This window comes from Stenotrophomonas sp. YJH_SMC_53, from assembly GCF_059369995.1.
In genome coordinates, this window is the sequence record NZ_JCAFTF010000004.1 from 339,888 (window position 1) to 397,558 (window position 57,671).

The following is a 57,671-nucleotide window of genomic DNA, read 5'->3' on the forward strand; positions in this document are numbered from 1 at the left end:
TCAGACGACCGGCGCGCAGATCCTCCTGCACGGTCAGCGCGGTGAACAGGCTGATGCCCATTCCGGCCAGCGCGGCGGCGTACAGCGCGGGCGTGGCATCCACGCGCAGGCGCTGCCCGGCTTCAACGCTCACGCTGGCGCCGCGCGGTCCCTGCAACCGCCAGGGCGGCATTGACGGCGTGGGACTGAAACCCAGCAGCGTGTGCTGCTCCAGATCCACGGCGTGCCGTGGCAGGCCATGGCGCGCCAGGTAGACCGGTGCGGCGACCAGGATGCGCGGGCAGCTGGCCAGCTCGCGCGCAACCAGCTGGCTGTCCGGCAATGAAGCTGCAATGCGCAGCGCCAGGTCGAAACCACCACCGACCACATCCACCACCTGATCATCCGCCGACAGGTCCAGCGTGACCTGCGGGTAACGCTGCAGGAACGAGGGCAGCCAGTGGGGCAGCTCCTGGCTGGCCACCACCTGCGGCACGCTGATCCGCACGCTGCCGCTGGGCTGCGCCTGCCCGGCGCGAGCACGATCATCCGCCTCCTGCAGGCGGTCCAGCAGCGTTGCCGCCTCGCGGTAGTAATCGCGCCCGGCCTCGGTCAATGACAGCCGACGGCTGTTGCGATCGAGCAGGCGTACCTGCAGGTGCTCTTCCAGCTGCCGCAGTTGCCGCGACATCGCCGAGTGGGTGGTCCCCAGGCGCTCGGCGGCCGCAGTGAAACTGCCCGCGTCAACGATGGCGCGCAGCGCACGCAGGGCGGCGAAGTGATCCATCGGCGGGCAGCTCCACGTGGCGGGGCCCACGGCATGCGGGCCCCGCCAGCTTATCAAGCGCCGTCACCGGCCTTGCGTACCGGCAGCGCGAGGATCGCGTCGGTGCTCATGACATCGCCGAAGGCGTCTTCGATCTGCGCCAGCGAGGCCTCATGCAGCGCGCGATGGCCGATGCGACGGCCGCCGGCCAGATCCAGATCGCGGCTGGCGCTGGCATCGGACGAGACGATCACCCGGTAGCCGCGCGGAGCCGCTGCCGCGTCGCGCGCAGCACCGGCCACGCAGGCGTGGGTCTGCAGGCCGGTGACGATCAGGGTGTCGATGCCGGCGTTCTTCAGCATCGGGTCGAGCACCGCGGCGGACGCGCCGGCGAATACGCTGACATTGTCCTTCTGCACCACGGTCTCGCCCTGGCGCGGCTGCAGGTCGCGATGGAAGGCGGCATTGACGCTGCCCTGCGCGAACAAGGGTGCGCCGGCCGGCAGCACGTGCTGGACATGGATCACGCGGATGCCGTGGGCATCGGCGAATTCGACTACCCGCCTGGCCTGGCGCAGTGCGGCCTCGCCATCGGGAATGACCATGCGGCCACCCGCAAAGCCTGGTACGGCCTTGGCATCGAAGTACTCGTTCTGGAAGTCGATCACCAGCACGGCAGTCTTCGCCGCATCCAGCGAGGTCGCGACCGGCGCACCCGCCATATGGCGGATGGTGGGATGGGCCGGCTCGGCAGCAGCAAGCGGGAGGGTGGCGGTCATGCCGATCAGGCTGGCCAGGCCGAAGGCGGTGAGGTTCATGTTCAAGCTCCGGTGCATTGGGAAGTGGGCACAGGATGCCGATCACATTACGCACGAACCAGCCGCCCAGCGGCACATGATCTGTGCGATATACGCACAGAAAATCCCCTGTAGAGCCACCCCATGGGTGGCTGCGGACCGCAGGGGCCCCGTCATCCACGCAGGGCGTGGATCTACCGAGCCAGCCCACAACGCAACGGGGCGCCCGAAGGCGCCCCGCTGTGGATCCAACCGAGGTCGGCCGGCCGCTTACAGGCGGCTGGCGATGGCCTGGGCAAAGCTCATGGTGGTACCGGCGCCACCCAGGTCGCCGGTCAGCGAGTCCTTGGCTTCCATGGTCGCCACGATGGCCTTGCGCAGGCGCTCGGCATTCTCCGGCTGGCCGATGTGGTCCAGCATCTGCGCGGCCGCCAGCAGCAGCGCACACGGATTGGCCTTGCCCTGGCCGGCGATGTCCGGCGCGGTGCCGTGCACGGCTTCGAAGATCGCCGCGTCCTTGCCGATGTTGGCACCCGGAGCCAGGCCCAGGCCGCCGACCAGGCCGGCGCACAGGTCGGAGATGATGTCGCCGAACAGGTTGGTGGTGACGATCACATCGAACTGTTCCGGACGCATCACCAGCTGCATGCAGCAGTTGTCGACGATCATTTCCTGGAACTCGATGTCCGGGTACTGCGCGGCGACTTCACGGGCGACATTCAGGAACAGGCCCGAGGTCGACTTGATGATGTTGGCCTTGTGCACGGCGGTGACCTTCTTGCGGCCGGTGCTCTTGGCCAGCTCGAAGGCGTAGCGCACGATGCGCTCGGAGCCCTTGCGGGTGATGCGGGTGCCGGAGAAGGCGGTCTCGCCATCGGCCGACACTTCCTGGCCTTCGGCCAGGTAGGCACCTTCGGTGTTCTCACGGACGGTGATCAGGTCGACGTTGTCGAAACGCGACTTGGTGTTCGGGAAGGTGTGGGCCGGACGCACGTTGGCGTACAGGTCGAAGTGACGGCGCAGGCTGACGTTGATCGAGGTGAAGCCACCGCCGACCGGGGTGGTCAGCGGGCTCTTCAGCGCGACCTTGTTGCGCGCGATCGATTCCAGGGTCACCGCCGGCATCAGGTCGCCGTGCTTTTCCAGGGCCACCAGGCCGGCGTCGGCGTCTTCGTACTCCAGGCCAGTCTTGAGCTGGTCGAGCACGAACAGGGTGGCGTCCATGATTTCCGGGCCAATGCCGTCGCCGCGGATGACCGTAATTTTCTGCGTCATTGATCGATGTTCCGAACAGGGGGAAAAACGCCGTCCGGACGTGCCCGGAAACGCCGGCGCAAAGGAAGTTTCACCGGCAATTATGCCTGAGCCGGGGCCGAGGTCCCAAATAGACCATGGTCCCAGTCCCCGGCTCAGGCAGAATTGCCCGCGCATCCCTCCTCTACCCCGCCTGTCGGCGCGCCCCTTCAACAAGAAGGGGCTCCTGGGCTGTTGGATCGTGGGGAAGGCCCCTCGCGGGTGCGGTAGTGCCGGCCGCTGGCCGGCAACCCCGGCCATGCCGGGTTCAGGCGATGCCGGCCCGCGGCCGGCACGATCCTCAGTGCTCGTGCGCGGCTGGCGCGGCGGCGCCGCCTTCCAGCTGGTCGAGGAAGTCGACCGCGCGGCGCAGGTGCGGGATCACGATGGAGCCGCCCACCACCAGGCCGACCGAGAAGGTCTCGAAGAACTCCTCGCGGGTCACCCCGGCGTCCTTGCACTGGGCCACGTGGTAGCTGATGCAGTCGTCGCAGCGCAGCACCATCGAGGCCACCAGGCCCAGCAGCTCCTTGGTCTTCACGTCCAGCGCGCCGGCCTGGTAGGTCTGCGTATCCAGCGCGAAGAAGCGGCGCACCACCTGGTTCGGTTCGCCCAGGATGCGCTCGTTCATGCGCTTGCGGAACTCGGTGAACTCGGCGATGCGGTCCTTGCTGCCGTCGTCGGCCGCGCTCATGCCTGGCCCTGCCCGGCCAGCAGCGGCTCGAGCTTGCCTTCACGGTGCAGGGCCATCATGTCGTCGTAGCCGCCGACATGGACGTCGCCGACGAAGATCTGCGGCACGCTGGTGCGGCGGGTCAGCGCCATCATCTTCTCGCGCTCGGCCGGGTCCAGGTCAATGCGGACCTCGGTCCACTGCTGGCCCTTGCTCTTCAGGAAGTTCTTGGCGGCCACGCAGTACGGGCAGACGGCAGTGGAATAGATGGTGATGGCGGGGGCACCGCCGGCGGTCTGGGCTGTCACGGGAAACTCCACGATGGATCGACGGTCTACATATGGTACCGGTGCGCTGGAATTTCCACGCCACGGCCGCAACACTGTGGATTAACGAATGGTTGCCCCCCGCCCTGCCACGCTTGGCGCGCCCCGCCCGAGGACCTTCTGCTTGCGAGCCCTGCTGCTGACTACCGCCGTCACCCTGGCCCTGGCCATGCCGCTGGCCCAGGCCCAGGAGAAGCTGCCCGACATCGGCTCTTCGGCCGGCGAGCTGCTGACCCCGGCCCGCCAGGCCGAGTACGGCGCGATGATGCTGCGCGAGCTGCGCAACTACGGCTACCTGCTGGAAGATCCGCTGGTCAACGACTGGCTGCAGACCATGGGTACCCGGCTCGGCTCCAACAGTGACCAGCCGCGGCAGCCGTACACCTTCTTCGTGATGAACGACCGCCAGATCAACGCGTTCGCCACGCTGGGCGGCTACATCGGGGTCAATGCCGGACTGGTGCTGACCGCCGAGCGCGAGGACGAGGTCGCTGCGGTGCTGTCCCACGAAATCGCCCACGTTACCCAGCAGCACGTGCTGCGCGGTGTCGAGCGCGCCCAGCGCGACCAGATCCCGATCCTGCTGGGCATGCTGGCGGCGGTAGTGGCCGCCCAGGCCAGCAACAGCACGTCGTCCGGCAACGCGACGATGGCCGCGATCAGCTCGGGCATGGGCCTGATGCAGCAGCGGCAGATCAACTACACCCGCTCCAACGAGTCCGAGGCCGACCGTCTGGGCATCCGCACCCTGTCGCGCAGCGGCTACGACGTGGATGCCATGGCCGGCTTTTTCGAGCGGATGTCGGCAGCCATGCGCGGCAACGAAGGCGGCTACAGCGTGCCCGAGTTCCTGCGCACCCACCCGGTCAACATCACCCGCATCAGCGAGGCCAAGTCCCGCGCCCAGCAGATGAAGAAGGATACGGTGCTGCTCACCACCAGCACCCCCACCGGCGAGCGCAAGGAGCGGGTGGACCCGGCAGATCCCAGCCTGGGCGAGCCGCTGTTGCGCGGCAACAACCCGCTGCTGCCCAGCAGTGTGCTGCGCCTGCCGATCGGCCAGCTCAACCGTGGCGCCAGCGGTGACTTCGAGTGGGCGCGTGAGCGCCTGCGCGTGCTCAGCGCGGACTCCACCCCCGAGCTGGAGCGCGAGTACGCCGACCTGGCCAAGCGGCAGAAGGACGGCCTCAACGATGCGCAGCGCTACGGCCAGGCGCTGGCGGTGATGCGCGGTGGCCGTGCCGGTGCCGGCCAGGCCCGGCAGACCCTGGCCGGCCTGCTGCAGAGCCACCCCGGCAACCTGTGGCTGGCGCTGGGGCTGGGCGAGGCGGAGTCGCGCGCAGGCCAGGCGGCCCAGGCCAACAGCCGCTTCGAGCAGCTGCTGCGCGAACACCCCAACAGCCGCCCGGTGGCACTGACCTATGCCGAGATCCTGAACGAACAAGGCAGCCGCGAAGCCGGCCAGCGTGCGCAGGCGATGCTGCGCCCCCTGCTGTCGCAAAGCGGTAACGATCCGGTCTTCCAGCAGCGTTTCGCCCGCGCCAGCGAGTTGGCTGGCGACAGCGTGCGCGCCAGCGAGGCCTATGCCGAGGCCGCCTTCCTCAGCGGGCGGCCAGAACAGGCGCTGATGCAGCTGCAGGCGCTCAAGCGCAACCCGGCGCTGGATTACATCGGCCGCGCGCGGGTTGACGCCCGCATCGAATCGATCACCCCGACGGTGCTGGAGCTGCGCCGGCAGGGCGTGCAGGACCCGGACCTGGACCGCCGCTGAGCACCGCATGACCGGCCGATGGCAATCCAGGCCGGTTCCGGCCGGGTAGTCACAAACATGTCATCAAACCGTAGTCTACTGGCACCACTCCAGTAACCGAGCCCTACGGTGTCCTCGTGCAGAAACGCATCCTGATCGTCGATGACGAGCCCGCGATCCGTGAAATGGTCGCCTTCGCCCTTCGCAAGGGCGATTACGAACCGGTCCACGCCGGCGATGCCCGGGAGGCCCAGACCGCGATCGCCGATCGCGTTCCCGACCTGATCCTGCTGGACTGGATGCTGCCCGGCACCAGCGGCCTGGACCTGGCCCGCCGCTGGCGCAAGGAAACGCTGACCCGCGAAGTACCGATCATCATGCTGACCGCCCGCGGCGAAGAGAATGATCGCGTCGGTGGCCTCGAGGCCGGTGTCGATGACTATGTGGTCAAGCCGTTCTCGGCACGCGAACTGCTGGCCCGCATCCGAGCGGTCATGCGCCGCGCCCGCGAAGATGACGAGGACGGCAGCGTAGCCGTCGGCCCGATCCGTATCGACGGCGCCGCCCATCGCGTGTTCGCCAACGACCAGCCGGTGCCGATCGGCCCGACCGAATACCGTCTGCTGCATTTCTTCATGACCCATCCCGAGCGCGTCTACACCCGCGCGCAGCTGCTGGACCATGTATGGGGCGGCAGCGTGTACGTGGAGGAGCGCACCATCGACGTGCATATCCGCCGCCTGCGCAAGACGCTGGAGCCGTTCAACGCCGAGAACATGGTGCAGACCGTGCGCGGCGCCGGCTACCGCTTCTCCACTGCTACCTGAGTCTCGTCGTGCCGGCACCGCGCACCTGCGGGTGCCGGTGCCGGCAACTCTGCTATAACCCTCGGTTCACCCCAGTGAACCGCCGCACCTCAACGACGAGATCGCAATGCCCCGCCACATCCGCTCTGCCTGGTTGAAGACCCTGGCCACCGTTGCCGCGGTGCTGCTGTTCGCCGGACTGGTGGGGTGGTTCACGGGCCATCTGTGGTTGTGCATCGCACTGGGCGCGCTGGCGACCCTGGCCTGGCATTACTGGCGCCTGCGCAGCGTTCTGCGCCGGCTGACCGCTCGCCAGCGCTGGGACACCGCCGAAGAAGGCACCGGCGTCTGGAACGAACTGGACCGCCTGCTGTACCGCAACCAGGTGGAAATGCGCGTGCGCAAGCGCCGCCTGCTGGACATGCTGCGCAGCTACCGCGCTGCTGCCGCCGCGTTGCCTGATGCCGTCGTCGTGCTGGATCGCAACAGCCAGCGCGTGCAGTGGTTCAACGAAGCGGCTACCGCTCTGCTCGGCCTGCACCATCCCGGCGACCTTGGCGAGGCCCTGGTCGAGCGCCTGCAGCCAATGCCGCTGGCGCACTGGCTGGCTGGTGGCCGCAATGCCGAGCCCATCCTGGACGTACCCTCGCCGGTCGATCCGGCGATCCGCCTGAACCTGCGCCTGATTCCCTATTCGTCGGACTACTGGCTGCTGATCGCGCGTGACGTCAGCAAGCTGCTGCGCCTGGAGCAGGTGCGGCGGGATTTCGTCGCCAACGTTTCACACGAACTGCGCACGCCGCTCACCGTGGTCCACGGCTACCTGGACATGATGGACCCGGAGGATTTCCCGGGAACCGGACCGATGCTGGAAGAAATGCGCAAGCAGAGCCAGCGCATGGCCCAGCTGGTGGAAGACCTGCTGACCCTGTCGCGCCTCGAATCGCAGGAACACAGCGAGGAAGAGACCGTGGCCATGCAGCCGATGCTGGCGACGCTGCGCCGCGAAGCCGAAGCGCACAGCCAGGGCCGCCACCAGATCAGCATCGACGACCTCGCCGGCGTTGACCTTCAGGGCTCGACCAAGGAACTGCACAGCGCATTCTCCAACCTGGTCACCAATGCGGTGCGCTATACGCCGGCCGGTGGCCGCATCGCGGTGGAGTTCCGCCGCGAGGGCGACGGTGCGGTGCTGGCAGTGCGCGATTCCGGCTACGGCATCCCGGCCACCCACCTGCCGCGCCTGACCGAACGCTTCTACCGTGTGTCCAGCAGCCGCTCGCGCGAGAGCGGCGGCACCGGGCTGGGCCTGTCCATCGTCAAGCACATCCTCGGCCTGCATCACGCACGGCTGGAGATTGAAAGCGAAGTCGGCAAGGGCTCGGTGTTCTCCTGCCATTTCGATGCCGACCACGTGCGCCCGCGCGAGTCCGCCCCCCTGACCTCCATCGAAGAATGACGCCATGAGCAGCCTCGGATCCCTCCCCCTCCCCGTGAGCCCGGACAACGATCCGTTGCGCGACCCGGCGCTGTACATCAACCGCGAGCTGTCGCAGCTGGATTTCAACTTCCGCGTGCTGGCCCAGGCGATGGACCCGCAGGTGCCGTTGCTGGAGCGCCTGCGCTTCATGTGCATCTCCTGTACCAACCTCGACGAGTTCTTCGAGATCCGCGCCGCCGCCGTGCGCCACGCGCAGGAGTTCGGCCTGCCACCGGCACCGGACGGGATGAGCCCGCAGGCCATCCTGAGCGCCATCCATGACCGCGCCGCCGAACTGGTGGACCAGCAGTACCGCTGCTGGAACGAGACGCTGCGGCCGGCGCTGATGGAGGCCGGCATCGGCGTGCTCGGCCGCCACTCCTGGACCGACCGCCAGAAGCGCTGGCTGCGCGCCTACTTCCGCAACGAGATCATGCCGGTGCTGTCGCCGCTGGGCCTGGACCCGGTGCACCCGTTCCCGAAGATCCTCAACAAGTCGCTGAACATCGTAGTGGTGCTGAAGGGCACCGACGCGTTCGGCCGCGCCGGCCACCTGGCCATCGTGCGTGCGCCGCGCTCGCTGCCGCGCATCATCCAGCTGCCGGAGAAGCTCGGCGGTCCGCAGAACTTCGTGTTCCTGTCCTCCGTGCTGTCGACCTTCGTCGATGAGCTGTTCCCGGGCATGGAAGTCCAGGGCGCCTACCAGTTCCGCGTCACCCGCAACTCCGAACTGGTGGTGGACGAGGAGGAAGTGGAGAACCTGGCGCTGGCACTGCGTGACGAGCTGGTCGACCGCGGCTACCGGCCGGCGGTGCGGCTGGAGATCGCCCACGACATGCCGCGCGAGATCGTGCGCACCCTGCTGCAGAATTTCGGCCTGACCGAAAACGCGGTGTACCGCATCGATGGCCCGGTCAACCTCAACCGCATCATCCAGCTGTACGACCTGATCGCGCAGCCGGAGCTGAAGTACCCGCCGATGACCCCTCGCACGCTGCGCGACAGCGACGGCATCTTCGAGACGGTGGCCCGCCACGACCTGCTGCTGCATCACCCGTTCGATGCCTTCACCGCGGTGCTGGACCTGATCCGGCAGGCGGCGGTCGATCCCAATGTGCTGGCGATCAAGCAGACCCTGTACCGCACCGGCAAGGACTCACTGATCGTCGATGCGCTGATCCAGGCCGCGCGCAACGGCAAGGACGTGACCGTGGTGGTCGAACTGCGCGCGCGCTTCGACGAAGAGGCCAACCTGGGCCTGGCCGATCGCCTGCAGGAAGCCGGCGTACAGGTGGTGTACGGCGTGGTCGGCTACAAGACCCACGCCAAGATGCTGCTGATCGTGCGCCGCGAGGGCCGCAAGCTGCGCCGCTACGTGCACCTGGGCACCGGCAACTATCACAGCGGCACCGCCCGCGCGTACACCGACATCAGCCTGATCACCGCCGATGCGGACATCGGCAACGACGTGCACCTGCTGTTCCAGCAGCTGTCCGGGCTGGCCTCGAAGATGAAGCTCAAGCGCCTGCTGCAGTCGCCCTTCACCCTGCACACCGGCATTCTCGGCCGCATCGAGCGCGAGACGCGCATCGCCGCCGCCGGCCGCCCGGCGCGGATCATCGCCAAGATGAACGCACTGAACGAACCGCAGGTGGTGCGCGCGCTGTACGCCGCGTCGCAGGCCGGCGTGCAGATCGACCTGATCATCCGCGGCGCCTGCACACTGCGACCGGGCGTACCGGGCATCTCGGACAACATCCGCGTGCGCTCGATCGTCGGCCGCTTCCTGGAACACAGCCGCGTCTACTGGTTCGGCAACGACGGCGCACCGGAAATGTACTGCGCCAGCGCCGACTGGCTGGAACGCAACCTGCTGCGCCGGGTCGAGACCTGCTTCCCGATCCTCGATCCGGAACTGGCCAAGCGGGTCTACCGCGAAGTCCTGCAGAACTACCTTGACGACAACCTCAACGCCTGGGAACTGGACGCGCACGGCATCTACCACAAGCGTGCCCCAGCCCACGACGAAGCCCCGCATTCGGCGCAGATGGCGTTGATGCAGGGGCTGTGATCCGGTAGGTGCCGACCGTTGGTCGGCACGCATCGCCCATGCAGAACCAAGGGGTCAGAGCCCGTTGCGCAGCAACGGGATCCGACCCCGTGCCGTACCGACAGACCGCGGGAAACTGTCGAAGGCGGGGTGGATCCGGTTGCGGGGGCGTGAGCGCCATGGATGGCGCGACCGAGCTTACATGGACGTACTTGCAGCGTCCCCCGCAGCCGGGCCCAGCCCGCCATCCCACGGATACCTCGCTTTTGACGTTGCCTCTGCAGATGCAGGGCGCAGCCCTGCCGCACTCCCCTCTTCCAAAATGTGAAGGCCGCGCGGTGACGAGCACACCGCCCCTTCGGCTAACATTCGTCCATGCCGCATACCACCACGACTCCGCCCGCATTGCAGGATGGCGACCTGCTGGCCGCCATCGACCTTGGCTCCAACAGTTTCCACATGGTCATCGCGCGCTATACGCTCGGCCAGCTGCGGGTGATCGACCGCCTGCGCGAGACGGTGCGCATGGCCGATGGCCTGGATGGCAAGGGTGGTCTCTCTTCCGCTGCACGCCAACGTGCACTGGAATGCCTGGCCCGCTTCGGCCAGCGCATCCGCAATGTGCCGCCGCACCGGGTGCGCGCGCTGGCCACCAACACCGTGCGCCAGCTGCGCTCGCCGCAGTCGTTCCTGGTACCGGCCGAGACCGCACTGGGGCATGCCATCGAAGTGGTCAGCGGGCGCGAAGAAGCGCGCCTGATCTACCTGGGCGTGGCCCACGCGCAACCGCCCAAGCCCGGGCAGCGCCGGCTGGTGATCGACATCGGCGGTGGCTCCACCGAGTTCATCATCGGCATGGGCATGCAGACCCTGGAGCGCGAAAGCCTGCAGGCCGGCTGCATCGCCAGCACCCGGCGCTTTTTCCCCGGCGGAAAGCTGAGCAAGAAGCGCTGGAAGGACGCGCTGGCCGAGATTGGCCGCGAGTTCCAGCCTTTCGCCAGCAAGTACCGCGCGCTGGGCTGGCAGGAAGCGTTGGGCTCTTCCGGCACGCACAAGGCGATCAGCGAGATCTGCGCGACGATGAAGCTGAGCAAGGGCGCCATCACCGCCGAGGCCCTGCCGCAGCTGCGCGATGAACTGCTGAAGGCCAAGAAGATCGACGACATCCAGCTGCCGGGGCTGTCCAGCGACCGCCGCCCGATCATCGCCGGCGGCATCCTGGTGCTGGAAGCGGCCTTCCAGGCGCTGGGCCTGCAGAAGCTGCTGGTCAGCAAGGCGGCGATGCGCGAAGGCATCCTGTATGACATCGTCGGCCGCGCCGGCGAGAACGACCTGCGTGACGAATCGGTGGCTGCTCTCAGCCAGCGCTACGGTATCGATACCGTCCAGGCCGAGCGCGTGCAGGACACCGCGCTGTCCCTGCTGGAACAGGTGCAGGAGCGCTGGAGGCTCGATGCCGACGATGCGCGCATGCTCGGCTGGGCCGCGCGCCTGCACGAGCTGGGCCTGATGATCGCGCACAGCGGCTACCACGTGCATGGCAGCTATGTGCTGGAACACTCGGATATCGCCGGCTTCTCGCGCCAGGAGCAGCAGATGCTGGCGGCCCTGGTGCGTAGCCACCGCCGCAGCGTGGCCAAGACCGCCTTCGACGCCCTGCCCGAGCGACTGCTGCTGACCGCACGCCGGCTGGCGGCCCTGCTGCGGCTGGCGGTGCTGCTCAATCGCGCCCACGAAGACGATCCGCTGCCGGCACTGGAACTGACCGCCGACGACAACCGGCTGTCGCTGATCGTGCCGCAGGCCTTCATCGATGCCCGCCCGCTGCTGCGCGCGGACCTGATCGGCGAGACCGATGGCATCGCCGGGCTGGGCATCCAGTTCCGTCCGTTCGTGGCCTGAATACGCTGTCCGCTGTTGTCCACAGGACAACCGGGGTGACGCATTTCCCACTCCCACTTTGCGCAGTCTGGCGGTTTTTTGTGCTGCTCCGCACCACAAACGGCCCGCTGTGGGCAATCGCTGCCATCACGTAAGCGCCTGCTTTTGTTCACGTTTTGTGAAGAATGGCGCGGCCGCGTGACATAAATGGATACGAACCCTTTACAGAGCATTAACTAACGAGACTACTATCGGGTCACCGGCTCGGTCATCGACCCTGCTGGCTCCTTCGACGCCCACTTTGGCGTCCTGTGCACGACCTGAGAGAGAGAGCTCGCCATGACTTCACGCACCACCGCACTGGGGCAGGCCATCCGCTACGCCCTGGCTACCACTGCAGCGCTGGCAGCGCTGCCCGCGTTTGCCCAGGAAGGCAGCAACGCCAACCCGACCAACCTCGACCGCATCGAGATCACCGGCTCGCGCATCCGCCAGGTGGACGTGGAGACCGCCCAGCCGGTGTTCGCGATCAGCCGCAACGACATCGAAAAGCAGGGGTTCAGCTCAGTTGCCGACATTCTGCAGAACGTCACCGCCATGGGCAGCCCGACCATCAGCCGCGCCAATGCGCTGACCGCAGGCGAAAACGCGGGCGGCACCTACATCGACATGCGCAACCTGGGCACCCAGCGCACCCTGGTGCTGGTCAACGGCAAGCGCCTGGGCATCAGCACGTCCGGCTACCAGGACATCTCCACGCTGCCGGTGTCCGCCGTGGAACGCATCGAGGTGCTGAAGGACGGCGCCTCTGCGATCTATGGCTCCGACGCCATGGCCGGTGTGGTGAACATCATCACCCGTTCCAATGTCACCGGTGTGACTGCCAACGTCTACCACGGCCAGTACAGCCAGGGCGACGGTGCACGCGACCGCTTCGACGTTGTCGCCGGCTGGAGCAATGAGCGCGTGTCGTTGACCCTCTCGGCCGAGCATGCCGAAGAGAAGGGCGTGTGGGCGCGCGATCGCGGCTTCAGCAAGTACGGCATGACCGATCGCCATCCGTACGACAGCAGCAATTGGACCACCATCAGCCAGTACGGCCAGTTCACGGGTCTGCGCGGCCCGGGCTGTACCGCCACTGCGGGTTGCGGCTATTCCCTCAACCGCGGCGCGGATCCCACCAACCCGGCCAATTACCACCTCACCGATACCACGCCTTTCACCGGTGACGTGAGCAACGCCAACGACCAGATGCATGTGATGTATCCGGTCAAGCGCGACTCGGTCTATTTCGACGGCCGCTTCAAGATCACCGACAACGTCAACTTCCGCACCGAGCTGGGCTACAACAAGCGTGAGTCCACCCGCCAGATCGCGGGCTATCCGCTGCAGTCGAGCACCGCCGGTGTCGGCTCGATGTCGATCAACAGCTACTTCAACCCGTTCGGCCGCCAGCACGGTTACGCCAACCCGACCGCCGTGGCCTGGAACCGCCGCACCTGGGAAGTGCCGCGCGTGACCACCAGCGAGCTGAAGACCTACCGCGCGGTGGCGTCGTTCGACGGTTCGTTCGAGATCGGCAGCCGCTACTTCGACTGGGAAGTGGGTTACCAGTACAACCGCAATGAGCTGGAATCGGTGGCCACCGGCAACCTGCACAAGGGTCGCGTCGCCGGCGGCGTCGGCCCGTCGTTCTACAACGCCGCCACCGGCAAGGTGCAGTGCGGTACCGCAGCTGCACCGATCTCCTATGACGTGTGCAAGCCGTGGAACCCGTTGGTTCCGTACGGCACGACGGCTGCCGATGGCCTGTACGGCAACGAAGAACTGCAGGCGTGGCTGTTCCCGGAAGAGATCACCAAGGGCCGCACCACCTCCAAGAACTTCTTTGCCAACATCGCTGGCAGCATCGTGACCCTGCCGGCTGGCGATCTCGGCTTCGCCTTCGGCGTGGAAAGCCGCAAGGAAGAAGGCAAGTACACCCCGGATGCCCTGGCCCAGACCGGCGCTACCACCAACCTGGCCGCAGGCCCGACCGGCGGTGACTACACCGTCAACGAGGCCTACCTGGAAGTGAACGTTCCGGTGCTGGCCGACCTGCCGGGCGCGAAGGAACTGACCTTCAATGGCGCAACCCGCTTCTCGGACTACAACACCTTCGGCAACACGCTCAACAGCAAGTTCGGCTTCAAGTGGAAGCCGATCGACTCGCTGATGGTGCGTGGCACCTGGGCCGAGGGCTTCCGTGCACCGACCATCAGCGACCTGTTCGGTGGTGGTTCGGAGACCTTCGCGCAGTTCAGCGATCCGTGCGACACCCGTTTCGGTTCCTCGGCCTCCAGCGCCGAAGTCCGTGCACGTTGCGCACGCGACATCGCCAATGCGAATACCTTCCGCCAGCTGCGCCAGGGCGGCACCCCGGTGAACACGTCGACGGACGCGACGCCGGTGCCGTTCACCTCCGGGTCCAACCCGCTGCTGACGCCGGAAACCTCGACCAGCAAGACCCTGGGCCTGGTCTGGAGCCCGAGCTTCATCCAGGGCTTCAACGCCTCGCTGGACTGGTGGAAGATCCGCATCGACAACACGATCATCGCCGACACGCCGACCCAGATCCTGCAGGACTGCTATGAGTCGGGCATCGACGCGCGCTGCTCGCGCTTCCAGCGTGACCCGGTGACCGGCATCGTGACCAACCTGAAGTTCGGCAACCGCAACGCGGGCTTCATGGAAACCGAAGGCTACGACCTGGATGTGAGCTACCGTCTGGACACCCGGTTCGGCAAGTTCAACGTGAACTCGGCCACCACCTACGTATCCAGTGCAACCTACCGCACCTCCAACGACAACTCGATCGTCCCGATCGTCACCAACGGCATCGGCAGCGCCTTCCGCGTCCGTTCCAACCTGGTGCTGGGCTACGAGCGGGGCAACTTCGGCGCGAGCTGGACCGCGCGTTACTACTCGGGCGTGAAGGAAACCTGCTCGAACATCGCGCTGTACCCGGACGAATGCTCGGATCCGGGTGTGTATGCACCGTGGTACAAGGGCGCCCGCAACTACAACGAGCGTGGTGCTGTCACCTTCCACGACGTGCAGGTGCGCTACTCGCTGCCGTGGGATGCCACCGTGTCGGTCGGTGCCAACAACGTGTTCGAAAAGACCGGCCCGATCATGTACAGCAAGCCGAACTCGGCCTTCTCGTACTACGGCGGCTACGACATCGGCCGCTTCGTCTACATGAAGTACCAGCAGCGCTTCTGATCCATCGCGCTGTGACATGAAGCACCAGGACCACGGCCCTTCGGGGCCGTGGTTTTTTGTTGGCCGCAGCGCCCCTGCGGTGGCCGGCGCCCCCGTCATCTGACGGTCGCAAAGTGGTCATGTCGGCTACATCGCCAGGGCCGAGCATGCCGGAAACCGGGAGGCCCGCCATGCGCTATGCCATCGTCACCGAGACCTATCCGCCGGAAGTCAACGGCGTCGCCCTCACCGTACAGGGCCTGGAGCAGGGTCTGCGTGCAGCCGGACACGAGATCGACCTCGTCCGCCCCCGCCAGTCCACCGAAGCGCTGGATTCGGCACCCGGCACCTTGCTGGTTCCCGGCGCTGCCCTGCCCCGCTACCCCGGCCTGCGCTTCGGCCTGCCAGCCCCGATCCGGCTGGGCCGCCATTGGCAGAATCAGCGTCCGGATGCGGTCTACATCGCCACAGAAGGTCCACTCGGCTGGTCGGCACTGCGTACCGCACGTCGCCTCGGCATTCCGGTCGCCAGCGGCTTCCACACCCGCTTCGACGAGTACCTGCCCGACTATGGCGTGGCATGGCTGCAGGCCGCGGCCATGCGCTGGATGCGCCGCTTCCACAACCAGGCGGACGCTACCCTGGTGCCGACCCGCGAACTGCAGCAGTTCCTCGGCGAACAGGGCTTCGAACGCGTGCGCCTGCTGGCCCGCGCGGTGGACAGCCAGCAGTTCGATCCAGGCCGGCGCGACCCTGCACTGCGCGAGGAATGGGGCGTGGATGGCAACGGCCTGGTGGCGATCTATGTCGGCCGCATTGCTGCCGAGAAGAACCTCGGCCTGGCGGTGAAGGCATTCCGCCGCCTGCAGCAGATCCGGCCCAAGGCACGCTTTGTATGGGTGGGTGACGGCCCGGCCCGCGAGAAGCTGGCACATGAAAATCCCGATTTCATCTTCTGTGGCATCCAGCGCGGCGATGCGCTGGCCCGCCACTTCGCCAGCGGCGATCTGTTCCTGTTCCCCAGCCGCAGCGAGACATTCGGTAACGTGACTCTGGAAAGCATGGCCAGCGGTGTGGCCACCGTGGCCTTCGACTACGGCGCCGCGCGTGAGTACCTGCGCAACGGCGAGAACGGCGCAGCGGTGGACAGCGACGAGCAGTTCATCGAGGCCGCCGTGCAACTGGCCGCCGATGACGCGCAACGCCACGAACTGGGCGGCAATGCCGCACGCGCGATGAAGCGATTGCATCCACAGCAGGTGGTGGCCGAGTTCGATGCGTTGCTGGCCGAGCTTGCGCAGTCGCGGAGGAGCGGCCATGCGCACCACGCCGCTTGAACTGCTGGCAGGGCGCGAGGCACGCTTGTGCCGGCGGGCGAACCACTACTGCCGGCGCCGCCGCGTGCGCCGCCTGTTTTCGGCCATCAGCCGTCTCGGCGATGGCGTGTTCTGGTATGTGCTGATGGCTGCGCTGGTGGTGCTGGATGGCTTCGATGGCCTGCGCGCCTCGGTGCACATGGCCGCCACCGGCCTGGCCGCATTGCTGCTGTACAAGGGCCTCAAGCGCTGGACGCGGCGCCCGCGGCCTTACGCGGCCGATCTTCGCATCCGCGCCTGGGTGGCACCGCTGGACGAATTCAGCTTCCCCTCCGGGCACACCCTGCACGCAGTGTCGTTCACCATCGTCGCACTGGCCTACTACCCCTGGCTGGCACCCTTGCTGGTGCCGTTCACCCTCGGCGTCGCACTGTCGCGGGTGGTGCTGGGCCTGCACTATCCTTCCGACGTGCTCGCCGCCACGGGCATCGCCGTCCTGCTGGCTTCGGCCAGCCTGACCTGGCTGCCGCTGCCGGTGTAGCCCCGGGGTCAGATCCTTTTCCTTCGGAAAAGAGATCTGACCCCCACAATACCGGCGGCGCTACCATCATCATTGATGGCCTAGAATGCAGGCATGACCACGTTGTTCATATCCGACCTGCACCTGGACCCCAGCCGTCCGGAGATCACCGACCTGTTCCTGCGCTTCCTGCGCGAGCAGGCGCCCGGCGCCGATGCGCTGTACATCCTCGGCGACCTGTTCGAGGCCTGGATCGGCGACGACACGCCCTCCCCGGCTGCCGATGCGGTGGCCGATGCGTTGAAGGTGCTGTCCGACAGCGGCGTGCCCGTGTACTTCATCCGCGGCAACCGCGATTTCCTGCTTGGCGAGGACTATGCGCGCCGTGCCGGCCTGCGCATCCTGCCCGACCCGTGCGTGATCGAGCTGTACGGCCGCCCGGTGCTGCTGCAGCATGGTGACCTGCTGTGCACCGATGACATCCCCTACCAGCAGTTCCGTGCGCAGACCCGCGACCCGGTGTTCCAGGCGCAGTTCCTGTCGCAGCCGCTGGCCGCACGCATCGCCTTCGCGCAGAAGGCGCGCGAGGCGAGCCAGGCCCGCCAGTCGGAAATGAAGCAGGGCGATCGCGCGCAGTTCGAGACCGTCACCGACGTGGCCCCGTCCGAAGTCGATGCTACCTTCGTACGCCACGGCGTGGACACCATGATCCACGGTCACACGCACCGTCCGGCCATCCACGCACTGCAGGCCGGTGGACGCGATTGCATCCGTATCGTGCTGGGTGACTGGTACGAACAGGGCTCGGTGCTGCGCGTGGATGCCAGCGGCTGGTCGCTGGATACGCTCGCCCGCGATTGATGGATTGCAGGATGCCAACCAGGGTTGGCATCTACCCGAGCCGGTGAACGCGCCCGGGTAGACGCCGACCCTGGCCGGCGCCTGGCCTCAGCGGAATGCCGCGATGGTGGCCTTGGTGTTGACCAGCACGCGCTGGTTGTCTGCGGTGCTGGCATTGCCCATCGGGATGCCGTTGTAGCTGATGTTCGGGTTGGACCAGTAGTTCAGGCGCGGGCAACTGCGGGTGCAGTTGTAGGCCATGATCGTGCGCCAGCCGGTGCCGCTGGACGGCTCATAGCGGTAGCCGTGGCCATAGGCGTAGGGCGATGTGCTCGGGTCGGTGGCGATGTCATGCCGCGCGCTCTGCAGGTGGCCGATCTCATGCGCGAACGAGTAGTAGCCGGTCGCGCAATCCCAGTACACCGCCGCGAACGCCGTAGACGCGGTCGAGCCGATGCCCGAGGCCAGGCCACAGTAGGCGGTGTTGTTGATCAGCAGCACGCCGACGTCGGCCGCCGTGTTGTTGCGGCTGGTGTGGATGCTGTCCATGTAGCCATCACTGGTGCCACGGAAGCGTGCCAGGTCGGTGTCGAAGCTGCCCGACTCGGTGTAGCTGGTGGTCTCGTAACCGGCCAGCTGCATGGTGATGCCGACGTTGCTGTTGACGTAGCCCTGGTTGGATTCGGCCACCGCCAGCTGCACCAGCGACTGCATGTTGCCGCCATAGGCGGCGACGGCGGCATTGGTCGCTACCACCAGCACACGGATGGTCGCCGGCGTACCGGACGATGCCTGCGCGATGCCGATGCGATCGTTGTTGCCCATCGGGATCTTCGGCAGCTGGTTGTAGTCGGCCGGATGGTCGGCCGGCATCCGCGATTCATCCACTTCCACCAGCACGTGGCGGTTGCCCAACGGGCGCAGGCGATACAGCTTTCCATCCTTGCGGATCGAGCCGGTGACGGTGTCGCCCGAGCGCACCAGGATCAGCGAATTGCCGGGGTCGTCCTGGCCGTTGGAGGTGGCCGCGGTCAGTTTGTCCGAGGGCGAACGGAACTGGCCGTACCAGATGCTGCCGCCATCGGGCAGTGCTTCGACCTTGCTGCGCACCGCCTGCACCCGCCGGCCGAGCAGTTCGAATTCCAGCTGCGGTTGTGCAGTAGCTGCTGCATCGACACGCACTTCCTGTACCGTCGCCGTGGACGGGGTGGCCAGCAGCTTGCCCAGTGCGGGCTCGCTGTTTGCCGATGCGCGGCTGATGACCGTCACCGGCTCGAACAACGGTGCCGCATGCGCGGCCGCTGCCACCGACAAACCCAACACCAGGCCACCTGCCGCTTTGCCAATCGATCTGGACAACATTGCGTCGCTCCTTGAATGATGTGAACAGCGTTGATGCAGCACGACCCGGTGTGCCGGGTCTGACCATATGGCCTGCGCGGGGCGTGTGAATTCAATAGGCGAGAGAAGTGAAAATCAGGATTTGTGATCGACCGCATCTGGATTAAGTAAGGTCAAAAGCGTTGCTACACGTCGCGAATACGCCGCTTTCGCGCTACCGTGACGCAGCCACGACGGGGAATGCACATGGCACCATCGCAGGACACGGACGAAGATGTCGGCTTGCTGCGGATCGGGCTGTTCTTCGATGGCACCCGCAACAACGCACACAACCTGGCCCGTGGCAGGCCCCAGCTGCCGCAGCCGCGCCCGGCGCAGCTGCGTGCGGATGACGATTCGACCTACCAGAGCCGGTTGACCAGCAGCTACGACAATGGCCTGACCAACATCGCCCGCCTGCAGCAGCTGTACCCGGACAGCCGCAGCGGGACATCGGCGCCCCCGTCCCTGTCGATCTACGTGGAAGGTGTCGGTACCCGCGATGACGCCGACGACGACCTGATCGGACTGGCGTTCGGCATTGGCGCCAGCGGTGTGCGCGCCAAAGTGCAGCGTGCGCTGCAGGTGCTGCTGCCGGCGGCACTGGGTGCACTTGCTGCACGCTGGCAGCGACCACTGCGTGGCGTGCAGCTGGATCTGTTCGGCTTTTCACGGGGCGCGGCCGCCGCGCGCGATGTGGCCAACCAGTTGCAGGCCTGGGATCGCACCCGCTGGCGGCAGCTGTTGCAGGCCGCTGGCCTGTCCTGCACAACGGACTTCGCCCCGGCCGATCCGCCGCTGCGCTTCATCGGCCTGTTCGACACGGTGGTTGCGGTCAGCGGTGGCCGCACCGACGAACAACCTCACCTCGCGCTGCATGCAGGCGTTGCCAGGCAGGTGCTGCAACTGAGCGCGCGTGACGAGCATCGCCAGCACTATCCATTGACCAGCGTGGCGCCAGCGTTCACCGAGATCGCACTGCCCGGCGTGCACGCCAACATCGGCGGCGGCTACAACCAGCTCGAAGAAGGGCCCAAGCTGCTCAGTCGCCCGCGCCGGCAGCTGCTGCGCCGCCCGAGCGTGGCCGAGTACCAGACGCCACCGCTGGCGATCCTGCAGGCGACCACGGCCTACGCCGAGGCACAGGCCGACGCCGAGCGCTGGCGGCAGCAGCTGGGCCTGGACGAAAAGGAAGTCTGGGTGGATGTCTGGCACCAGTGGCAGCAACAGCGTCGCGCCGGCAGCCGCAGCGTACTGCTGTCACCGGTGCTGTACGTGACGGCGGCCGTGGTATTGCGCCGGCGCATCGACTGGCGCTACCAGCTGATCGCGCTTCAGGTGATGCAGCAGCATGCCATTGATGCCGGCGTGCGATGGACGGCCAATGCCAACGCAGTCCCCGGCTGGGAGCTGCCGTCCGCCCTGCAACCCATCGCACGACGACTGGTGGCCGGACAGCCACTGACGCAAACCCAGGAGGCGCTGTTGCGGCGGCGTTACCTGATGCAGTCGGCGCACTGGAACTTCGACGCGCTGGGCGACACCGCACTGACCTACGCCGCCGATGCCGGCGTCAGCGAGCTGCCGTACCGGCCGGGCCCGGGCCTGTTCTACATCAACCGTCCAACGGTGGATGGCAAGCGCGTGGTTCTGCCGAACGCATGAAAAAAAGGGACGGAGGGAATTAAGTCGTTTTGGCACAAACGACTTAATTCCCTCCGTCCCCTTTTTTCAAACGGCCTGCTCGACCAGGTTGGCGAGTTCGTCCGCATCGAATCCGGCCAGCAGGCGCGCTTCCATGTTGAACGGCCCATGCAGGTAGCCGCCGGCGTACTCCACCAGCAGCTCCTTGAAACGCGCGCGCGGCTCGACACCGGCGCGGTCGCAGTACCAGCGATACCAGCGCGAACCGGCGGCAACATGCGCCACTTCCTCGCGCAGGATCACCTCCAGCACATCGGCGGTTTCGCCATCACCGACATTGCGCAGCTTCTCGATCATGCCCGGGGTGACGTCCAGGCCACGCGCTTCCAGCACGCGCGGCACCAGCGCCATGCGCGCCAGGCCGTCATGCGCGGTCTTTTCGCACATTTCCCACAGACCGTTGTGTGCGGGGAAATCAGCATAGTCGTGGCCATGCACCTGCAGGCGCTCGCGCAGCAGCATGAAATGCCGCGATTCGTCATCGGCACAGCTGACCCAATCAGCATGGAACGCCGACGGCAGGCCCCGGAACCGGTACACCGCGTCCCAGGCCAGGTCGATCGCGTTGAGCTCGATGTGGGCGATGGCGTGGATGAAGGCAGCCCGCCCTTCCACGCCGCCCAGTCCACGCCGTGGTACCTCGCGCGGATGCACCAGCACCAGTCGTCCCGGACGACCCGGCATGCAGATCGGATCCGGCGGCGGCGCATCCGCGGCCACCTTCAGGCGACCGGCACGGAACGCGGCCGCATACGCCTGGGTCAATGCGACCTTGCGCAGCGGATCGGCTTCAGCCAGGCACTGCTGCGCAGCGCGCAGCAGGTCGCCACCAACGTCGGGCACATCCACCACGCCTGATCCTCAGGCGCGGCGCTTGTGCTTGGCATCGTCCGAACGCAACTGCTGGATGCGCTCGAAGTAGCCCGGCTCGATACCGGTCGGGTAGTGGCCGTTGAAGCAGGACGAATCGAAGCTGCGCAGCGCCGGGTTGCCTTCGCTCACCGCCGCTTCCATGTCTTCCAGGTCCTGGTAGATCAGCCAGTCGCAGCCCAGGTGGGCCTCGATCTCTTCCACCGTGCGGTTGTGCGCGACCAGCTCTTCGGCCGCCGGCATGTCGATGCCGTAGATGTTCGGGTAGCGCACCGGCGGCGCGGCGCTGGCCAGGTAGACCTTGCGCGCGCCGGCATCACGGGCCATCTGCACGATCTGCTGGCTGGTGGTGCCACGCACGATCGAATCGTCCACCAGCAGCACCACGCGGTTGCGGAACTCCAGGTGGATCGGGTTGAGCTTGCGGCGCACCGACTTCACGCGTTCCCCCTGCCCCGGCATGATGAAGGTGCGGCCGATGTAGCGGTTCTTGATGAAGCCTTCGCGGTACTTCACCCCGAGCACATTGGAGATCTCCAGCGCGGCATCGCGCGAGGTATCCGGGATCGGGATGATGGTGTCGATGTCGTGGTCCGGGCGCAGGCGCAGGATCTTCTCGCCCAGCTTGATGCCCATGCGCATGCGTGCCTTGTGCACCGAGACGTTGTCGATCATCGAATCCGGTCGCGCGAAGTACACGTATTCGAAGATGCACGGGGTGTGCTCGGCCGGCTCGGCGCAGATTTCCGAGAACAGTTCGCCGCGCGCGGTGATCACCAGCGCTTCGCCCGGCTGCACGTCACGCACGCGCTGGAAACCCAGCACGTCCAGCGCGGCCGACTCGGACGCCACGATGTACTCCTCGCCTTCTGCGTGGCTGCGCTTGCCCAGCACCAGCGGGCGGATGCCATGCGGGTCGCGGAAGGCCACCAGGCCCAGGCCCAGCACCACGCTGACCACTGCATAGCCGCCCTTGCAGCGGCGATGCACGCCGGCCACCGCGCGGATCGCGGCTTCCGGGCTGAGCTGGCGCTGCTGCTCCAGTTCGTAGGCAAACACGTTCAACAGCACTTCGCTGTCCGAATCGGTGTTGACGTTGCGCCGGTCCTGTTCGAACACCTGCTGGCGCAGCGCCTCGGTGTTGATCAGGTTGCCGTTGTGGGCCAGCGCGATGCCGTACGGTGAATTCACGTAGAACGGCTGTGCCTCGTCCATGCCTTCCGAACCTGCCGTCGGATAGCGCACGTGCGCGATGCCGACGCTGCCTTCCAGCGTGGACATGGTGCGAGCGTCGAACACATCGCGGACCAGGCCGGTGGCCTTCTGCACCCGCAGGCGGCTGCCATTGGCGGTGGCGATACCTGCCGCGTCCTGGCCGCGGTGCTGGAGAACGGTCAAGCCGTCATACAACTGCCCGGCGACGTTCTGGTTGCCGACGATTCCGACGATGCCACACATGGTGCGAGGTCTCCGCTGGGCTGTGCCCAGTTACAAGGAAGGTGGCCGTACCTGGCCGCGGTGGTCGCCGCGCCTGCGGTCGACATTGGCCGGATCGTCCGGCTCGATACTGTCCGGCAGTGCTGGGGCGTCCGGGCGCACTTCGGCCGGATCGTATGCATCGCCCTGTTCCGCTTTCGCGGGCCGCAGCCATCCGCCGCCCGCCACTACCTGGTTGAGGATGCCATTATCGCCTGCCGCGCCCGGCTTTCCCAACCCGGCGCCTGCATTCTTCCCCAATTCCATCAATGCAGATGGGGACAGCATGTCGGTCGGCAAGGCCTTGGGCAGCATGTCGGCGCCGGGTACCTGCCAGTGCGGCAGCTTCCCGTTCATCCAGGCCACGGCCGGATTCAGCACCGGGCGAACCGCCGAGCGCTTCCAGGAGGGCTCGGCGGTCAGCGGGGTGAAGCCGGCCAGCAGCAGCAGGACCGCCGCGATCAGGCCACCACGCACGGCCCCCAGTACACCGCCCAGCAACCGGTCCAGGCTGGTCAGCATGCTGCGGTGGATCATCGCCTTGATGACCATGCCGATCACCGCAACCACGATCATCACCCCAATGCCCACGCCCAGGTAGCCGCCGACGAAATGTTCGCCGCCAGGTGCCGCGGGTGCCGCCCACCAGCGCGCGGCATCGTTGCCGAAGGCGAAGGCCGCCCACGCGGCCAGCAGCCACGACAACGTGCCGATGACGATTCCCACGAAGCCACGCAGCATCCCGAGCAGGGTCGAGGCAGCGATCACGATCAGCAGCACCACGTCGATCATGGCGCCCCGCTCCTTCGGCGGCGCTGGCAACGGGCCTGCACGTCGGTCATGGGTGCGGTCGGACCATGCCGGCGACGCCAACCTTGGCGGCGACCTGCGCCTTCAGCTGTTCGGCGTCAGCCCGGTTGGCCACCGGTCCGACACGGACGCGATGCAGGGTGCCCTTTTCGGTACGCACCTGCTCGACGAAGGCGCTGAAACCGGCAGCACGGACCTTGTCACGCAGCGCATTGGCATCGCTGGCCTGGCCGAACGCGCCCAGCTGCACGGCGAAGCCGACGCCGCTGGCCGCCGGTGCAGCCGGCGTGGCCGGTGCCGTCGCCGGCTTGCTGGCAGTGGCCTCCGGCTTCGGCTCGGGCTTCGGGGTTTCGGGCTTCGGCGCCGGCTTCGGCGGCTCGGGCTTGGCCGCCGGAGTGGCCGTCGCAGTCGGCGTACTCGGCGGCAGGCTTTCGCTGCGCACCGGGTTGCTGCTGGCGGACGGCGAGGTGGCTGCGGACGGGGTACTGGCGCTTGGCGTAGCCGGTGCCGGGGTAGCTGCCACCGGGGCGCTGCTGCCCGTTGCGGCATCCAGAGTGATCACTTCGGCCTTCACATCGGCGCGGATCTTCACCGCCTGCAGCCGGGCCGCCTCGGCCTGTGCACGGTCGGCATACGGCCCCACGCGCACACGCCATGCCTGACGGCCGTTGATGGTAGTCGCTTCTGCGAAGCCCGGCAGCTGCGAGCGCTGCAGGTAGGCGATCACGGCATCGGCGTCGGCCTTGCTGCCGTATGCGCCGAAAGTGACGGCGTAGTTGCCGGCGGCAACCGCCGGGGACGTGTCCACGGTCGGCGGCGTGGCCGGCGTGGCGGCCTCCTGCAGCGGCTTGGCCTGCCCGGTCTGCAGGCCGGTAGCCCCACCGGCCGGGGCCACCAGCGGCAGTTCACGGGTTTCGAACTGGCCATCGGCCGGTGCATCCGGCGCGGCGATCGGCACCGAGGCCACGCCGCTGTCCGGTGCAGGCCCCTTGACCAGCATCGGCAGGAAAATCACGGCCAGTGCAACCAGCACGATGGCACCAATCAGACGCTGTTTCAGAGGCGTATCCACGTGAGGCGGCAACTGTCCGGAGGTTGCGGTCGATTATACGGGTGCCGGACCGGACGGCGTCGGGATTGGCTGAACGTGGCTCAGGCGCTGCCCTGCAACCACTGCAACGCGGCGGCAGCGGTATGGAAGGAGCCAAACACCAGTACGCGGTCACCGCGCTCGGCCCGGGCCAGTACCTGCGCCAGCGCCTGTTCGACCGAAGCGGCCAGCTGCGCGCTGCCAGCAGCGGTCTCGGCCAGGCGCGCCTGCAACTGGGCGGCACTCTGGCCACGCGGGCCGTCCAGGCCGGCAAGGGTCCACTCGCCAACCACGCCCTGCAATGCCTGCACCACACCCGCCGCGTCCTTGTCCTGCAATGCGGCATACACCGCCAAGGTGCGCCCGGCCGACGCCTCGGCCTTCAGCGCGCGCGCCAGCTGGCCCGCCGCCTGCGGGTTGTGCCCGACGTCGACGCGGATCTGCACACCGCCACGCTCGAACGCCTGCAGGCGGCCCGGAATGCGCGCCGCCGCGATACCGGCGGCCCACGCCGCGCGCGGCACCGGCTTGTCCAGCGCGCGCAGCGCGGCGATGGCCGCACCGGCATTGGCCAGCTGGATCGGGCCGGCCAGCGCCGGGGTCGGCAGCTCCATGCGCAGGCCGACATCGCGCCAGCGCCAGCGCTGGGCGTCGATCGGCTCGTAGAAGTAATCGCTGCCGCCGCGGATCGCGTTGGCACCGACCAGGTAGGCACGCGCGAGCACGCTCGAGGGCGGGTCGGTCTCGCCCAGGATCACCGGCTTCCAGCCGCGGATGATGCCGGCCTTCTCGGTGCCGATCGCCTCGCGGTCCTCGCCCAGCCATTCGGCGTGGTCGATGTCCACGGTGGTGATCACCGCCACGTCGGCATCGACGATGTTGACCGCATCCAGGCGGCCGCCCAGGCCCACTTCCAGCACCGCCAGGTCCAGCCCGGCGTCGGCGAACAGCTGCAGCGCAGCCAGCGTGCCGTACTCGAAATAGGTCAGCGTGGTCTCGCCACGCGCGGCCTCGACCGCACTGAACGCAGCGACCAGCGCGGCATCGTCCACGTCCTGGCCGTCGATACGCACGCGCTCGTTGTAGCGCAGCAGGTGCGGCGAGGTGTACGCGCCGACCTTCCAGCCGGCGGCACGTGCAATGGCTTCGATGAAGGCCACGGTGGAGCCCTTGCCGTTGGTGCCACCGACCACGATGGTGCGCTTGGCCGGCGCCCCCAGGCCCATCGCCGTGGCCACGGCGCGCACGCGCTCCAGGCCCATGTCGATGCTCGCCGGATGCTGGCGTTCAATGTAGTCCAGCCAGTCGGCCAGGGTGGTCGGGGTGTTCGTCACGGCAGCGGTTCCAGCAGAAGCAGTTGGTGCGAGGGGATCGATCAGAGTGCGCGGTGCTTGGCTTCGCCGAAGAACGGCGTGTGGTGCGCGCAGTCGTTCAGGCGCACCACTTCCAGGCTGTCAAGGTCGGCGCCTTCGAGCAGGTTGAGCGTGGTCGGTGCCTGGCGGAAGGTCCACAGGCGGGAGATCGGCAGGCCCAGCACCTTGCACAGGATCACGCGGTTCACCGCGTCATGGGCAACCACCAGCAGGGTGTCGTGCTCGCCGAGGCCGTCGGTGGCGCGGGCCAGGCCGCGCCAGCTGCGCTCCAGCACCAGGCGCAGCGATTCGCCGCCGGGCATCAACACGGTATCCGGCTCCTCGCGCCAGGCCTGCAGGCGCGACGGATCCTTCTCGTGGATCTCGCTGGCCAGCAGCCCTTCCCATTCGCCGTGGGCGATTTCCTGCAGTTCCGGCTCGGTCAGCAGCATGTCGGCACGGGCGGCGCCAAGCGCCAGCTGCGCGGTGCGCTGCGCGCGCGACAGCGGCGAGGCGACGGCACGGGTGATGTCGACCGAGGCCAGGCGGGCACCCAGTGCCTGGGCCTGGGCTTCGCCGATCGGCGACAGCGGGATGTCGATCTGGCCCTGATAGCGGCCTTCGGCGTTCCACGGCGTTTCACCGTGGCGGGCAAGCAGGATGCGCATGCGTGCAAGGGGTCCTGGGGGGAGGAGGTTCCCGCGTTTCGTTCACATCCTGTGAAGTGCGCGGAACACGGATGATACCTGTTCGGCGCGCCGGGTCGGGGCGGGCATGAAAAAACCCCGCGACGTGGGTCGCGGGGTTTCGGAATTCCCGGCCATCGGGTCGGGTTTGCCGGCCAGCGGCCGGCACTACCGCAACCGGTTTATTTCGCCAGGTTCAGTTCCTTCAGCAGCTGCGGCGCCGGCGCCACTTCCTGCATGATCCACTGCATGTAGCGGCTGTCGACGGCGATCATGCGGGTCATCACCGGGTCGAACACCCAGTTGGAGCTGACCGATTCCCAGTTGCCATCGAATGCCAGGCCGACCAGCTTGCCGTTGGCGTCCAGCACCGGCGAACCCGAATTGCCGCCGGTGATGTCCAGGTTGGACAGGAAGTTCACCGGCACCGAACCGATGCGCTTGTCTTCCAGGCCGCCATAACGCTTGGCCTTGACCGCATCGAGCAGCGCCTTCGGCGAATCGAACGGATCTTCACCGGTTTCCTTCGCCGCCACGCCTTCCAGGGTGGTGAACGGGGTGTACTTCACGCCGTCCTTGCCGTAGCCCATGACGTTGCCGAAGGTGATGCGCAGCGACAGGTTGGCGTCCGGGTAGACGAACTCGCCCTGGCTCTTCTTGTAGTCGGCCACGGCCTGCAGGTACAGCGGACGCGCGGTCAGCGATTCACCTTCGCGGATCTTCTTCTGCTCTTCCTGCTTCAGCAGTGCCGGCATGACAGCCACGGCGTACTGGATGGCCGGATCGCTGCTGGCTTCGAATGTGGCACGGTCGGCCTTGAACCATTTCAGGCGTGCGTCCAGGCTGCCGAGCTCGGTGCCCGACAGCTTGCCCACCAGCGCCTTGACTGCGTTGGCATCGCTACCGGCCAGCCACTTGTTCAGCACTTCATTGTCGCGCTGCGCGGCCGGCAGGGCCACGTACTGCTCCAGCCAGTAGGCCTGCAGCTGCTGGTCCATCTTCGCCACATAGCGGCGGTCCATCTGCTTGAGGCCACCTTCGATGGTGGTCAGGTCGCGTTCCTGGTAACCGGCTTCGCGCTCGGCATCCGGCTTGCTGCGCTCGATCGACAGGCGGTACAGGGTGATTGCCGCACCAACGGCCGAGGTGTTGTTGAACTGGCCGACGAACAGGTCGCGCTCGCGGGTCGCCTTGCTGGTATCCAGGTGCTTGACCAGCTGCGCGTGCGCCGCCAGGGCCGGCTTGCCGGCGGCACCCTGCTTCTTCAGCCAGGCCAGCACGGCAGCTTCTTCAGCCTGCTTCTGGCCGGCGGCGTCGATGCGCTTGAAGCCTTCCAGCTGGCCCAGGTAGTTCTTGGCCACGTTGTTCATGCTGGCGGCGGTGGCAGCGTACTTCACCTTGACGTCGGCGTCGGCCTTGCCGGCGTCGGCGATCATCTTCAGCACGGCGTTGTAGTGCTTGGCGATGGTCGGGTAGGTGAAGCTGGCGGTTTCGTTGAACTCACCGGCCAGCGCGTAGCGGTTGGTGCGGCCCGGGTAGCCGGCCACCATCACGAAGTCGTCGGCGCCCAGCGGCTGGTCGGCGAACTTCAGGAAGTGCTTGGGCTGGTATGGCACGTTGTCGGCGGCGAAGGCGGCCGGCTTGCCGTCCTTGCCGACGTAGGCGCGGTAGAACGAGAAATCGCCGGTGTGGCGCGGCCACATCCAGTTGTCGACGTCGCCGCCGAACTTGCCGACGCTGCCCGGGGGCGCGTAGACCAGGCGCACGTCCTTGATTTCCATGTTGCGGAACAGGCGATAGGTGTTGCCGCCGGAGAAGCTGTACAGGCGGCAGCGGAAGCCGGCATCGGCTTCACAGGCGGCAACCTGGGCCTTGTCGAAGGCGTCCAGCGCGCGACTGCGGGCCAGCGGGTCGTTGCCGGCGGCGGCGATGGCGGCCTTGGCCTGGGCGGTGACGTCGGTGATCTGGTCGAGCACGAACACGCGGGCGTTCGGGCCGGCGCTCAGTTCGTCCTTCAGGGTCGGCGCGTTGAAGCCGTCCTTGATCAGGTTCTTCTGCGCGGTCGAATTCAGCTGGATGGCGCCATACGCGCAGTGGTGGTTGGTGACCACCAGGCCCTGCGGCGAAACGAAGCTGGCAGTGCAGCCCCCCAGCGCAACCACCGCACCCATCGGGTCACCGGTCAGGTCGGCCAGCTGCTCCGGGGACAGCTTCAGGCCGGCCTTCTGCAGCGGCCCGGCAATTTCCGGCAGCTGCTGCGGCACCCACATGCCTTCTGCGGCGTGGGCGACCTGGACCAGCCCAAGGCTGGCGACGATGGAGAATGCAAGCAGGTTCGAGCGCATGGAGCGGCCCCTGGTAGTGGAACCCTCGATTGTAGCCCGCCGCCCTGCCCCGGCCCGAACCCCGGAAGTCATGGGCCTGCTTCTTGCTCTGCGCACATCGGCCGCGCACACGGAATCGTCCAGAGGGGGCGTGGTCACCCTGCCCCGGAATCAGGGAGGCGCCGCTGTTCGCAGTACGTTCGAAACGCCCGCCGGCGCACGCCTTTCGTTCCGCCACTGCACCCGCAGCGCAACATGGGAAATCCGCGCGGCACCCTATAATCCGCGCTTTCCCCCTGATGAGTTCCACCCCGATGGCGCAGCAAACGATGAAGGCCCTGGTCAAGCGCGAAGCAGCCAAGGGCATCTGGATGGAAGAGGTTCCGGTGCCGACTCCGGGCCCCAACCAGGTGTTGATCAAGCTCGAGAAGACCGCGATCTGCGGTACCGACCTGCACATCTACCTGTGGGACGAGTGGAGCCAGCGCACGATCAAGCCGGGCCTGACCATCGGCCATGAATTTGTCGGCCGCATTGCCGAAATCGGCCCGGGCGTGACCGGCTACGAGATCGGCCAGCGCGTCTCGGCCGAAGGCCACATCGTCTGCGGCCACTGCCGCAACTGCCGCGGCGGCCGCCCGCACCTGTGCCCGAACACCGTCGGCATCGGCGTCAACGTCAATGGCGCCTTTGCCGAATACATGGTGATGCCGGCCAGCAACCTGTGGCCGATCCCGGACCAGATCCCGTCGGAGCTGGCCGCGTTCTTCGACCCGTACGGCAACGCAGCGCACTGCGCACTGGAATTCGACGTGATCGGTGAGGACGTGCTGATCACCGGCGCGGGCCCGATCGGCATCATCGCTGCCGGCATCTGCAAGCACATCGGTGCGCGCAACGTGGTGGTGACCGACGTCAACGACTTCCGCCTGAAGCTGGCCGCCGACATGGGCGCCACCCGGGTGGTCAACGTCGCCAACCAGTCGCTGAAGGACGTGATGAAGGAACTGCACATGGAGGGCTTCGATGTGGGCCTGGAAATGAGCGGCAACCCTCGTGCGTTCAACGACATGCTCGACTGCATGTACCACGGTGGCAAGATCGCCATGCTGGGCATCATGCCCAAGGGTGCCGGCTGCGACTGGGACAAGATCATCTTCAAGGGCCTGACCGTGCAGGGCATCTACGGCCGCAAGATGTACGAGACCTGGTACAAGATGACCCAGCTGGTGCTGTCCGGCTTCCCGCTCGGCAAGGTGATGACCCACCAGCTGCCGATCGACGACTTCCAGAAGGGTTTCGACCTGATGGAAGAAGGCAAGGCCGGCAAGGTGGTATTGAGCTGGAATTGACCAACGCCGCACGCGATGGGTGGGTGCCGAGCTTGCTCGGCACACCTTGAAATTGAAAAAGGCGCCCGATGGGCGCCTTTTTCGCAATGCGTGCCAGGCAAGCCTGGCACCTACCGTAACGCCTGCGGCGTTACTTGCCGACGGCCACGGTCAGCAGCACGCGGCTGTGTGCCAGCTTGCCCGAGTTGTCACGGCCATTGCCGTCGGTACCGTAGTAGCCCAGGCCGACGTTGAACAGGCCGAACTGGCGGCTGACGCCGACGTTCCAGTCGGTGTAGTCCTTGGCCAGGCCCTTCTCGAAGCTGCTGCGGCCGACATTGGCGTTGAGGGTGAAGTCACGCGGCAGGCCCCACTGGCCGCCGACACCGTAGTACCAACCGTCGGTGCCGCTGTTCCACTGGTCATTGGTGTAGGCCACGGTCAGCTTGTAGGTCTCATCCAGCGTGGTGGTGGTCACCAGCTCGTTGTAGTTCTGGTTGCTGGCACCGATGTAGGTATAGCGGTTCAGCAGCACATCGAAGTTGACGCGCGGGGTGACGTCCACGCCGTAACCGATCTGGTAGTCGACCTCGGTGTTCGGGTCGCCCGGACCAAAGTCCACGCCCGAACCCCAGACACCGGCATACAGGCCGACCGGCGAGGTGTAGGTGAAGCCCGCCTGTAGGGTCGGCTTTTCGTCGGTCTGCGAGACACCACGGAACAGGTAATCGGAAACGGCGGTGACGTTCCAGCTGTACGGCGATTCGTTTTCCTGGGCACTGGCGGCGAACGGGGCAGCCAGGGTCAAGGCAGCGGCAATGGCGAGGCAGGCACGGGCGTGCTTCATGAGCGTCTCCGGTGGGGGCGGTGGCGTGGAAGGCCGAGGGCGGGCGTATCGGCCGGAACGGGACAGCTCCGGTTCACGAATTTTTAACCACTTTGCTATTGCGATGCAACATGTGCCGGCCGTGGCGATGCCCCGCCCGGGCCGGTCGGCAAGCGGCGATGCCCGGTAGAATCAGCGGTTTCCCGTTCAGAGCCGTGCCCACGCCATGACCGACGCCTCCTCCGCCCTGACCCGCCACTACGCCGAGGAACTGGACGCCATCCGCGCCCAGGGCCTGTTCAAGTCCGAGCGGATCATCACCAGCCCGCAGTCGGCCGAGATCACCCTCGACGACGGCCGCAAGGTGCTGAATTTCTGTGCCAACAACTACCTGGGACTGGCCGACCATCCGGACCTGATCCAGGCCGCCAAGGACGCACTCGATACCCACGGCTTCGGCATGGCCTCGGTGCGCTTCATCTGCGGCACGCAGGACCTGCACAAGCAGCTGGAAAAGCAGATCGCCGACTTCTTCGGCAAGCAGGACACCATCCTGTACGCGGCCTGCTTCGACGCCAACGGCGGCCTGTTCGAGCCGCTGCTTGGCGAGAACGACGCGATCATTTCCGATGCACTGAACCATGCTTCGATCATCGACGGCGTGCGCCTGTGCAAGGCCAAGCGCTTCCGCTACGCCAACTGTGACATGGCCGATCTGGAAGCCCAGCTGCAGGCCGCCGATGCCGCCGGCTGCAAGACCAAGCTGATCACCACCGACGGCGTTTTCTCGATGGATGGCTTCATCGCGCCGCTGGACGAGATCACCGCGCTGGCAAAGAAGTACAACGCCCTGGTGCACATCGACGAATGCCACGCCACCGGCTTCCTTGGCGCCACCGGCCGCGGCTCGGCCGAAGTGAAGGGGGTGCTGGAGAAGATCGACATCATCACCGGCACTCTGGGCAAGGCCATGGGCGGCGCACTGGGCGGCTTCACCTGCGCCAGCGCCGAGGTGATCGAACTGCTGCGCCAGCGCTCGCGCCCGTACCTGTTCTCCAACTCGCTGCCGCCGCACGTGGTGGCCGCCGGCATCAAGGCGTTCGAAATGCTGGCTGCCGCTGACGACCTGCGCAGCACCCTGGCCGAGAACACCGCCTACTTCCGCGAGAAGATGACCGCCGCCGGTTTCGACGTGAAGCCGGGCGTGCATCCGATCAGCCCGGTGATGCTGTATGACGCACCGTTGGCGCAGAAGTTCGCCGAGCGCCTGCTGGAAGAAGGCATCTACGCGATCGGCTTCTTCTTCCCGGTGGTGCCCAAGGGCCAGGCCCGCATCCGTACCCAGATCAGCGCCGCGCACAGCCGCGAGCACCTGGACCGGGCGATTGATGCGTTCACCCGCATCGGTGTCGAACTGGGCGTGGTCAAGGGCTGATCGCCCCGGGGTCGGATCCCCACGGGTAGCGCCGGGCCATGCCCGGCGGTTTCCCGATAGCCGTGCTATGCGCTCGCCGGGCACGGCCCGGCGCTACCGAAATGACGCGCGACGCGCGTCATTTCTTTTTCTTCTTGCCCTTCGGCTCTTCCTTGCTGGCCACCACTACCGGCTTGGCGGCAGCGTCCTGGCCATTGCCCTTGGCAACGCGGATTCCGTTGGCCTTCATCCAGGCATCGAACTCATCGGCGGTCATCTTCTTGTCGCCGTTGCTCATCAGGAAGCGGTAACTGCCGCGACCATCCAGCTCCGGGGTCTTCACTTCCACCACCGGGGTCTCGGCAGGCGTTTCCGCCTTGGCCACCTTCTTGTGGCCGCCGCAGGCGGCCAGCAGCACCATCGGCAGCAGCAGGCCTGCACAGCGCAGGGTTTGATTGAGGGTCAGGTGGTACATGGCAGGCTCCGTTCGGGAATGTCGACAGCCAGGCGCCCCCTACGCCTGGAACGGCGGCCGGCAACTGCCGGCCACGGGCGATGATCAGCCCGGTGCAGCGGCCCCCAGCCGCTGCTGGTCGCTGACCTGCAGAACCCGCCACTGGCCCTTGCCGAGATCGCCGAGCACCAGCCCACCGATCGCGACCCGGACCAGGCGCAGCACCTGCAGGTCGAAGGCCGCCAACAGGCGGCGGATATGGCGGTTGCGGCCCTCGTCGAGGACCACCTCCAGCCATGCGGTCTTGTCGCCACTGCGCAGTACGCGCACGGCACGGGCGGCGAGGAGCTCGCCCGCGTCTTCGACACCGGCGCGCAGCGCGGCCAGGGTGTCCTCATCGGGCAGACGATCCACCTGCACGTGATAGGTCTTCTGCGGGCCGGTATCCGGATCGGTCAGGTGCGCCGCCCACTGCGGATCATTGCTGAACAACAGCAAGCCTTCGCTGGCCTTGTCCAGGCGCCCGACGGGCGCGATCCACGGCAGGCCGGCACCATCGAAGCAGCGATACACGGTGTCGCGACCACGCTCGTCCTGCGCCGTGGTGACCACCCCGCGCGGCTTGTTGAGCATCAGGTACAGGCGCTGCGGCGCCCCCATCGGCTGGCCGTCGACCTCGATCGGCGGGGGCGGACTGGCAATCGGGAACTCGGGATCACGAACGATGCGGCCGGACACGCGTACGCGGCCCTCGGCAATCCAGCGCGCGGCCTCGCTGCGCGAGCACACACCCGCCTTGGACAGCACGCGCGCCAGGCCATGGCGCACGCCACTGGAGACATCCGGAGTCGCACGCCCACGCGGTGCGCGGGAGCGGGCGGCGGGGGCGGCAGGTGGGCGGCGCGTGCGCAAGCCTCTGCTCCCCGCGGCGCTTACTTCTTGTCGACCGGCTTGGTCTCAGCCGGTGCTTCGGCCGGGGCCGGAGTGGCGGCCGGAGCCGGACGCGCCTTGACCACGCGAACGCCGCGCGCCTTCATCCAGGCGTCGAACTCTTCGGCGGTCATGCGCTTGCCGTTCTGGCTCATGTCGAAGCGCCAGGGCGTGTTGTCGAATTCGGTCTGCGGCTTGTAGGCCGCCGGATCGTTCGGCTTCACCGCCGGTGCGCTCGGAATGGCCTTGGCGATGTTCTGGCAGCCGTCGATGCGCAGGCGCTGCAGCACCTGGTCCAGCGACTGCGACGGATCGTAGTTGCTGCTCAGCACACCGGCCGGCATGCCCAGCTGGTTGCCACGGATGTACAGCTCGTCGGCCACTGGCGCGATGGTCGTGGCCGGCAACGGCAGCGGCGAGGCGCTGGTGTTGACCGAGCAATCGACCGCAGCGTGGGCGGCGGGAACCAGGGCCAGCGCCAGGACGGCGGCCGATGCAGAGCGCAGCATGAGGGGCATCCACGGAAGGAAGTGACGCGGCGAGTTTAGCAATGCCGCGTCAGCTTTCAAGCGCCACTTTCAATGAATACGACAACTTATTGGTTTTACGGAGAAAAGACCGACGAACGGTTGCCTTGCCGCGTCACAGGCGAGCGTCCTGCCCGCAGAAACAACAAGACCCGGCCGAAGCCGGGTCCTGCTGTGTCCTACGGGCAGAGCGTCAGAACTTAGTTCTGGACGTTCAGCTCGGTACGACGGTTCTTGGCGCGACCTTCCGGGTTGTCCGAACCATCCGGGTTGGTGTTCGGAGCAATCGGACGGCTCTCGCCGTAGCCGATCGGGCCGACCAGGCGACCGGCGTCAACGCCGTTCTTGGTCAGGTAGTTGTACACGGCGGTAGCACGACGCTCCGACAGCTTCTGGTTGTAAGCGTCGGTACCCTTCGAGTCGGTGTGACCGGCAACTTCAACGCGCAGATCCGGGTAACGCTTCAGGATCTCGGTGGCTTCGCTCAGGATCGCCACGGCGTCCGGACGCAGGTTCGACTTGTCGAAGTCGAAGTTGACGCCCTTCAGGTCGATGGAGACCGGAACCGGGCAACCGTCCGGACCGATGGTCTGACCCGGCTGCGAGTTCGGGCACTTGTCGTCGCAGTTGTTGACGCCGTCACCGTCGTCGTCCAGGTCGGCGCAGCTCGGGGCAACCGGAGCCGGAGCCGGAGCAGCCGCGACCGGAGCCGGGCCCAGCGGGATCACGACGCCGACCGAAGCCAGCACGTCGCCGAACCAGCTTTCGTCACGTGCGGCGATGCTCTGGTCGTCGAAGTCAGCGCGGTAGGCCACTTCGGCGCGGACAGCAACACGCTTCTCGAAGGTGGTCTGCAGGCCGACGCCCAGCTTGGCAGCAACATTGCCGTCCTTACGCTGGCGCGGGCCGTTGTTGTCGAGCGCAGCGTACTCTTCTTCCGACTTCTGGTAGCCCAGGCCACCGACGATGTACGGGTTCCAGCCGCGGCCTTCCTTGATGAAGTGGCGACGCAGGTCCAGCGAGACGCCGTACTGCGACCAGTTCAGGTCCTGGTTGCTGTCGAAGTTCGGGTTCTGGTAGTTCAGCTCACCGTCCAGCGACCAGTTCGGGCTGATGAACTTACCCAGGCCCAGGGTCACGAACGGAGCGTCATTGGTCAGACGGTCGCTGTCCTGGAAGTTGAAGCCGGCCGAACCGGTCAGGTACCAGCGGTCATCGAACTCCTGCGCAGAAGCTGCCTGGGCGAAAGCCAGGCCGCCCAGCAGCGCGGCAGTAAGGATCTTCTTGTTCATTGAGTACAGCTCCTATTTCGGGGGTATGAAACCGGTAGAGGCATGGGCCAGCACTAGTGCGTCGATGTTCGACAGCCGATTCAGCACGCCACCGCCGCGAACATTATGCTCAGGCGGGTGAAGGCCATGTTAACAGTCCCGTAACATGTGAAGTGTTGCGCCCGACCGTCCACCGGTCCGACGTTGAAACCCTATACAGGATTATGAAAATCCGCAAGACCCACACGCTGCAAGGGTTTGACGGGGTTTAGGTGCGAGAAGCGACATATTGCGCAACGTGCTGCATCACACGGTTCAGCGCGTCTGAGGAAACGTGAGGAACCTTATGATGGGATCACGAACCCAGCCGGAGCCGTGATGAAAGCCGTCGCCCTGAGTCGTGAATACGCGCCCGCCCTGCGTGATGTCCTCCTGCCACCGCCGCTGCCTCCTCGCGGCCGCGATCTGCTGGTGCGGATCGAAGCGGTTTCGGTCAACCCCGTCGATGGCAAGCAGCGGGCCGCCACCGATCCGGCCACCCTTGAGGTTCCCCGGGTGCTCGGCTGGGACGCAGCCGGCGTGGTCGAAGCCATCGGTGACGAGGCCAGCCTGTTCGCCTCCGGTGACGAGGTCTACTTCGCCGGTGACGTGACCCGACCGGGCTGCAACGCCCAGTACCAGTGGGTTGATGAGCGCCTGGTCGCCCGCAAGCCGACCACGCTCGATTTCGCTGAAGCGGCCGCGCTGCCGCTGACCACTCTCACAGCCTGGGAACTGCTGTTCCAGCGCATGCCGCTGCAGCTCGATGGCCGCCGCCACGTGGGCCAGCACCTGCTGGTGATCGGCGGCGCCGGCGGCGTCGGCTCGATGGCGATCCAGCTGGCACGCCATGCCGGTTTCGAGGTGATCGCCACCGCCTCGCGCGAGGCCTCGATCGACTGGTGCCGACAGATGGGGGCCGCGCATGTGATCGACCATCGGCAGACACTGCAGCCCCAGTTGCAGGCGCTGGGCATCGATGCGGTGCAGGTCGCGCTCAATCTGGCCGACACCGACCACTACTGGGATGAACTGGGCCAGCTGCTGGCACCGCAGGGCCACGTCGGCCTGATCGTCGAGCCGCGGGGTGCACTGCGCATCGGCGATCCCTACAAGGCCAAATGCATCGGCATCCACTGGGAATTCATGTTCGCGCGTTCGCGCTTCGCCACCGCCGACTGCATCGAACAGCACCGCATCCTCAGCCGTGCGGCCAGCATGATCGATGCCGGCCAGCTGCGCGGTACGCTCAATGAGACGCTGGGCACGATCAATGCGGCCAACCTGGACATCGCGCATCAGCGCCTGGCCAGCGGGCGCACGGTGGGCAAGCTGGCGCTGGTCGGCTGGGACGACTGACGCCGCAGTGCGGAGCCGATCAGGGGCTCGGCTCTACACCACAGCCTCTACGCGGGATCGACGCTACCTGTAGCGGCGGATTGGCCGGCATCTGTATCTATGGATGACGCAGAAACGGCGATACGGTGGAAACAGATCCCCGCCCCCCCCGGACCGCCATGCCCACCGCCCTGCCCTTGCGCCTGCTGCAATTGATCACCGGCCTGTTCCTGTACGGCTTCGGCGCCTCGCTGATGATCCGCGCCGCCATCGGCGTGGCACCCTGGGATGTTCTGTCGCAGGGCATCGCCGCGCAGACGCCGCTGTCATTCGGCCTGGCAACCAATGCCATCGGTGCATTGGTGCTCCTGCTGTGGTGGCCCCTGCAGCAGAAGCCGGGCCTCGGCACCGTGCTCAACGTGATGCTGATCGGCCCCTCCGCACAGTTCGGGCTGTGGCTGCTGCCGCCGGCCGTCGGCCTTGGCTGGCAGCTGGCGATGTTCTGTGCCGGCATGCTGCTGGTGGCGCTGGCCACCGGCCTGTACATCGGTGCCCGCCTTGGCCCGGGGCCACGCGATGGCCTGATGACCGGTCTGCATGCCCGTACCGGCTGGCCGATCTGGAAGGTGCGCAGCCTGATCGAAGGCAGCGTACTGCTGCTGGGCTGGTGCCTGGGCGGCAATGTCGGCCTCGGCACCCTCGCCTTCGCCCTGCTGATCGGGCCGCTGTGCGGAGTGACGCTGGGCTGGTTCGGGATCGGTCGGCCTGCTCCGGTAGTGCCGGCCGCTGGCCGGCAACCGCAATCGCCCTGAGTTGACCGCAATGCCGGCCAGCGGCCGGCACTACCGCCCCCGCAGTTCGGGGGCAGCGCCGCAGGCGCGGGGGTTGGAGGCCGGTGAGTGGGGCCCGCGATTCGCGCAGCGAAACGCGGGAGCGACAGCACGCATGTGCCGAGCGCACCCGGCCAGCGGCCGGCACTACCAAACCGTCAGACAGCGGCCAGCCCTCCCAAAGAAGCGGCCCTTGCCCCGGCCGCCGTTTCGCGGCACGCTTCGCGCTTCCGTACGCAAGCGTATCGACCATGTCGCCAGCCAACGAAAGCGCCTATCCCCACCTGTTCGCCCCGCTGGATCTGGGCTTCACCCAGCTGCGCAACCGCGTCCTGATGGGTTCGATGCACACCGGCCTGGAAGATCGCGCCCGCGACTTCCCACGGCTGGCGGCCTACTTCGCCGAGCGCGCCGAGGGCGGCGTCGGCCTGATCGTCACCGGCGGCTTCGCGCCCAATGTGGTCGGTTGGCTGAAGCCATTCGGTGGCAAGCTGTCCTGGCCCTGGGAAGTGCGGCCGCACCGCCAGCTCACCGCCGCCGCGCACCAGCACGGCGCGAAGATCTGCCTGCAGTTGCTGCATGCCGGCCGCTATGCCTACCACCCGTTGTCGGTGGCACCGTCGAAGCTGAAGGCACCGATCAACCCGTTCACCCCGCGCGCATTGTCGGCCAGCGGCGTAGAGCGCCATATCGCCGACTACGCTCGCAGCGCGAAGCTGGCCCGTGAGGCCGGCTACGACGGCGTGGAAGTGATGGGCTCGGAGGGCTACCTCATCAACGAGTTCATCGCCCCGCGCACCAACAAGCGCGCCGATGCCTGGGGCGGCGACGCGCGCCAGCGCATGCGCTTCGCGGTCGAGATCGTGCGCCGCATCCGCGAGGCCTGTGGCCCGGACTTCATCATCATCTACCGCCTGTCACTGGTGGATCTGGTCGACGACGGCAGCGACTGGGACGAGATCGTTCAACAGGCGCAGGCGATCGAGGCGGCTGGCGCAACGATCATCAATTCCGGCATCGGCTGGCACGAAGCGCGCATTCCGACCATCGCCACCTCGGTGCCGCGCGCGGCCTTTGCCGGCGTCACCGCCAAGCTCAAGCCGCATGTGAAGGTACCGCTGGTGGCGACCAACCGCATCAACATGCCCGACGTTGCCGAACGCATCCTGGCCGGTGGCGGCGCCGACATGGTGTCGCTGGCACGCCCGCTGCTGGCCGACCCGCAGTGGCCGAACAAGGCCCGTGCCGGCCGCGCGGAGGCGATCAACACCTGCATTGCCTGCAACCAGGCCTGCCTGGACCACGTGTTCGAGAACAAGCTGGCCAGCTGCCTGGTCAATCCGCGCGCCGCCCACGAGACCGAGCTGGTCTATCGTCCCACTGCTACGCCGAAGAAGGTTGCGGTGGTCGGCGCCGGCCCCGCCGGCCTGGCCTGCGCCATTGTCGCTGCCCAGCGTGGCCACCAGGTCACCCTGTTCGATGCCAATGATGAGATCGGCGGCCAGTTCAACGTGGCCAAGCGCATCCCCGGCAAGGAAGAGTTCCACGAGACCCTGCGCTACTTCCGCCACGCGCTGCAGGAGACCGGCGTACAGCTGCGCCTGGGCACCCGCGTCGACGCTTCCCAACTGGCTGGCTTCGACGAGGTGGTGCTGGCCACCGGCATCACCCCGCGCAAGGTCGATTTCCCCGGTGCCGATCACGCCAAGGTGGTGAGCTACCTGGACGTGCTGCTGGGACGGGTCGAAGTGGGCGCCAATGCGGCGATCATCGGCGCCGGCGGCATCGGCTTCGATGTCGGCGAATTCCTCAGCCACGCCGGTGAATCCCCCTCGCTGGATCCGCAGCGCTGGATGGCCGAATGGGGCGTGGACCCCAGCTTCGAGGCACGCGGCTCGCTGGGTCGGCCCGAGGTCGAGCCGTCACCGCGGCGCTTGTGGCTGCTGCAGCGCAGCCCGGGCAAGCCGGGCGCGCGGCTGGGCAAGACCACCGGCTGGATCCATCGCGCCACGCTGAAGGCCAAGGGCGTGCGCATGCTCGGTGGCGTCGAGTACCTGGGGGTGGACGACGAGGGCCTGCGCATCCGCGTGGACGGCAGCGAACAGCTGCTGCCGGTCGACCATGTGGTGATCTGCGCCGGGCAGGAACCGAACCGCACGCTGCAGGCCGAACTGCAGGCGGCCGGCATCAACGCGCAGCTGATCGGCGGTGCCGACGTGGCCGCCGAACTCGATGCGAAACGCGCCATCGACCAGGGCAGCCGGGTCGCCGCCGCGCTCTGATGAGCGCCTGAATGGGGGACGGAATGTGATTTCCGTCACCCCGGTTGAACCTGAATGTCAAGCCGAGCGGTTCACGATGCGTTCGGCTATGCCCCCCTACCTTGCGCCATCTTTCCGCTCACCAGCCAGTTTCCGGTGAGCCGGCGCAGTCCCCACGATCGGTACTGATCGTTTCTTTTGGGGCTGCCCACGGGGCGGCCCCGATGGCCGCCTCCCCATGACGCCAAGTCGTCCCCCACCTCCTGTCGCCCCGCGGCCGGAACCGGAGGGTGCGGCCCATACGGAGCAAGGAGTTATATGAAACTGGCCTGGATTCTCTGGCTGTCGCAGTTGTTGCCTCAGCCGGCCGCTGATTCACTGTGTTTGAGCACCACCGTCTACCTGGAAGCCCGCGACCAGACCCTGCGCGGCCAGCAGGCTGTTGCCGAGGTCGCCCTGCGCCGTCTCGACAGTGGCCTGTGGGGCGACTCGATGTGCCAGGTGGTCACCGCGCGCAAGCAGTTCGCACCGACCATCGTCTCCCCCGGCACCCAGCTGGGCAATGACGCGGCGTGGAGCGAAGCGATGAACGTGGCTTTCGACGCCGAGCGCAACTGGGCGCTGCCGGCCGGCGAACGCCGCGAGATCGTGCCCGGTGCCAGCCACTTCGCCGCGCTGTCCATCGCCAGCCCGAACTGGCGCAACGCCTACCAGGTGGCGACCATCGGCGATCACACCTTCTACAAGGTGCAGAACCTCAAGCCGCGGCAATCGTAACGATCCGTGCTGGCGGCAGCGTTGCCGGCCGCCGCCGGGCTCTGGGATAGTGGGCGTTTCCCGCCCGCATCACCTGGAGTTCCCATGAAGCTGTACAGCAAGCCCGGTGCCTGTTCCACCGCCGACCACATCGCCCTGCAGTGGACCGGCCAGCCGTTCGAGGTTGAACTGCTGAACAAGGACACCCTGAAGGGTCCGGAATTCCTGAAGATCAATCCGGCCGGTGCCGTTCCCGCACTGGTCGACGGCGACTTCGTGCTGCTGCAGAACGCCGCGATCATGGGCTACATCGCCGACAGCTTCCCGCAGGCCGGCCTCGGCGGTGATGGCAGCCCGCGCCAGCGCGCCGAAGCCACCCGCTGGCTGGCCTTCGTCAATTCCGACGTGCACCCGGCCTTCTCGCCGCTGTTCGCGCCGGGCAAGTTCATCGCCGACGAGAGCCAGTACGACGCGATCCGCGCCGCCGCGCACAAGCGCCTGCGTGGCCTGTTCGAGACCGCTGACAAGCAGCTGGCCGACAAGCCCTGGCTGGCCGGCTTCCGCAGCTTCGCCGACCCGTACTTCTACATCACCCTGCGCTGGGCCGCCGGTACCAAGGTTGATCTGTCCGGCCTGGACAACCTGGCCGCCTACAAGGCACGCATGGACGCCGATGCTGGCGTGCAGGCCGCGCTGAAGGCCGAAGGCCTGGCCTGACCTTGGTCAGGGGTCAGAGCCGTTCGCGTGGCGAACGGATCTGACCCCATCGGCTACCAGGCGGCTCCGCCCCCCTCGATTTCATTGGCGCGATCAGCCGATCTGGCGGATCACTTCCCCCTTGGCATCGCGCAGGTAGGTCGGCACCACCTCGATACGCAACCTTCCTGCCAGCGGGTAGACCCCGCGCTCGGCGTGCACCCCTGCCAGGGCCTGCAGGCCCGCCTCGTCCAGTGACCAGCGCGCGCTGTCGGCGGATACGTCCGCCACTTCACCGCCCCCGTCCGCGATGAACTCCCACTGCCGCTCGCGGCTGACCAGTTCCAGCGATCTGCCGTGGCGCAGGCGCAGCGGCAGCAGTTCGCACACGCTCGCCACCTGGCCGGCGCCAAGCACCAGCGTGGTCATGCCCGCCTCCTGGCGCCAGTCCAGTGTCTCGATGAACAACATGCCGGTGCTGGAGCCTTCGCGCTCGCTGCCGGCCCGCACCTCTGCCGCCAGCGCAGGGTCCTCCAGCAGGTTGCCGCGGTGCAGGTCGCTGACCCACAGCGGCATTGCCGGCTGCAGCGCCTGCAGCACGCCGCGCGTAGACCAGCGCTTGACTGCCTCCATTTCCTCATCGGTCAATCCGACCAGCTGCAGGAACTGCAGGTGGCCATTGGCGGTGTCGCGTGCCGGCAACTGCGGGTCGGCAATGAAGGCCAGGTGGCACAACCGCGTGTCGGTCTCCAGTGCGATCGGGCCGTTGGCATTCAGATGGTGGCCATCCTCGAACACGTTGCCGCTGCCGAACACATAGCGCGCCAGGTTCTGCAGCAGGTTCATCGGCCACACCGGCGGCGTGCTGTCGGCGTTCTCAGCGGCTTCGGCAGCGAGACGGAACGTCAGCTCGAAACCATAGCCGCTGGCGGCAGCATCACTGCTCTCCTTGGCATACAGCTCGGAGAAACCGTAGGTGATGTAGTGCCAATGCGGAACCGGCGCATCCGCCCAGTACACGCTGATGCCATCCAGCGGATCCTGGCCGCCGAGCGTGTAGGGAAGCGCGGTGCCGTAGTGTCGCGGCTCCTGCCCGGCATACAGCGGCGAAAGCGCCGCATTGATCGCGTCCCAGCCGGGGGTGTCGGTGTCATCGTGGTCGTCCTGCACGCGGGACTCCTTGTGGGGAAGTGAACCGATCACTTTACGCGGTGGCTCAGGCCTGCACGACCTCTTTGCCAGCGCTTACTACGGCGGACTGGGTTTCCTGCCACCAGCGCTGGGCCAGCGCCGGGCTGCGCGCCTTGCCCACCGCCGCCAGCAGTTCCGGGCAAAGGCGTTCCAACGCCAGCGCATCGGTGCAGCGTTCGATCTTCAACTGCATGAAGTAGCCCTTCAGCCCCAGATGGCGCCGCACCGCCTCGCTCATCGCGTCGTACAACTGCTGGTACAGCGCCGGGTCCTGTTCGCGGCCGGTGCTGATGCCACGCGCCGGAGCGGCCTCTACGCTCCCGCCGATCACCTCGATCAGTCCCTGTGCGGCCAGCTGCTCCAGTGCATCCGGAGGTGCGCGCAGGCCATCGAACAAGCCGCGCAGTTCGGTGTCATCGCGATGGCCATCGACCATCAGCAGGATTGAACGCAGTGCCGCCGGCAGGCGCCGGCCACGGTCTTCGATTTCCTGACGGCCAGCAGCCGTCTTGGCGTGCAGCAATGCCATTGCATCCCCCTCCCTTGATGCGCCATGCCGGCGCACCCTCACGGGCACGCCCCCCGGTGTGCCACCCCTGGGCGGCGCGCGCATTCCCCGGCGCGCACCGCGTGTTGCAGGTCGATGACAGGGCGAGCTTAGCGCAAGTGCAGCGGGTAGTGCCGGCCGCTGGCCGGCAACCTCGGGATTGATGGGGGGCCGGCCAGCGGCCGGCACCACCGGATCAACGGCCCAGCGCGCGGCGGATCTCCTCCAGCGCGCTGGGGTCGTCCAGCGTCGACAGGTCGCCCGGGTCACGCTGCTCGGCCAACGCCTGCAATGAGCGCCGCAGCAGCTTGCCCGAACGGGTCTTGGGCAGCGCGTTGACCACGTGCACATGCGCCGGGCGCGCGACCGCACCAAGCGAAGTCGTCACCGTCGCCATCATCTCGGCCACCACCGGCGCCGGATCCTCGCCTTCAAGCCCCTGCTTGAGGGTGACGAACACCAGCGGCACCTGCCCCTTCAGCTCGTCCTTGACCCCGATCACGGCAGCCTCGGCCACGCGCGGATGGCTGGAGATGGCCTCCTCGATCTCGCGCGCGCCCAGACGATGCCCGGCCACGTTGATCACATCGTCGGTACGGCCGAGGATGAAGGTATAGCCATCGTCATCGCGGATCGCCCAGTCCAGCGAGCTGTACAGCAGTTCCTTGAAGTGGCTGAAGTAGCTCTGCAGGAAACGGCTGTCGTCGTTCCACACCGTGCTCATGCAACCCGGCGGCAAGGGCGGCGACACCACCAGCACGCCCTTCTGCCCCGGTGCCACTTCCTCGCCGGTGTTCTCGTCGATCACCTTCATCCGGTAGCCGAGATTGGGGAAGCCCGGTGAACCGAAGCGCACCGGCTTCATCTCCAGGCCCGGCAGCAGGGTCAGTGCCGGCCAGCCGGTTTCGGTCTGCCAGTAGTTGTCGATGATCGGCTTGCCCAGCGCTTCGCTGATCCAGTGCGCGGTGGGTTCGTCCAGCGGCTCTCCGGCCAGGAACAGGTACTTCAGGGCGCGCAGGTCGTGGCGATGGATGAAGTCCGCGTCATGCTTCTTCAGCACGCGGATGGCGGTGGGTGAGGAGAACATGGTGCGCACGTTGTACTGTTCGCACAGCGCCCACCAGATACCCGGGTCCGGATTTGTCGGCAGCCCCTCGTACAGCAGCGAGGTGCAGCCACCGATCAGCGGGCCGTACACGTTGTACGAGTGGCCTACCGCCCAGCCGACGTCGGAAGTGGAGAACATCACCTGGCCCGGCTTGCAGTCGAACACGGTCTCCATCGACTGCGCCATCGCCACCGCGTAACCACCGACATCGCGCTGCACGCCCTTCGGCTTGCCGGTAGTACCGGAGGTGTACAGCAGGTAGCTCGGCTCGCTCGCTTCCAGCCACTGTACCGGCACATCGACCTCACCAACCTGTGCACGCAGCGCGGCGTAGTCCACGTCGCGACCCGGCACGCGGGGTTCGGCGGCATCCAGCCCGCGCGACACGATCAGCACGTGCGGTGGCGGCGACGCCGCTTCGGCGCAGGCCGCGTCGACCATCGGCTTGTACGGAATCAACTTGCCACCGCGCATGCCGGCGTCCGCTGCGATCAGCAACTTCGGCTTCGCATCGTCGATGCGCAGCGCCAGGTTGTGCGCGGCGAAGCCACCGAACACCACCGAGTGCACCGCACCGATGCGCGCGCAGGCCAGCATCGCGAACACGGCTTCGGCCATGTTCGGCATGTAGATCACCACGCGGTCACCGTGGCCGACGCCGAGATGCTTGAGCACGGCGGCGAAGTCGTTCACTTCGCGATACAGCTGGCGATAGGTGATCTCGCGGGTGCTGTTGGTTTCGGTGGAAATCGCAACCAGCGCGAGCTGGTCGGCGCGCGTTGCCAGGTGGCGGTCGACGGCGTTGTAGCAGAGATTGGTTTCGCCGCCGACGAACCAGCGCCGGAACGGCGGGTTGCTGTAGTCGAGCACCTGCTGCGGCGGTTTGTGCCAATGGATGCGCTTGGCTTCCTCGCCCCAGAAGGCCTCCGGCTCGTCGATCGAGCGACGGTAGGTTTCCTCGTAGTTCATGACGCAGCCCTCCCAGACAAAGTCATGGGTTCGAGGATAGTCCGGCGCTGGCGCGCGGGCCGCCCTACCTTGGTAGGGGGTGGGTTTGTTCTGCAGGGCTTTGCAGCCCTGCACCCGCAGAAGCCGAAGCCAAAGCCAAAGCAACAGCAGAAGCTGGCTTACTGGGGGATGGCGGGGTGGATCCGGTGGCGGGAGACGCCGTAAACCCGTCCTTGGGGGCTTGGCCGCGGCATCCATGCCGCGGACACTCCCGCCACCGGACCCACCCCGCCTTCGACAGTTTCCTGCCATCTGTCGGAACGGCGGATTGCGCTGGTAGGTGTCGACCTTGGTCGACACGGTAAATCCACGCCATGCGTGGATGCATTTCGATTTCAATTCGAAATATTCGATTCCGATTGAGATTCATCCACGCATGGCGTGGATCTACTGGCCGCCGGCCAACTGTCGAAGGCGGGGCACTGTCGGTTTGCGGGGTGTGTGATCTGGCCCCCCTGGATGGGTTTACGGCGTCCCCGCAAACCCACAGTGCCCCGCCATTCCACGGAATGCCGCGTTGGCTTCTGACGTTGACGTTGATTCTGCAGGTGCAGGGCTGCAAGCCCTGCCGAATCCCTAGAACGGAGTCGCGGACTCGAACGCGAGCGCTTCGCCCGTCGCCGGATGGGTGAGCCGGAGGCTGCGCGCATGCAGGTGCACGCGTGGCGCCGGTGCGGCGTCGTACAGCACGTCACCAACGATGGGATGGCCGAGACTGGCCATGTGCAGGCGCAACTGATGGCTGCGGCCAGTGATCGGCTCCAGCGCCACGCGCGTACGCTGCGCTTCAACATCACGCGCCAGCACGCGCCAACGCGTCAGCGCCGGCTTGCCGCGCTCATGGTCGATCATCTGCTTCGGCCGGTTCGGCCAGTCCACGATCAGCGGCAGATCCACGTCGCCGGCATCGCCTTCAAGCAGCCCCTCGACGACCGCTTCATAGCGCTTGCCAACCCGGCGCTGCTCGAACTGCATCGACAACGCCGCCTGCATGTCCTTGCCACGCGCATGCAGCAGCAGCCCGGAAGTTACCTGGTCCAGGCGGTGCACGGTCAACGCATCCGGGTACAGCGCCTGCAGGCGCGCGACGACGCAGTCCTGGTTCTCGGCGCTGCGGCCGGGCACGGACAGCAGGCCGGGGGGCTTTTCAGCCACCAGCAGCGCGTCGTCGATGTAGTGCAGATGGATCATCCGGCTCTGTATCCGTCCAAACAGAAACGGGGAAGCCGAAGCTTCCCCGCTTTCTGCGTACCGACCGGAGCCGGTACCGCCCGCATCAGCCCAGCAGGTGGGCGACGCCGGCGCGCTCTTCTTCCAGCTCGGCCAGGGTCTTGTCGATGTACTTCTGGCTGAAGTCGTCGATCGGCAGATCCTTGACCAGGGTGTACTTGCCGTTCTCGGTGGTCACCGCGAAACCGAAGATCACGCCTTCCGGAATGCCGTAGGAACCGTCGGACGGCACGCCCATCGTGACCCACTTGCCGTTGCTGCCCAGCACCCAGTCACGCACGTGGTCGATGGCGGCATTGGCGGCCGAAGCGGCCGAGGACGAGCCACGGGCTTCGATGATCGCCGCGCCGCGCTTGCCGACGGTCGGGATGAACGTGTTGGCGTTCCACTCCTGGTCGTTGATCGCATCGGCGATCGAGGCGCCGTCGGCGGTGGCGAAACGGTAGTCCGGGTACATGGTCGGGCTGTGGTTGCCCCACACGACCAGCTTCTCCATGCCACCGACCGGCTTGCCGAGCTTGGCCGACAGCTGGCTCAGCGCGCGGTTGTGGTCCAGGCGCAGCATGGCGGTGAAGTTTTCCGGCTTCAGGTCCGGGGCCGACTTCATCGCGATGTAGGCGTTGGTGTTGGCCGGGTTGCCGACCACCAGCACCTTCACGTCGCGGCTGGCGACCTTGTTCAGCGCCGCGCCCTGGGCGGTGAAGATCTTGGCGTTTTCCAGCAGCAGGTCCTTGCGCTCCATGCCCGGGCCACGCGGACGTGCGCCGACCAGCAGAGCGATGTCGGCGTCCTTGAACGCGACTTCGGCGTCATCGGTGCCAACCATGCCGGCCAGCAGCGGGAACGCGCAGTCTTCCAGCTCCATCATCACGCCCTTCAGGGCGGCCTGGGCCTTGTCGACCGGCAGTTCCAGCAGCTGCAGGATGACCGGCTGGTCCTTGCCCAGCATTTCGCCGGAGGCGATGCGGAACAGCAGGGCATAACCGATCTGGCCGGCGGCGCCGGTCACGGCAACACGAACGGGTGCTTTCATGGGGGTTTCCTCTTGCTTGCAAGCGTTTGATGGGACGCCGCGGGCATGGCCACGCAGGCCGGGCGGGCGGCGGGGAACAGGGAAACGGCCACCCGTGGGTGGCCGTTTCGAAGGGGGTCAGGCGGCGAGGTGCTTGTTCCACTCCGCGACGCGGTCGGCCTGGGCGGCCAGCACGGCGTCGACGTCGCCTTCAAGGGTGATCGAATGGATCACGTCGCCCTGCTTGACCGAATCGACGATGGCCTGGCCTTCCAGGACCTTGCCGAAGACGGTGTGGCGGCCGTCCAGCCAATCGGTCTTGATGTGGGTGATGAAGAACTGGCTGCCGTTGGTGTTCGGGCCGGCGTTGGCCATCGACAGCGAGCCGACCTCGTGCTTCACGCCATTCTTCTCGTCTTCGAACTTGTAGCCCGGGCCGCCGGTGCCACGACCCTGCGGGCAGCCGCCCTGGATCATGAAGTCGGCGATCACGCGGTGGAAGATCAGGCCGTCATAGAAGCCGTGCTTGACCAGGTTCACGAAGTTGGCCACGGTCAGCGGCGCCTTGTCGGCGAACAGCTCGACCTTGATCGGGCCCTGGGTGGTGTCGAAAGTGGCGATGAGGGACATGAAGATCCTTGGTGCAAAGGGGAATGCGTCTAGCCACCTAGTTTACACCTGCCTCGTGGCGGCGGTGCCTTCGACCATCGGTGGAGCCCCCGCCTTCAGCCAGCGGAAGGTGAGCCGGGGGCCCCGTCCTGGCGACCTCGGCCGAAGCGGCAGACAGCCAGCTGAATGGGCCGCTGGGCCGGCGTGAAATCCACCTTTTCGCGAATCGTCAAGTTCGACGTATAATGTTGGACTTCTTTTTCCAAATCCGGCGCCGACTGGCCCCCTTTCGTATGTCCATCGAAAATCTTCGCAACATCGCCATCGTCGCCCACGTCGACCATGGCAAGACCACCCTGGTCGACCAGCTGCTGAAGCAGTCCGGCACCCTGTCCGAGCGCACCGTCCTCGCCGAGCGCGTGATGGACAGCAACGACCAGGAAAAGGAACGCGGCATCACCATCCTGGCCAAGAACACCGCCATCACCTGGGAAGACAAGAAGACCGGCATCAAGAACCGGATCAACATCGTCGATACCCCCGGCCACGCCGACTTCGGCGGTGAGGTCGAGCGCGTGCTGTCGATGGTCGACACCGTGCTGATCCTGGTTGATGCGATGGACGGCCCGATGCCGCAGACCCGCTTCGTGACCCAGAAGGCCTTCGCGATGGGCTTCAAGCCGATCGTCGTGGTCAACAAGGTCGACCGTCCGGGCGCCCGTCCGGAGTGGGTGATCGACCAGGTCTTCGACCTGTTCGACAAGCTCGGTGCCACCAACGAGCAGCTGGATTTCCCGATCGTCTACGCCTCGGGCCTGAACGGCTACGCGGGCCTGGAAGACACCGTGCGCGACGGCGACATGACCCCGCTGTACGAAGCGATCATGCAGCACGCGCCGAAGCCGGAAGTCGACCCGGAAGGCCCGTTCCAGATGCGCATCAGCCAGCTGGACTACAACAACTTCGTGGGCGTGATCGGCATCGGCCGCATCCAGCGCGGCACCCTGAAGAAGAACATGCAGGTCGCGGTCATTGACCGTGAAGGCAAGAAGCGCAACGGCAAGGTGCTGCAGGTGCTGGGCTTCATGGGCCTGGAGCGCATCGAGCAGGATTCGGCCGAGGCCGGCGACATCGTGGCCATCTCCGGCATCCAGGAGCTGACCATCTCCGACACCATCTGCGCACCGGACTTCCCGGAAGCCCTGCCTGCGCTGACCGTCGACGAGCCGACCATCTCGATGACCTTCCAGGTGAACAATTCGCCGTTCGCCGGCAACAAGGACCTGTCCGGTGGCAAGTTCCTGACCAGCCGCCAGATCAAGGACCGCCTGGACCGTGAAAAGGTCCACAACGTGGCCCTGAAGGTCGAGCAGCTGGAAGACGCCGACAAGTTCCTGGTCTCCGGCCGTGGCGAACTGCACCTGTCGGTGCTGATCGAGAACATGCGCCGCGAAGGCTACGAGCTGGCTGTGTCGCGCCCGGAAGTGATCATCAAGGAAATCGACGGCCAGCTGATGGAGCCGATCGAGCAGCTGGTGGTGGACATCGAAGAAATCCACCAGGGCGGCGTGATGGAAAAGCTGGGCACCCGCAAGGGCCAGTTGAAGAACATGGAATCGGACGGCAAGGGCCGCGTGCGCCTGGAGTACCAGATCCCGGCCCGTGGCCTGATCGGCTTCCAGAACGAGTTCAAGACCCTGACCCAGGGTTCGGGCCTGCTGTTCCACGTGTTCGACCACTACGGCCCGAAGGAACAGGGCGCCATCGCCAAGCGCATCAACGGCGTGATGATCGCCAATGCGCCGGGCGTCACCCCGGCCTACTCGCTGGGTCCGCTACAGGAACGCGGCAAGCTCTTCGCTGCCGAAGGCGACAACGTGTATGAAGGTCAGCTGGTCGGCATCCACTCCAAGGACAACGACCTGACCGTCAACGCGATCAAGACCAAGCCGCTGACCAACATGCGCGCTTCGGGCAAGGACGATGCGATCCAGCTGACCCCGGCAATCAAGTACTCGCTGGAACAGGCCCTGGACTTCATCGAAGACGATGAGCTGGTCGAGATCACCCCGAAGGAGATCCGCCTGCGCAAGAAGTTCCTGACCGAAAGCGATCGCAAGAAGGCTTCGCGCGGCGGCTGAGCCTGCACCCCGTGAACCAGAGCGGCTACAACCCGGATCCACACCGGCATCCGGGCCTGCACGTCATCGCCCTGCTCGAAGCGAGCAAGGCGTTGCTGGCGCTGTTGGCCGCCACCGGGCTGGAAGTGCTCGGACCGCAGCCGCTTCGGCACGGCATCATGGTCCTGATCCGGCGTTTCAGCCTGGATCCGGACCATGGCACCCTGCCCTCGCTGCTGCATATGATCAGCCCCGACGCGGTCCACCTGGCCGCGGCGGGGATGATCGGCTACGGCCTGCTGCACCTGGTCGAAGCCTGGGGCCTGTGGCGGGCCAAGGCCTGGGCCTCCTGGCTGGGCTGCCTGACTGCCTCGCTGTACCTGCCCTTCGACATCTTCGCGATCATCCGCCACCCCGGCTGGCCGTCGTGGACGATCCTGGCGATCAACCTGATCGTGGTCTACGTCCTCGCCCGCGATCTGCGCAAGCGCCACCGCTGAGCAGCGGCTACACTGGGGATTGGAGCCGACCAAGCCGCCCCATGCGCCCGTCCTTGCCGCCTCTGCTGACCTGCCTGCTTGCCACGCTGCCTGTGCTGCTTTCGGCTGGCTGCAGCCCGGCCACGCCCAGCGCGCATGCGGCCGAACCCGCGAGCCGCAACGTGCCCTTCCCGTACGCCGAAACCGATGTCACCGACCTGCAGGCGCAGATGACCGCCGGCGAGCTGGACAGCGCCACCCTGGTCCAGGCGTACCTGCAGCGGATCGCCGCCCTGGATCGGGCCGGCCCCCGCCTGCGCGCGGTGATCGAGCTCAACCCCGATGCCCTGAAGGAAGCCGCCGAACGCGACCGCGAGCGCCGCGATGGGCACCTGCGCGGCCCGCTCCATGGCATCCCGGTATTGCTGAAGGACAACATCAACGCCGCACCGATGGCCACCAGTGCCGGCTCGCTGGCCCTGCAGGGGTTCCGCCCTGACGATGCGTATCTGGTGCGGCGCCTGCGCGAGGCCGGGGCCGTGGTGCTGGGCAAGACCAATCTCAGCGAATGGGCCAATTTCCGCGGCAACGATTCGGTGTCCGGCTGGAGCGCGCGCGGTGGCCAGACCCGCAATCCCTATCGCCTCAGCCACTCGCCTTGCGGCTCCAGCAGCGGCAGCGCGGTAGCGGTGGCCGCCAACCTGGCCAGCGTGGCGATCGGCACCGAAACCGGAGGCAGCATCGTCTGCCCTGCGGCGATCAATGGCATCGTCGGCCTCAAGCCGACCGTCGGCCTGGTCAGCCGCGATGGCATCATCCCGATTTCCTTCAGCCAGGACACTGCGGGGCCGATGACACGCAGCGTCGCCGACGCTGCGGCCGTACTGACCGCAATTGCCGGCCGCGATGATGCCGACCCGGCCACCGCAACCATGCCCGGCCGTGCGGTGTACGACTACACCGCGCGGCTGGATCCGCAGGGACTGCGTGGCAAGCGCATCGGCCTGCTGCAGACGCCGCTGCTGAAATACCGCGGCATGCCGCCACTGATCGAACACGCCGCCACCGAGCTGCGTCGGGCCGGTGCCGTCGTGGTGCCGGTGGAGCTGCCCAACCAGGGCGCCTGGGCCGACGCCGAACGCAAGGTACTGCTGTACGAGTTCAAGGCCGGGCTGGAGCGTTACTTCAGCACCCACCGCGCTCCCCTCCACAGCCTGGCCGAATTGATCGCCTTCAACCAGGCGCACAGCAAGCAGGAGCTTGGCCTGTTCGGCCAGGAACTGCTGGTGGAGGCCGACGCCACCGCCGGCCTGGCTGACCCCGCCTACATCCGCGCACGCAGCGATGCGCGCCGGTTGGCGGGCCCGGAAGGCATCGATGCGGCCCTCGCCGCCCACCAGCTCGACGCCCTGGTCGCGCCGACCACCGGCGTTGCGTGGCCGATCCGCAGCGAAGGCGACGACTTCCCCGGCGAGAGCTACAGTGCCGCCGCCGTCGCCGGCTATCCCAGCCTCAGCGTGCCGATGGGCCAGATCGATGGCCTGCCGGTCGGCCTGCTGTTCATGGGCACCGCCTGGAGCGAACCGAAGCTGATCGAAATGGCGTACGCCTACGAACAGCGCACCCGCGCGCGGCGGCCACCGCACTTCGGCACCGACACGCTGATCGACGCCGGCGAGCCTTGATCCGGTAGTGCCGGCCGCTGGCCGGCGCTACCGTTCGGGTTCCGGCTCCATCGGCACGATTGCCGCCTCACCGTCTTCAGCCCCCGGCGAACGCACATCTGCAGTGCGTGCACGAGGACCTCGCGGCATGTCCAGCTCGTCTGCATGCTGCAGCCGCGCACGCAGCTGCGGCAGCGAGTGCGGATGCTCACGCGCGAGGAAATCGAGCATGCGCTCGCGTACCAGGCAACGCAGGTCGAACGCGTCGCCGGAGCTGCGCGCACTCACCAGCAGGCGCACCTGGATCGCACGCTCGCTGGTTTCGGTCACCTGGGTCACGCAGACCCGGCCATCCCACAACGCTTCGCCCCGGCAGATGCGCTCCAGTTCAGCACGGATCGCCGCAATCGGGGCACGATAATCCAGCCACAGGAAGGCTGTGCCGAGCAGGTCAGCGCTACGCCGCGTCCAGTTCTGGAAGGGGTTCTCGATGAACCAGGTCAACGGCACCACCATCCTCCGCTCGTCCCAGATGCGTACCACCACGTAGCTGCTGCCGATCTCCTCGATGCGTCCCCACTCGCCCTCGACGATCACCACATCGTCCAGCCGGATCGGCTGGGTCACTGCAATCTGCAGGCCAGCGATCAGGTTGCCGAACACTGGCTTTGCGGCGATACCGGCCACCAGGCCGATGAGGCCCGCCGAGGCCAGCAGCGCGGTGCCGATCTTCTGCACCATGGGGAAGGTCAGCAGCACCAGCGAAGTGCCCAGCACGATGATGCCGCCCATCAGCACGCGGCTGAGCACCCGCGTCTGGGTCTGGATGCGGCGCGCTTCCAGATTATCGGAGACATCGATGGGATGGCTGCGCAGGATGGCCCGCTCACCCGCTGCCACTGCGCGTACCAGCAACCAGATGAAGCAGGCGGTCAGTGCGATATGCAGCACCCGTTGCAGGTTGCCCAGAAGGGGATCCTGCAGCGGCGTGGCCTGCAACGCAGGAATCAACAGCAGCAGCGGCCATGCGGTGGCCATTGGCAGCCCGAGCACACGCCCGATGCGCGCGCGCCGCCGATCACGCCCTTTCAGCCGATGATAGATCCACAGGATCAGCCACGCGCCGATACCGCCCACCACCACGGCCAATCCCAACGGCCATGCGTAGGCCTGTGCGCTCTGCCAGTGCACCCTTGTCACCTCCAGTCGAACCGCCAAGTGGACAGCCTCGCGCATGGCACATGAGCGTCACGTCAGCCGTTCGTAAGAAGGGTGTTGGTCGGCAGGGCTTGCAGCCCTGCACCTGCCCAGAAGCCGAAGCAACAGCAACGGCAACAGCAACAGCCGAAGCAGAAGCGGGTTTGCTGTGGGATGGCGGGGTGGGTCCGGTTGCGGGGGGCGCTGCAAGTACGTCCATGTAAGCTCGGTCGCCGCATCCATGCGGCTCACGCCCCCGCAACCGGACCCACCCCGCCTACGACAGATCTCCGCGATCTGCAGTAGATCCACGCCATGCGTGGATGAATCTCCATCGGAATCGAATATTTCGAATTGGATTCCAAAAGCATCCACGCATGGCGTGGATCTACCGTGTCGACCAAGGTCGACACTTACCCGCAGCCGCCGGAATTCGTCAGAGGCGGGGCGGTGTCGGAGTGCGGGGTGTCAGCCGCATGGATGCGGCTGCCAAGCCTACAAGGACGTACTTGCGGCGTCCCCGCACTCCGATACCGCCCCGCCTTCCCACGGAATGCCCGCGTTTGACGTTGAAGTTGACGTTGATTCGGCAGGTGCAGGGCTGCAAGCCCTGCCGCAACGCACTTACCGCACTTGCTCCTGCTTGCGCACGATCGCCATCGCGATCTCCAGCGACTGCTCGTAGTTCAACCGCGGGTCCACCGTCGAACGATACGCACGCTCCAGGTCGCGCTCGGTCAGTTCGCGCGCGCCGCCGATGCACTCGGTCACGTCCTCGCCGGTCAGTTCCAGATGCACACCGCCCAGGCGCGTACCGGCGGCCGCATGCAGATCGAACGACATCTCCACCTCGCCACGCACGTTGTCGAAGCGGCGTGTCTTGAAACCGTTGGCGGTGCTTTCGGTATTGCCATGCATCGCATCGCACACCCACAGCACGCGGCGACCATCACGCTTGACCGCGTCCAGCAGCGGCGGCAGTTTCTCGGCGATCTGCGTTGCGCCCATCCGATGGATGAAGCTCAGGCGGCCCGGCTCGTCATGGGGGTTGAGCACATCGATCAGGCGCAGCAGCTGGTCCGGTGTCACCGACGGGCCCACCTTGATCGCAATCGGATTGCGCACGCCACGCAGGTACTCCACGTGCGCGCCATCGAGCGCGGCCGTGCGCATGCCGATCCACGGGTAATGCGTGCTCAGGTTCAACCAGCCCTGCTGGCGCGGCACCTGGCGGGTCAACGCCTGCTCGTAGGGCAGCAGCAGCGCTTCGTGCGAAGTGTAGAAATCGATGCGGTTGAGGTTGTGCACGCGGGCCCCGGCCAGGGTCTCCATGAAGTGCACCGCATCGCCGATCGAGGCCACCATCTTCTGGTACTCGGCCGCCAGCGGCGAGTGGCTTACCCACTCCAGGTTCCAGTATTCGGGGTGGTGCAGGTCGGCGAAACCGCCGTCGATCAGCGCACGCACGAAGTTCATCGTCATCGCCGAATGCGCGTGGGCCTGCAGCATCCGCTTCGGGTCCGGCAGGCGTGCTGCCTCGGTGAAGGCCGGCGCGTTGATCACATCGCCGCGGTAGCTGGGCAAGGTCACGCCGTCGCGGGTCTCGGTGTCGGCCGAGCGCGGCTTGGCGTACTGGCCGGCGAAGCGGCCCACGCGGATCACCGGCTGGCGCAGGCCGTGCACCAGCACCAGGCTCATCTGCAGCAACACCTTCAATCGGTTGGAAATGGTGCCCGATTCGCAGTCGCTGAAATTCTCGGCACAGTCGCCGCCCTGCAGCAGGAAGCGCTTGCCTTCCTGGGCCTCGGCCAGCTGCTGCTTCAACGCCAGGATCTCCCACGAGGTGACCAGCGGCGGCAGCCGCTTCAGCTCGTGCAGAGCGGCGTCCAACGCCACCGGGTCCGGGTAGGTCGGCATCTGCAGCGCGGTCTTGCCACGCCAGCTCTCCGGCGACCAGGCAGCGCCAGCGGTGGTCGCGTCGGAATCGGAGGCGGGCGGAACGGCGGACAGGCTCATTGCAGACTTCCGGGGTGGGGGGCGGCCATGGTCGCAGAGCCAGCCGCTGACGCAAAGGCCCACCCCCACCGCCCCGGCCACCTGAACGGCAGGGAAAGGCCAACGCCAGCAGCCAGATCCAGCATGGCCAGCCGCACGGGACAGGCGCATGATTTGTTACGGAGTAACACTTGCACGTCATGGACCGGCCCCTTCCACGCCCAGCCGCCCCCTCTCTCACCATGAAGCCCTCGCCCCTCGCTACCGGTATTACCTTCGCCCTGGCCTTGGCCAGCCTGCCCGCCTTCGCCGCAACGGCCGACGACACCTCTTCCTCCGTCAAGGATCTGGACGCAGTCACCGTCCACGCCCAGCTCGACCAGGCCCGCAACGCGCTGTCGCCGGACATCGGCAGCAGCCAGTACCAGATCACCGCCGAGGACATCCAGAAGCAGCCGCTGGGTGCCTCCGCGCCGCTCAGCCAGGTACTGCTGCAGGCCCCGGGCGTGGTCCAGGATTCCTATGGCGGCGTGCACGTGCGCGGCGACCACGCCAATCTGCAGTACCGCATCAATGGCGTGCTGCTGCCCGAATCGATCTCCGGCTTCGGCCAGACACTGGATGCCCGCACCATCAAGAGCATCCGCCTGATGGATGGCGCGCTGCCGGCGCAGTTCGGCGAGCGCACCGCTGCAGTGGTCGACATCACCACCCGCAATGGTGCCGGGCTCGGCAATGGCGGCAGCGCCGGTCTGACCGCAGGCTCGTTCGGCAAGATCAATCCGAATGCCTCGTGGTGGGGCAACCAGGGGCGATGGAGCTGGTTCCTGACTGGCAACTACGACCAGAACGAGGTTGGCCTGGAGAACCCGACCCGCTCGCGGAAGCCGCTGCACGACGACACCCACCAGGGCAAAGCGTTCGCTGACCTCACCTACCTGGTCAACGAGAACACCCGCCTGAGCGTGTTCGCCGGCTTCGCCAACAACCGCTTCCAGATCCCGGTCGACCCCGGGCAGACCCCGCAGTTCGGTTACCTGGACACCACCACCTTCGACTCCAGCCAGCTGGATGAAACCCAGCGCGAAACCACCCGCTTCGGCATGCTGGTGCTGCAGGGCGCGCTGGGCAGCACCGCCTACCAGCTGTCCGCCGGGCAGCGCTACAGCGATGTGGCGTTCAACCCGGATGTCATCGGCGACCTGGTATTCAGTGGCGTCGCTTCGCAGGTGCAGCGCAGCAACCGCGCCAACACGCTGCAGGCCGATTTCTCCACCCCGCTGGGCAACGACCACACGCTGCGCTATGGCCTGTACGGCAACTACGAGAACGCGCGGGCCAGCAACAGCAGCTGGGTGTTCCCGGTCGATGACGCCGGCCAACAGTCCAGCACCACGCCGCTGCTGATACCTGACCGCAGTGCCTT

47 protein-coding genes (2 of these 47 cut by a window edge) are annotated in these 57,671 nt (G+C 66.8%); 21 read left to right on the plus strand and 26 right to left on the minus strand.

Features of this window, described 5'->3' with window-relative positions:
* The 5 genes from AC5P7X_RS08790 to grxC form a co-directional block, all read right to left on the minus strand.
* Positions 1–766: the 5' portion of a LysR family transcriptional regulator gene (locus AC5P7X_RS08790; protein ID WP_005415465.1), read on the minus strand. 143 nt of this gene lie to the left of the window's left edge; only the first 766 of its 909 coding nucleotides appear in the window; its start codon is at positions 764–766; its stop codon lies beyond the left edge, outside the window.
* 53 nt (positions 767–819) lie between these two features.
* The gene (locus tag AC5P7X_RS08795; protein ID WP_065179771.1) at positions 820–1,563 is read right to left on the minus strand and encodes a cysteine hydrolase family protein; all 744 of its coding nucleotides are present in this window, start codon (positions 1,561–1,563) and stop codon (positions 820–822) included.
* A 249-nt stretch (positions 1,564–1,812) separates the two neighbouring features.
* Positions 1,813–2,817 carry an isocitrate dehydrogenase gene (locus AC5P7X_RS08800; protein ID WP_053500779.1) on the minus strand — a complete coding sequence of 335 codons (1,005 nt, stop codon included), beginning with the start codon at positions 2,815–2,817 and terminating at the stop codon, positions 1,813–1,815.
* Between the two features lie 319 nt (positions 2,818–3,136).
* Complete coding sequence (locus AC5P7X_RS08805; RefSeq protein ID WP_004154542.1) at positions 3,137–3,529, minus strand: carboxymuconolactone decarboxylase family protein; 393 nt, start codon at positions 3,527–3,529, stop codon at positions 3,137–3,139.
* Complete coding sequence (gene grxC / locus AC5P7X_RS08810) at positions 3,526–3,816, minus strand: glutaredoxin 3 (RefSeq protein WP_004154541.1); 291 nt, start codon at positions 3,814–3,816, stop codon at positions 3,526–3,528. Before grxC ends, AC5P7X_RS08805 begins: the two co-directional genes overlap by 4 nt.
* 142 nt (positions 3,817–3,958) lie before the next feature.
* Between grxC and AC5P7X_RS08815 the strand changes: the two genes are divergently transcribed.
* The 9 genes from AC5P7X_RS08815 to lpxH all read left to right on the plus strand — a co-directional run bounded on the left by AC5P7X_RS08815 (position 3,959) and on the right by lpxH (position 17,741).
* Entirely contained in the window at positions 3,959–5,605 is a 1,647-nt protein-coding gene (locus tag AC5P7X_RS08815) for a M48 family metalloprotease (RefSeq protein WP_053500781.1), read from the plus strand.
* A 116-nt stretch (positions 5,606–5,721) separates the two neighbouring features.
* Entirely contained in the window at positions 5,722–6,411 is a 690-nt protein-coding gene (gene phoB / locus AC5P7X_RS08820; RefSeq protein ID WP_005408258.1) for a phosphate regulon transcriptional regulator PhoB, read from the plus strand.
* 106 nt (positions 6,412–6,517) lie between these two features.
* A complete protein-coding gene (gene phoR, locus AC5P7X_RS08825; RefSeq protein ID WP_005415460.1) occupies positions 6,518–7,849 on the plus strand; it encodes a phosphate regulon sensor histidine kinase PhoR in 1,332 nt (443 codons plus the stop codon).
* Positions 7,850–7,853: 4 nt separating this feature from the next.
* Entirely contained in the window at positions 7,854–9,941 is a 2,088-nt protein-coding gene (gene ppk1 / locus AC5P7X_RS08830) for a polyphosphate kinase 1 (RefSeq protein ID WP_346607559.1), read from the plus strand.
* Positions 9,942–10,295: 354 nt separating this feature from the next.
* Positions 10,296–11,822 carry an exopolyphosphatase gene (gene ppx, locus AC5P7X_RS08835; protein ID WP_049417419.1) on the plus strand — a complete coding sequence of 509 codons (1,527 nt, stop codon included), beginning with the start codon at positions 10,296–10,298 and terminating at the stop codon, positions 11,820–11,822.
* Between the two features lie 318 nt (positions 11,823–12,140).
* Positions 12,141–15,065 carry a TonB-dependent receptor domain-containing protein gene (locus tag AC5P7X_RS08840; RefSeq protein WP_329841358.1) on the plus strand — a complete coding sequence of 975 codons (2,925 nt, stop codon included), beginning with the start codon at positions 12,141–12,143 and terminating at the stop codon, positions 15,063–15,065.
* A 170-nt stretch (positions 15,066–15,235) separates the two neighbouring features.
* A complete protein-coding gene (locus AC5P7X_RS08845; RefSeq protein WP_070489309.1) occupies positions 15,236–16,381 on the plus strand; it encodes a glycosyltransferase family 4 protein in 1,146 nt (381 codons plus the stop codon).
* Positions 16,362–16,901 carry a phosphatase PAP2 family protein gene (locus tag AC5P7X_RS08850; RefSeq protein WP_065185789.1) on the plus strand — a complete coding sequence of 180 codons (540 nt, stop codon included), beginning with the start codon at positions 16,362–16,364 and terminating at the stop codon, positions 16,899–16,901. The genes AC5P7X_RS08845 and AC5P7X_RS08850 overlap by 20 nt, the downstream gene beginning before the upstream one ends.
* A gap of 93 nt (positions 16,902–16,994) precedes the next feature.
* Positions 16,995–17,741, plus strand: coding sequence for a UDP-2,3-diacylglucosamine diphosphatase (gene lpxH / locus AC5P7X_RS08855; RefSeq protein WP_005415454.1), 747 nt, complete (start codon positions 16,995–16,997; stop codon positions 17,739–17,741).
* Positions 17,742–17,828: 87 nt separating this feature from the next.
* On the opposite strand, the gene AC5P7X_RS08860 is transcribed toward lpxH, so the two are convergent.
* Entirely contained in the window at positions 17,829–19,082 is a 1,254-nt protein-coding gene (locus AC5P7X_RS08860; protein WP_053500129.1) for a M12 family metallo-peptidase, read from the minus strand.
* 225 nt (positions 19,083–19,307) lie between these two features.
* Between AC5P7X_RS08860 and AC5P7X_RS08865 the strand changes: the two genes are divergently transcribed.
* On the plus strand, positions 19,308–20,765 hold the full coding sequence (locus AC5P7X_RS08865) for a T6SS phospholipase effector Tle1-like catalytic domain-containing protein (protein ID WP_329841354.1): 1,458 nt from the start codon (positions 19,308–19,310) through the stop codon (positions 20,763–20,765).
* Between the two features lie 66 nt (positions 20,766–20,831).
* On the opposite strand, the gene AC5P7X_RS08870 is transcribed toward AC5P7X_RS08865, so the two are convergent.
* The 7 genes from AC5P7X_RS08870 to AC5P7X_RS08900 form a co-directional block, all read right to left on the minus strand.
* Complete coding sequence (locus tag AC5P7X_RS08870; RefSeq protein WP_053500133.1) at positions 20,832–21,656, minus strand: ferritin-like domain-containing protein; 825 nt, start codon at positions 21,654–21,656, stop codon at positions 20,832–20,834.
* A gap of 9 nt (positions 21,657–21,665) precedes the next feature.
* On the minus strand, positions 21,666–23,132 hold the full coding sequence (gene purF / locus AC5P7X_RS08875; protein WP_065185785.1) for an amidophosphoribosyltransferase: 1,467 nt from the start codon (positions 23,130–23,132) through the stop codon (positions 21,666–21,668).
* A 30-nt stretch (positions 23,133–23,162) separates the two neighbouring features.
* On the minus strand, positions 23,163–23,942 hold the full coding sequence (locus tag AC5P7X_RS08880; RefSeq protein WP_053500135.1) for a CvpA family protein: 780 nt from the start codon (positions 23,940–23,942) through the stop codon (positions 23,163–23,165).
* A 46-nt stretch (positions 23,943–23,988) separates the two neighbouring features.
* Entirely contained in the window at positions 23,989–25,032 is a 1,044-nt protein-coding gene (locus AC5P7X_RS08885) for an SPOR domain-containing protein (RefSeq protein WP_069138935.1), read from the minus strand.
* A gap of 80 nt (positions 25,033–25,112) precedes the next feature.
* Complete coding sequence (gene folC, locus AC5P7X_RS08890) at positions 25,113–26,384, minus strand: bifunctional tetrahydrofolate synthase/dihydrofolate synthase (protein WP_070490517.1); 1,272 nt, start codon at positions 26,382–26,384, stop codon at positions 25,113–25,115.
* 41 nt (positions 26,385–26,425) lie between these two features.
* Entirely contained in the window at positions 26,426–27,070 is a 645-nt protein-coding gene (locus tag AC5P7X_RS08895; protein WP_005415444.1) for a histidine phosphatase family protein, read from the minus strand.
* 200 nt (positions 27,071–27,270) lie between these two features.
* The gene (locus tag AC5P7X_RS08900) at positions 27,271–29,433 is read right to left on the minus strand and encodes a S46 family peptidase (RefSeq protein ID WP_005415443.1); all 2,163 of its coding nucleotides are present in this window, start codon (positions 29,431–29,433) and stop codon (positions 27,271–27,273) included.
* Between the two features lie 308 nt (positions 29,434–29,741).
* Between AC5P7X_RS08900 and tdh the strand changes: the two genes are divergently transcribed.
* A complete protein-coding gene (gene tdh / locus AC5P7X_RS08905; RefSeq protein WP_005415442.1) occupies positions 29,742–30,764 on the plus strand; it encodes an L-threonine 3-dehydrogenase in 1,023 nt (340 codons plus the stop codon).
* Between the two features lie 130 nt (positions 30,765–30,894).
* Here the strand turns inward: tdh and AC5P7X_RS08910 are convergent, their stop codons facing one another.
* Positions 30,895–31,590, minus strand: a complete 696-nt coding sequence (locus AC5P7X_RS08910) for a TorF family putative porin (protein ID WP_111176494.1) — start codon at positions 31,588–31,590, stop codon at positions 30,895–30,897.
* Between the two features lie 205 nt (positions 31,591–31,795).
* Here AC5P7X_RS08910 and kbl point away from each other — a divergent pair, with 205 nt between their 5' ends.
* Positions 31,796–33,004: a glycine C-acetyltransferase gene (gene kbl, locus AC5P7X_RS08915; protein ID WP_005415440.1), complete on the plus strand. Its 1,209-nt coding sequence runs from the start codon at positions 31,796–31,798 to the stop codon at positions 33,002–33,004.
* Positions 33,005–33,122: 118 nt separating this feature from the next.
* Here the strand turns inward: kbl and AC5P7X_RS08920 are convergent, their stop codons facing one another.
* The 4 genes from AC5P7X_RS08920 to AC5P7X_RS08935 form a co-directional block, all read right to left on the minus strand.
* Positions 33,123–33,458: a hypothetical protein gene (locus tag AC5P7X_RS08920; protein WP_053501208.1), complete on the minus strand. Its 336-nt coding sequence runs from the start codon at positions 33,456–33,458 to the stop codon at positions 33,123–33,125.
* 84 nt (positions 33,459–33,542) lie between these two features.
* Positions 33,543–34,349, minus strand: a complete 807-nt coding sequence (locus AC5P7X_RS08925; RefSeq protein ID WP_495214738.1) for a pseudouridine synthase — start codon at positions 34,347–34,349, stop codon at positions 33,543–33,545.
* Between the two features lie 20 nt (positions 34,350–34,369).
* Positions 34,370–34,876 carry a hypothetical protein gene (locus AC5P7X_RS08930; protein ID WP_005408235.1) on the minus strand — a complete coding sequence of 169 codons (507 nt, stop codon included), beginning with the start codon at positions 34,874–34,876 and terminating at the stop codon, positions 34,370–34,372.
* Between the two features lie 218 nt (positions 34,877–35,094).
* Positions 35,095–36,186 carry an OmpA family protein gene (locus AC5P7X_RS08935; protein WP_049416163.1) on the minus strand — a complete coding sequence of 364 codons (1,092 nt, stop codon included), beginning with the start codon at positions 36,184–36,186 and terminating at the stop codon, positions 35,095–35,097.
* A gap of 357 nt (positions 36,187–36,543) precedes the next feature.
* Between AC5P7X_RS08935 and AC5P7X_RS08940 the strand changes: the two genes are divergently transcribed.
* The 5 genes from AC5P7X_RS08940 (at position 36,544) to AC5P7X_RS08960 (ending at position 42,106) form a co-directional block, all read left to right on the plus strand.
* The gene (locus AC5P7X_RS08940; RefSeq protein WP_329841342.1) at positions 36,544–37,563 is read left to right on the plus strand and encodes a zinc-binding alcohol dehydrogenase family protein; all 1,020 of its coding nucleotides are present in this window, start codon (positions 36,544–36,546) and stop codon (positions 37,561–37,563) included.
* A gap of 158 nt (positions 37,564–37,721) precedes the next feature.
* Positions 37,722–38,354, plus strand: coding sequence for a membrane protein YczE (yczE, locus tag AC5P7X_RS08945; RefSeq protein ID WP_171957862.1), 633 nt, complete (start codon positions 37,722–37,724; stop codon positions 38,352–38,354).
* A 269-nt stretch (positions 38,355–38,623) separates the two neighbouring features.
* Positions 38,624–40,654 (plus strand): NADPH-dependent 2,4-dienoyl-CoA reductase, encoded by a 2,031-nt coding sequence (locus AC5P7X_RS08950; RefSeq protein WP_329841340.1) that lies wholly within the window; start codon positions 38,624–38,626, stop codon positions 40,652–40,654.
* 297 nt (positions 40,655–40,951) lie between these two features.
* Positions 40,952–41,410 carry a cell wall hydrolase gene (locus tag AC5P7X_RS08955; protein WP_004154513.1) on the plus strand — a complete coding sequence of 153 codons (459 nt, stop codon included), beginning with the start codon at positions 40,952–40,954 and terminating at the stop codon, positions 41,408–41,410.
* Positions 41,411–41,494: 84 nt separating this feature from the next.
* Positions 41,495–42,106 carry a glutathione S-transferase N-terminal domain-containing protein gene (locus tag AC5P7X_RS08960; protein ID WP_069138930.1) on the plus strand — a complete coding sequence of 204 codons (612 nt, stop codon included), beginning with the start codon at positions 41,495–41,497 and terminating at the stop codon, positions 42,104–42,106.
* 93 nt (positions 42,107–42,199) lie between these two features.
* Here AC5P7X_RS08960 and AC5P7X_RS08965 read toward each other — a convergent pair whose 3' ends face one another.
* The 6 genes from AC5P7X_RS08965 to AC5P7X_RS08990 all read right to left on the minus strand — a co-directional run bounded on the left by AC5P7X_RS08965 (position 42,200) and on the right by AC5P7X_RS08990 (position 48,811).
* Positions 42,200–43,255, minus strand: coding sequence for a suppressor of fused domain protein (locus AC5P7X_RS08965; protein WP_329841338.1), 1,056 nt, complete (start codon positions 43,253–43,255; stop codon positions 42,200–42,202).
* 46 nt (positions 43,256–43,301) lie between these two features.
* Complete coding sequence (locus AC5P7X_RS08970) at positions 43,302–43,805, minus strand: hypothetical protein (RefSeq protein WP_171957864.1); 504 nt, start codon at positions 43,803–43,805, stop codon at positions 43,302–43,304.
* 214 nt (positions 43,806–44,019) lie between these two features.
* Positions 44,020–45,900: a propionate--CoA ligase gene (gene prpE / locus AC5P7X_RS08975; protein WP_329841336.1), complete on the minus strand. Its 1,881-nt coding sequence runs from the start codon at positions 45,898–45,900 to the stop codon at positions 44,020–44,022.
* A gap of 615 nt (positions 45,901–46,515) precedes the next feature.
* Positions 46,516–47,130, minus strand: coding sequence for an RluA family pseudouridine synthase (locus tag AC5P7X_RS08980; RefSeq protein ID WP_053501051.1), 615 nt, complete (start codon positions 47,128–47,130; stop codon positions 46,516–46,518).
* Positions 47,131–47,215: 85 nt separating this feature from the next.
* Positions 47,216–48,202, minus strand: a complete 987-nt coding sequence (locus tag AC5P7X_RS08985; RefSeq protein ID WP_005415428.1) for a malate dehydrogenase — start codon at positions 48,200–48,202, stop codon at positions 47,216–47,218.
* 117 nt (positions 48,203–48,319) lie between these two features.
* On the minus strand, positions 48,320–48,811 hold the full coding sequence (locus AC5P7X_RS08990) for a peptidylprolyl isomerase (protein WP_005408225.1): 492 nt from the start codon (positions 48,809–48,811) through the stop codon (positions 48,320–48,322).
* Between the two features lie 272 nt (positions 48,812–49,083).
* Between AC5P7X_RS08990 and typA the strand changes: the two genes are divergently transcribed.
* The 3 genes from typA to AC5P7X_RS09005 are packed head-to-tail and all read left to right on the plus strand — an operon-like array spanning position 49,084 to position 53,074.
* Positions 49,084–50,931 (plus strand): translational GTPase TypA, encoded by a 1,848-nt coding sequence (gene typA / locus AC5P7X_RS08995; RefSeq protein ID WP_005415427.1) that lies wholly within the window; start codon positions 49,084–49,086, stop codon positions 50,929–50,931.
* A gap of 11 nt (positions 50,932–50,942) precedes the next feature.
* A complete protein-coding gene (locus tag AC5P7X_RS09000; RefSeq protein WP_049414692.1) occupies positions 50,943–51,410 on the plus strand; it encodes a DUF2127 domain-containing protein in 468 nt (155 codons plus the stop codon).
* A 41-nt stretch (positions 51,411–51,451) separates the two neighbouring features.
* A complete protein-coding gene (locus AC5P7X_RS09005; protein WP_495214740.1) occupies positions 51,452–53,074 on the plus strand; it encodes an amidase in 1,623 nt (540 codons plus the stop codon).
* Between the two features lie 27 nt (positions 53,075–53,101).
* On the opposite strand, the gene AC5P7X_RS09010 is transcribed toward AC5P7X_RS09005, so the two are convergent.
* Positions 53,102–54,289, minus strand: a complete 1,188-nt coding sequence (locus AC5P7X_RS09010; protein WP_216653255.1) for a mechanosensitive ion channel family protein — start codon at positions 54,287–54,289, stop codon at positions 53,102–53,104.
* Between the two features lie 585 nt (positions 54,290–54,874).
* Complete coding sequence (locus AC5P7X_RS09015) at positions 54,875–56,266, minus strand: class II 3-deoxy-7-phosphoheptulonate synthase (protein ID WP_053500150.1); 1,392 nt, start codon at positions 56,264–56,266, stop codon at positions 54,875–54,877.
* A gap of 221 nt (positions 56,267–56,487) precedes the next feature.
* On the opposite strand from AC5P7X_RS09015, the gene AC5P7X_RS09020 reads away from it, so the two are divergent.
* A protein-coding gene (locus AC5P7X_RS09020) for a TonB-dependent receptor (RefSeq protein ID WP_495214741.1) crosses the window boundary here: on the plus strand, positions 56,488–57,671 show its 5' portion. The gene runs 943 nt beyond the window's last position; the window shows 1,184 of its 2,127 coding nt (coding positions 1–1,184); it begins with the start codon at positions 56,488–56,490; its stop codon lies beyond the right edge, outside the window.

Bases quoted from the DNA above. Each gene is read 5' to 3' on its own strand.
- AC5P7X_RS08795 (WP_065179771.1), bottom strand. From the start codon at position 1,563: ATGAACCTCACCGCCTTCGGCCTGGCCAGCCTGATCGGCATGACCGCC.
- AC5P7X_RS08980 (WP_053501051.1), bottom strand. From the start codon at position 47,130: ATGATCCATCTGCACTACATCGACGACGCGCTGCTGGTGGCTGAAAAG.
- AC5P7X_RS08880 (WP_053500135.1), bottom strand. From the start codon at position 23,942: ATGATCGACGTGGTGCTGCTGATCGTGATCGCTGCCTCGACCCTGCTC.
- AC5P7X_RS08935 (WP_049416163.1), bottom strand. From the start codon at position 36,186: ATGAACAAGAAGATCCTTACTGCCGCGCTGCTGGGCGGCCTGGCTTTC.
- AC5P7X_RS08850 (WP_065185789.1), top strand. From the start codon at position 16,362: ATGCGCACCACGCCGCTTGAACTGCTGGCAGGGCGCGAGGCACGCTTG.
- AC5P7X_RS08960 (WP_069138930.1), top strand. From the start codon at position 41,495: ATGAAGCTGTACAGCAAGCCCGGTGCCTGTTCCACCGCCGACCACATC.
- AC5P7X_RS08845 (WP_070489309.1), top strand. From the start codon at position 15,236: ATGCGCTATGCCATCGTCACCGAGACCTATCCGCCGGAAGTCAACGGC.
- AC5P7X_RS08920 (WP_053501208.1), bottom strand. From the start codon at position 33,458: ATGTACCACCTGACCCTCAATCAAACCCTGCGCTGTGCAGGCCTGCTG.
- typA (WP_005415427.1), top strand. From the start codon at position 49,084: ATGTCCATCGAAAATCTTCGCAACATCGCCATCGTCGCCCACGTCGAC.
- AC5P7X_RS08910 (WP_111176494.1), bottom strand. From the start codon at position 31,590: ATGAAGCACGCCCGTGCCTGCCTCGCCATTGCCGCTGCCTTGACCCTG.
- phoR (WP_005415460.1), top strand. From the start codon at position 6,518: ATGCCCCGCCACATCCGCTCTGCCTGGTTGAAGACCCTGGCCACCGTT.
- AC5P7X_RS08970 (WP_171957864.1), bottom strand. From the start codon at position 43,805: ATGGCATTGCTGCACGCCAAGACGGCTGCTGGCCGTCAGGAAATCGAA.
- AC5P7X_RS08860 (WP_053500129.1), bottom strand. From the start codon at position 19,082: ATGTTGTCCAGATCGATTGGCAAAGCGGCAGGTGGCCTGGTGTTGGGT.
- AC5P7X_RS08805 (WP_004154542.1), bottom strand. From the start codon at position 3,529: ATGAGCGCGGCCGACGACGGCAGCAAGGACCGCATCGCCGAGTTCACC.
- AC5P7X_RS09015 (WP_053500150.1), bottom strand. From the start codon at position 56,266: ATGAGCCTGTCCGCCGTTCCGCCCGCCTCCGATTCCGACGCGACCACC.
- AC5P7X_RS08840 (WP_329841358.1), top strand. From the start codon at position 12,141: ATGACTTCACGCACCACCGCACTGGGGCAGGCCATCCGCTACGCCCTG.
- AC5P7X_RS08800 (WP_053500779.1), bottom strand. From the start codon at position 2,817: ATGACGCAGAAAATTACGGTCATCCGCGGCGACGGCATTGGCCCGGAA.
- AC5P7X_RS08955 (WP_004154513.1), top strand. From the start codon at position 40,952: ATGAAACTGGCCTGGATTCTCTGGCTGTCGCAGTTGTTGCCTCAGCCG.
- prpE (WP_329841336.1), bottom strand. From the start codon at position 45,900: ATGAACTACGAGGAAACCTACCGTCGCTCGATCGACGAGCCGGAGGCC.
- AC5P7X_RS09010 (WP_216653255.1), bottom strand. From the start codon at position 54,289: ATGCGCGAGGCTGTCCACTTGGCGGTTCGACTGGAGGTGACAAGGGTG.
- AC5P7X_RS08990 (WP_005408225.1), bottom strand. From the start codon at position 48,811: ATGTCCCTCATCGCCACTTTCGACACCACCCAGGGCCCGATCAAGGTC.
- AC5P7X_RS08865 (WP_329841354.1), top strand. From the start codon at position 19,308: ATGGCACCATCGCAGGACACGGACGAAGATGTCGGCTTGCTGCGGATC.
- AC5P7X_RS08940 (WP_329841342.1), top strand. From the start codon at position 36,544: ATGAAAGCCGTCGCCCTGAGTCGTGAATACGCGCCCGCCCTGCGTGAT.
- AC5P7X_RS08930 (WP_005408235.1), bottom strand. From the start codon at position 34,876: ATGCTGCGCTCTGCATCGGCCGCCGTCCTGGCGCTGGCCCTGGTTCCC.
- AC5P7X_RS08895 (WP_005415444.1), bottom strand. From the start codon at position 27,070: ATGCGCATCCTGCTTGCCCGCCACGGTGAAACGCCGTGGAACGCCGAA.
- kbl (WP_005415440.1), top strand. From the start codon at position 31,796: ATGACCGACGCCTCCTCCGCCCTGACCCGCCACTACGCCGAGGAACTG.
- AC5P7X_RS08900 (WP_005415443.1), bottom strand. From the start codon at position 29,433: ATGCGCTCGAACCTGCTTGCATTCTCCATCGTCGCCAGCCTTGGGCTG.
- yczE (WP_171957862.1), top strand. From the start codon at position 37,722: ATGCCCACCGCCCTGCCCTTGCGCCTGCTGCAATTGATCACCGGCCTG.
- lpxH (WP_005415454.1), top strand. From the start codon at position 16,995: ATGACCACGTTGTTCATATCCGACCTGCACCTGGACCCCAGCCGTCCG.
- AC5P7X_RS08950 (WP_329841340.1), top strand. From the start codon at position 38,624: ATGTCGCCAGCCAACGAAAGCGCCTATCCCCACCTGTTCGCCCCGCTG.
- AC5P7X_RS08985 (WP_005415428.1), bottom strand. From the start codon at position 48,202: ATGAAAGCACCCGTTCGTGTTGCCGTGACCGGCGCCGCCGGCCAGATC.
- AC5P7X_RS09005 (WP_495214740.1), top strand. From the start codon at position 51,452: ATGCGCCCGTCCTTGCCGCCTCTGCTGACCTGCCTGCTTGCCACGCTG.
- purF (WP_065185785.1), bottom strand. From the start codon at position 23,132: ATGTGTGGCATCGTCGGAATCGTCGGCAACCAGAACGTCGCCGGGCAG.
- tdh (WP_005415442.1), top strand. From the start codon at position 29,742: ATGAAGGCCCTGGTCAAGCGCGAAGCAGCCAAGGGCATCTGGATGGAA.
- ppx (WP_049417419.1), top strand. From the start codon at position 10,296: ATGCCGCATACCACCACGACTCCGCCCGCATTGCAGGATGGCGACCTG.
- ppk1 (WP_346607559.1), top strand. From the start codon at position 7,854: ATGAGCAGCCTCGGATCCCTCCCCCTCCCCGTGAGCCCGGACAACGAT.